64 protein-coding genes (2 of these 64 cut by a window edge) are annotated in these 54,351 nt (G+C 68.6%); 53 read left to right on the forward strand and 11 right to left on the reverse strand.

Annotated elements, in window-relative coordinates; translation table 11 throughout:
• From mraY to DM480_RS11505, 13 genes are all read left to right on the forward strand, one after another.
• Positions 1-297, forward strand: partial view of a phospho-N-acetylmuramoyl-pentapeptide-transferase gene (gene mraY, locus DM480_RS11445; protein WP_115379141.1) — the end only. 774 nt of this gene lie to the left of the window's left edge; 297 of the gene's 1,071 nt are visible here — the last part of the coding sequence; its start codon lies beyond the left edge, outside the window; the stop codon is at positions 295-297.
• Positions 294-1,589 carry a UDP-N-acetylmuramoyl-L-alanine--D-glutamate ligase gene (gene murD / locus DM480_RS11450; protein ID WP_115379143.1) on the forward strand — a complete coding sequence of 432 codons (1,296 nt, stop codon included), beginning with the start codon at positions 294-296 and terminating at the stop codon, positions 1,587-1,589. Before mraY ends, murD begins: the two co-directional genes overlap by 4 nt.
• Positions 1,589-2,830, forward strand: coding sequence for an FtsW/RodA/SpoVE family cell cycle protein (locus DM480_RS11455; RefSeq protein ID WP_115379145.1), 1,242 nt, complete (start codon positions 1,589-1,591; stop codon positions 2,828-2,830). Before murD ends, DM480_RS11455 begins: the two co-directional genes overlap by 1 nt.
• Entirely contained in the window at positions 2,815-3,969 is a 1,155-nt protein-coding gene (murG, locus tag DM480_RS11460) for an undecaprenyldiphospho-muramoylpentapeptide beta-N-acetylglucosaminyltransferase (RefSeq protein WP_115379147.1), read from the forward strand. Before DM480_RS11455 ends, murG begins: the two co-directional genes overlap by 16 nt.
• Positions 3,969-5,384 carry a UDP-N-acetylmuramate--L-alanine ligase gene (gene murC, locus DM480_RS11465; RefSeq protein WP_115381226.1) on the forward strand — a complete coding sequence of 472 codons (1,416 nt, stop codon included), beginning with the start codon at positions 3,969-3,971 and terminating at the stop codon, positions 5,382-5,384. The genes murG and murC overlap by 1 nt, the downstream gene beginning before the upstream one ends.
• A complete protein-coding gene (locus DM480_RS11470) occupies positions 5,381-5,581 on the forward strand; it encodes a hypothetical protein (RefSeq protein WP_115379149.1) in 201 nt (66 codons plus the stop codon). Before murC ends, DM480_RS11470 begins: the two co-directional genes overlap by 4 nt.
• On the forward strand, positions 5,578-6,480 hold the full coding sequence (murB, locus tag DM480_RS11475) for a UDP-N-acetylmuramate dehydrogenase (protein WP_232833976.1): 903 nt from the start codon (positions 5,578-5,580) through the stop codon (positions 6,478-6,480). The genes DM480_RS11470 and murB overlap by 4 nt, the downstream gene beginning before the upstream one ends.
• 148 nt (positions 6,481-6,628) lie before the next feature.
• Complete coding sequence (locus DM480_RS11480) at positions 6,629-7,570, forward strand: D-alanine--D-alanine ligase (RefSeq protein ID WP_115379151.1); 942 nt, start codon at positions 6,629-6,631, stop codon at positions 7,568-7,570.
• Positions 7,567-8,532 carry a cell division protein FtsQ/DivIB gene (locus tag DM480_RS11485; protein WP_115379153.1) on the forward strand — a complete coding sequence of 322 codons (966 nt, stop codon included), beginning with the start codon at positions 7,567-7,569 and terminating at the stop codon, positions 8,530-8,532. The genes DM480_RS11480 and DM480_RS11485 overlap by 4 nt, the downstream gene beginning before the upstream one ends.
• The gene (gene ftsA, locus DM480_RS11490; protein ID WP_115379155.1) at positions 8,532-9,794 is read left to right on the forward strand and encodes a cell division protein FtsA; all 1,263 of its coding nucleotides are present in this window, start codon (positions 8,532-8,534) and stop codon (positions 9,792-9,794) included. Before DM480_RS11485 ends, ftsA begins: the two co-directional genes overlap by 1 nt.
• 103 nt (positions 9,795-9,897) lie before the next feature.
• Positions 9,898-11,430: a cell division protein FtsZ gene (gene ftsZ, locus DM480_RS11495; RefSeq protein ID WP_115379157.1), complete on the forward strand. Its 1,533-nt coding sequence runs from the start codon at positions 9,898-9,900 to the stop codon at positions 11,428-11,430.
• 236 nt (positions 11,431-11,666) lie between these two features.
• A complete protein-coding gene (locus tag DM480_RS11500) occupies positions 11,667-13,796 on the forward strand; it encodes an SPOR domain-containing protein (protein ID WP_115379159.1) in 2,130 nt (709 codons plus the stop codon).
• Between the two features lie 10 nt (positions 13,797-13,806).
• On the forward strand, positions 13,807-14,973 hold the full coding sequence (locus tag DM480_RS11505; RefSeq protein ID WP_115379161.1) for a deoxyguanosinetriphosphate triphosphohydrolase: 1,167 nt from the start codon (positions 13,807-13,809) through the stop codon (positions 14,971-14,973).
• A gap of 75 nt (positions 14,974-15,048) precedes the next feature.
• On the opposite strand, the gene DM480_RS11510 is transcribed toward DM480_RS11505, so the two are convergent.
• Positions 15,049-15,357, reverse strand: coding sequence for a hypothetical protein (locus DM480_RS11510; protein WP_115379163.1), 309 nt, complete (start codon positions 15,355-15,357; stop codon positions 15,049-15,051).
• 197 nt (positions 15,358-15,554) lie between these two features.
• Here DM480_RS11510 and DM480_RS11515 point away from each other — a divergent pair, with 197 nt between their 5' ends.
• The 14 genes from DM480_RS11515 to tatC all read left to right on the forward strand — a co-directional run bounded on the left by DM480_RS11515 (position 15,555) and on the right by tatC (position 26,099).
• Positions 15,555-17,075, forward strand: a complete 1,521-nt coding sequence (locus DM480_RS11515; protein WP_198665811.1) for a DUF1800 domain-containing protein — start codon at positions 15,555-15,557, stop codon at positions 17,073-17,075.
• A gap of 5 nt (positions 17,076-17,080) precedes the next feature.
• Positions 17,081-18,223 (forward strand): DUF1501 domain-containing protein, encoded by a 1,143-nt coding sequence (locus DM480_RS11520; RefSeq protein WP_115379165.1) that lies wholly within the window; start codon positions 17,081-17,083, stop codon positions 18,221-18,223.
• A gap of 87 nt (positions 18,224-18,310) precedes the next feature.
• On the forward strand, positions 18,311-20,038 hold the full coding sequence (gene argS / locus DM480_RS11525) for an arginine--tRNA ligase (RefSeq protein ID WP_115379167.1): 1,728 nt from the start codon (positions 18,311-18,313) through the stop codon (positions 20,036-20,038).
• Positions 20,038-20,763, forward strand: coding sequence for an SPOR domain-containing protein (locus DM480_RS11530; RefSeq protein WP_115379169.1), 726 nt, complete (start codon positions 20,038-20,040; stop codon positions 20,761-20,763). The genes argS and DM480_RS11530 overlap by 1 nt, the downstream gene beginning before the upstream one ends.
• 160 nt (positions 20,764-20,923) lie before the next feature.
• Positions 20,924-21,100 (forward strand): hypothetical protein, encoded by a 177-nt coding sequence (locus tag DM480_RS18280; RefSeq protein ID WP_198665812.1) that lies wholly within the window; start codon positions 20,924-20,926, stop codon positions 21,098-21,100.
• Positions 21,097-21,387: an antitoxin Xre/MbcA/ParS toxin-binding domain-containing protein gene (locus tag DM480_RS11535; protein ID WP_115379171.1), complete on the forward strand. Its 291-nt coding sequence runs from the start codon at positions 21,097-21,099 to the stop codon at positions 21,385-21,387. The genes DM480_RS18280 and DM480_RS11535 overlap by 4 nt, the downstream gene beginning before the upstream one ends.
• Before the next feature lie 3 nt (positions 21,388-21,390).
• Entirely contained in the window at positions 21,391-21,576 is a 186-nt protein-coding gene (locus tag DM480_RS11540) for a hypothetical protein (protein WP_115379173.1), read from the forward strand.
• A 112-nt stretch (positions 21,577-21,688) separates the two neighbouring features.
• A complete protein-coding gene (locus tag DM480_RS11545) occupies positions 21,689-22,201 on the forward strand; it encodes a hypothetical protein (RefSeq protein WP_125471509.1) in 513 nt (170 codons plus the stop codon).
• 53 nt (positions 22,202-22,254) lie between these two features.
• Positions 22,255-23,256, forward strand: coding sequence for a beta-N-acetylhexosaminidase (gene nagZ, locus DM480_RS11550; protein ID WP_115379178.1), 1,002 nt, complete (start codon positions 22,255-22,257; stop codon positions 23,254-23,256).
• Complete coding sequence (locus DM480_RS11555) at positions 23,256-23,981, forward strand: segregation and condensation protein A (RefSeq protein ID WP_115379180.1); 726 nt, start codon at positions 23,256-23,258, stop codon at positions 23,979-23,981. Before nagZ ends, DM480_RS11555 begins: the two co-directional genes overlap by 1 nt.
• The gene (scpB, locus tag DM480_RS11560) at positions 23,978-24,568 is read left to right on the forward strand and encodes an SMC-Scp complex subunit ScpB (protein WP_115379182.1); all 591 of its coding nucleotides are present in this window, start codon (positions 23,978-23,980) and stop codon (positions 24,566-24,568) included. The genes DM480_RS11555 and scpB overlap by 4 nt, the downstream gene beginning before the upstream one ends.
• Before the next feature lie 27 nt (positions 24,569-24,595).
• Complete coding sequence (locus DM480_RS11565) at positions 24,596-24,835, forward strand: twin-arginine translocase TatA/TatE family subunit (protein WP_115379184.1); 240 nt, start codon at positions 24,596-24,598, stop codon at positions 24,833-24,835.
• Positions 24,836-24,864: 29 nt separating this feature from the next.
• Complete coding sequence (gene tatB / locus DM480_RS11570; RefSeq protein ID WP_115379186.1) at positions 24,865-25,305, forward strand: Sec-independent protein translocase protein TatB; 441 nt, start codon at positions 24,865-24,867, stop codon at positions 25,303-25,305.
• The gene (gene tatC / locus DM480_RS11575) at positions 25,302-26,099 is read left to right on the forward strand and encodes a twin-arginine translocase subunit TatC (protein WP_115379188.1); all 798 of its coding nucleotides are present in this window, start codon (positions 25,302-25,304) and stop codon (positions 26,097-26,099) included. The genes tatB and tatC overlap by 4 nt, the downstream gene beginning before the upstream one ends.
• 86 nt (positions 26,100-26,185) lie before the next feature.
• Here tatC and DM480_RS11580 read toward each other — a convergent pair whose 3' ends face one another.
• The 3 genes from DM480_RS11580 to DM480_RS18100 form a co-directional block, all read right to left on the reverse strand.
• Positions 26,186-26,320: an entericidin A/B family lipoprotein gene (locus DM480_RS11580; protein ID WP_115379190.1), complete on the reverse strand. Its 135-nt coding sequence runs from the start codon at positions 26,318-26,320 to the stop codon at positions 26,186-26,188.
• A gap of 328 nt (positions 26,321-26,648) precedes the next feature.
• On the reverse strand, positions 26,649-28,193 hold the full coding sequence (locus DM480_RS11585) for a sensor histidine kinase (protein WP_198665954.1): 1,545 nt from the start codon (positions 28,191-28,193) through the stop codon (positions 26,649-26,651).
• A gap of 55 nt (positions 28,194-28,248) precedes the next feature.
• Entirely contained in the window at positions 28,249-28,410 is a 162-nt protein-coding gene (locus tag DM480_RS18100; RefSeq protein ID WP_232833977.1) for a NepR family anti-sigma factor, read from the reverse strand.
• A 265-nt stretch (positions 28,411-28,675) separates the two neighbouring features.
• Between DM480_RS18100 and DM480_RS11590 the strand changes: the two genes are divergently transcribed.
• Together DM480_RS11590 and DM480_RS11595 are read left to right on the forward strand one after the other, a co-directional pair.
• Positions 28,676-29,482, forward strand: coding sequence for a response regulator (locus DM480_RS11590; RefSeq protein ID WP_115379192.1), 807 nt, complete (start codon positions 28,676-28,678; stop codon positions 29,480-29,482).
• 279 nt (positions 29,483-29,761) lie between these two features.
• On the forward strand, positions 29,762-30,412 hold the full coding sequence (locus tag DM480_RS11595; protein WP_115379194.1) for a sigma-70 family RNA polymerase sigma factor: 651 nt from the start codon (positions 29,762-29,764) through the stop codon (positions 30,410-30,412).
• A 273-nt stretch (positions 30,413-30,685) separates the two neighbouring features.
• Here the strand turns inward: DM480_RS11595 and DM480_RS18285 are convergent, their stop codons facing one another.
• Entirely contained in the window at positions 30,686-30,856 is a 171-nt protein-coding gene (locus DM480_RS18285) for a hypothetical protein (RefSeq protein WP_198665813.1), read from the reverse strand.
• Between the two features lie 70 nt (positions 30,857-30,926).
• On the opposite strand from DM480_RS18285, the gene DM480_RS11600 reads away from it, so the two are divergent.
• Together DM480_RS11600 and DM480_RS11605 are read left to right on the forward strand one after the other, a co-directional pair.
• On the forward strand, positions 30,927-33,620 hold the full coding sequence (locus DM480_RS11600; protein WP_115379196.1) for a bifunctional [glutamine synthetase] adenylyltransferase/[glutamine synthetase]-adenylyl-L-tyrosine phosphorylase: 2,694 nt from the start codon (positions 30,927-30,929) through the stop codon (positions 33,618-33,620).
• Positions 33,613-34,068, forward strand: coding sequence for a peroxiredoxin (locus tag DM480_RS11605; protein WP_115381234.1), 456 nt, complete (start codon positions 33,613-33,615; stop codon positions 34,066-34,068). Before DM480_RS11600 ends, DM480_RS11605 begins: the two co-directional genes overlap by 8 nt.
• Positions 34,069-34,141: 73 nt before the next feature.
• On the opposite strand, the gene DM480_RS11610 is transcribed toward DM480_RS11605, so the two are convergent.
• Positions 34,142-34,636 (reverse strand): hypothetical protein, encoded by a 495-nt coding sequence (locus tag DM480_RS11610; RefSeq protein WP_115379198.1) that lies wholly within the window; start codon positions 34,634-34,636, stop codon positions 34,142-34,144.
• A 155-nt stretch (positions 34,637-34,791) separates the two neighbouring features.
• On the opposite strand from DM480_RS11610, the gene DM480_RS11615 reads away from it, so the two are divergent.
• The 4 genes from DM480_RS11615 (at position 34,792) to DM480_RS11630 (ending at position 37,727) form a co-directional block, all read left to right on the forward strand.
• On the forward strand, positions 34,792-36,003 hold the full coding sequence (locus tag DM480_RS11615; protein WP_115379200.1) for a multidrug effflux MFS transporter: 1,212 nt from the start codon (positions 34,792-34,794) through the stop codon (positions 36,001-36,003).
• A gap of 68 nt (positions 36,004-36,071) precedes the next feature.
• Positions 36,072-36,413: a DNA primase gene (locus DM480_RS11620; RefSeq protein ID WP_115379202.1), complete on the forward strand. Its 342-nt coding sequence runs from the start codon at positions 36,072-36,074 to the stop codon at positions 36,411-36,413.
• Between the two features lie 232 nt (positions 36,414-36,645).
• A complete protein-coding gene (locus tag DM480_RS11625; protein ID WP_115379204.1) occupies positions 36,646-37,284 on the forward strand; it encodes an outer membrane protein in 639 nt (212 codons plus the stop codon).
• A gap of 119 nt (positions 37,285-37,403) precedes the next feature.
• Positions 37,404-37,727, forward strand: coding sequence for an HNH endonuclease (locus DM480_RS11630; protein ID WP_405053266.1), 324 nt, complete (start codon positions 37,404-37,406; stop codon positions 37,725-37,727).
• Positions 37,728-37,850: 123 nt separating this feature from the next.
• Here DM480_RS11630 and DM480_RS18290 read toward each other — a convergent pair whose 3' ends face one another.
• From DM480_RS18290 to DM480_RS11645, 4 genes are all read right to left on the reverse strand, one after another.
• Complete coding sequence (locus tag DM480_RS18290; protein ID WP_198665815.1) at positions 37,851-38,018, reverse strand: hypothetical protein; 168 nt, start codon at positions 38,016-38,018, stop codon at positions 37,851-37,853.
• A gap of 95 nt (positions 38,019-38,113) precedes the next feature.
• Entirely contained in the window at positions 38,114-38,713 is a 600-nt protein-coding gene (locus DM480_RS11635; RefSeq protein ID WP_115379206.1) for a TIGR02466 family protein, read from the reverse strand.
• A complete protein-coding gene (pth, locus tag DM480_RS11640; RefSeq protein ID WP_115379208.1) occupies positions 38,710-39,279 on the reverse strand; it encodes an aminoacyl-tRNA hydrolase in 570 nt (189 codons plus the stop codon). Before pth ends, DM480_RS11635 begins: the two co-directional genes overlap by 4 nt.
• Before the next feature lie 81 nt (positions 39,280-39,360).
• Positions 39,361-40,041 (reverse strand): 50S ribosomal protein L25/general stress protein Ctc, encoded by a 681-nt coding sequence (locus DM480_RS11645; protein WP_115379210.1) that lies wholly within the window; start codon positions 40,039-40,041, stop codon positions 39,361-39,363.
• Between the two features lie 221 nt (positions 40,042-40,262).
• Between DM480_RS11645 and DM480_RS11650 the strand changes: the two genes are divergently transcribed.
• The 8 genes from DM480_RS11650 (at position 40,263) to DM480_RS11685 (ending at position 46,759) form a co-directional block, all read left to right on the forward strand.
• Positions 40,263-40,970 (forward strand): CoA transferase subunit A, encoded by a 708-nt coding sequence (locus tag DM480_RS11650; protein WP_115379212.1) that lies wholly within the window; start codon positions 40,263-40,265, stop codon positions 40,968-40,970.
• Positions 40,967-41,929 (forward strand): HAD family acid phosphatase, encoded by a 963-nt coding sequence (locus tag DM480_RS11655; RefSeq protein WP_115379214.1) that lies wholly within the window; start codon positions 40,967-40,969, stop codon positions 41,927-41,929. The genes DM480_RS11650 and DM480_RS11655 overlap by 4 nt, the downstream gene beginning before the upstream one ends.
• Entirely contained in the window at positions 41,926-42,240 is a 315-nt protein-coding gene (locus DM480_RS11660; RefSeq protein WP_157968791.1) for a DUF5076 domain-containing protein, read from the forward strand. The genes DM480_RS11655 and DM480_RS11660 overlap by 4 nt, the downstream gene beginning before the upstream one ends.
• Positions 42,240-42,875: a 3-oxoacid CoA-transferase subunit B gene (locus DM480_RS11665; RefSeq protein ID WP_115379218.1), complete on the forward strand. Its 636-nt coding sequence runs from the start codon at positions 42,240-42,242 to the stop codon at positions 42,873-42,875. Before DM480_RS11660 ends, DM480_RS11665 begins: the two co-directional genes overlap by 1 nt.
• A complete protein-coding gene (locus tag DM480_RS11670) occupies positions 42,872-43,561 on the forward strand; it encodes a glutathione S-transferase family protein (RefSeq protein WP_115379220.1) in 690 nt (229 codons plus the stop codon). The genes DM480_RS11665 and DM480_RS11670 overlap by 4 nt, the downstream gene beginning before the upstream one ends.
• A gap of 52 nt (positions 43,562-43,613) precedes the next feature.
• Positions 43,614-45,053: a 3-isopropylmalate dehydratase large subunit gene (gene leuC, locus DM480_RS11675; protein ID WP_115379222.1), complete on the forward strand. Its 1,440-nt coding sequence runs from the start codon at positions 43,614-43,616 to the stop codon at positions 45,051-45,053.
• A gap of 112 nt (positions 45,054-45,165) precedes the next feature.
• Positions 45,166-45,795, forward strand: coding sequence for a 3-isopropylmalate dehydratase small subunit (leuD, locus tag DM480_RS11680; RefSeq protein WP_115379224.1), 630 nt, complete (start codon positions 45,166-45,168; stop codon positions 45,793-45,795).
• Positions 45,758-46,759 (forward strand): NADPH:quinone oxidoreductase family protein, encoded by a 1,002-nt coding sequence (locus tag DM480_RS11685; protein WP_198665816.1) that lies wholly within the window; start codon positions 45,758-45,760, stop codon positions 46,757-46,759. Before leuD ends, DM480_RS11685 begins: the two co-directional genes overlap by 38 nt.
• Positions 46,760-46,766: 7 nt before the next feature.
• Here DM480_RS11685 and DM480_RS18295 read toward each other — a convergent pair whose 3' ends face one another.
• Positions 46,767-46,907: a hypothetical protein gene (locus tag DM480_RS18295; RefSeq protein ID WP_198665817.1), complete on the reverse strand. Its 141-nt coding sequence runs from the start codon at positions 46,905-46,907 to the stop codon at positions 46,767-46,769.
• A 174-nt stretch (positions 46,908-47,081) separates the two neighbouring features.
• Between DM480_RS18295 and DM480_RS11690 the strand changes: the two genes are divergently transcribed.
• The 10 genes from DM480_RS11690 to nadC all read left to right on the forward strand — a co-directional run.
• Positions 47,082-47,405 carry a DUF1476 domain-containing protein gene (locus tag DM480_RS11690; protein WP_115379228.1) on the forward strand — a complete coding sequence of 108 codons (324 nt, stop codon included), beginning with the start codon at positions 47,082-47,084 and terminating at the stop codon, positions 47,403-47,405.
• Between the two features lie 11 nt (positions 47,406-47,416).
• Positions 47,417-47,647: a BolA/IbaG family iron-sulfur metabolism protein gene (locus DM480_RS11695; RefSeq protein WP_115379230.1), complete on the forward strand. Its 231-nt coding sequence runs from the start codon at positions 47,417-47,419 to the stop codon at positions 47,645-47,647.
• A 10-nt stretch (positions 47,648-47,657) separates the two neighbouring features.
• A complete protein-coding gene (gene grxD / locus DM480_RS11700) occupies positions 47,658-47,969 on the forward strand; it encodes a Grx4 family monothiol glutaredoxin (protein WP_115379232.1) in 312 nt (103 codons plus the stop codon).
• 31 nt (positions 47,970-48,000) lie between these two features.
• Positions 48,001-49,257, forward strand: a complete 1,257-nt coding sequence (locus tag DM480_RS11705) for a glycosyltransferase (protein WP_115379234.1) — start codon at positions 48,001-48,003, stop codon at positions 49,255-49,257.
• A gap of 277 nt (positions 49,258-49,534) precedes the next feature.
• On the forward strand, positions 49,535-49,903 hold the full coding sequence (locus DM480_RS11710; protein WP_115381237.1) for a BlaI/MecI/CopY family transcriptional regulator: 369 nt from the start codon (positions 49,535-49,537) through the stop codon (positions 49,901-49,903).
• Entirely contained in the window at positions 49,900-51,441 is a 1,542-nt protein-coding gene (locus tag DM480_RS11715; protein WP_115379236.1) for a M56 family metallopeptidase, read from the forward strand. The genes DM480_RS11710 and DM480_RS11715 overlap by 4 nt, the downstream gene beginning before the upstream one ends.
• Before the next feature lie 124 nt (positions 51,442-51,565).
• Positions 51,566-52,426: an MBL fold metallo-hydrolase gene (locus DM480_RS11720; protein WP_115379238.1), complete on the forward strand. Its 861-nt coding sequence runs from the start codon at positions 51,566-51,568 to the stop codon at positions 52,424-52,426.
• Positions 52,408-53,148 (forward strand): DUF4230 domain-containing protein, encoded by a 741-nt coding sequence (locus DM480_RS11725; protein ID WP_115379241.1) that lies wholly within the window; start codon positions 52,408-52,410, stop codon positions 53,146-53,148. Before DM480_RS11720 ends, DM480_RS11725 begins: the two co-directional genes overlap by 19 nt.
• A 60-nt stretch (positions 53,149-53,208) precedes the next feature.
• Complete coding sequence (gene nadA, locus DM480_RS11730) at positions 53,209-54,207, forward strand: quinolinate synthase NadA (protein WP_115379248.1); 999 nt, start codon at positions 53,209-53,211, stop codon at positions 54,205-54,207.
• Positions 54,207-54,351: the start of a carboxylating nicotinate-nucleotide diphosphorylase gene (gene nadC / locus DM480_RS11735; RefSeq protein ID WP_115379250.1), read on the forward strand. 701 nt of this gene lie beyond the right edge of the window; only the first 145 of its 846 coding nucleotides appear in the window; it begins with the start codon at positions 54,207-54,209; the stop codon falls past the right edge of the window. Before nadA ends, nadC begins: the two co-directional genes overlap by 1 nt.

The following is a 54,351-nucleotide window of genomic DNA, read 5'->3' on the forward strand; positions in this document are numbered from 1 at the left end:
GTGTTCATGGGCGACACCGGCAGCCTTGCACTGGGCGGCGCGCTCGGCACGATCGCGGTGGTGGCGCATCACGAGATCGTGCTCGGCATCGTCGGCGGCCTCTTCGTGGTCGAGGCGCTCTCCGTCATCATCCAGGTGTTCTTCTACAAGCGCACCGGCAAGCGCGTATTCCGCATGGCGCCGATCCACCATCATTTCGAACAACTGGGCTGGAGCGAGCCGACCGTGGTGATCCGTTTTTGGATCATCAGCCTGGTGCTGGCGCTCGCCGGCCTGTCGACGCTGAAATTGCGGTGATCCTTTCCAACGCCTGGAAGGGCCAACGCTACGCCGTACTCGGCCTCGCGCGATCCGGCATGGCGACGGTACGCGCGCTCGCCGCGGCGGGCGCGCATGTCGTGGCGTGGGACAGCGATCCGGCGGCGCGGGAGCGGGCAGAGGCGATCGATGGCGTGATCGTCCACGATCCGGCCCTGCTCGACCTCACTGGCGCGGCGGGGCTGGTGGTGTCGCCGGGCGTGCCGCTCAACACGCATCCGCTGGTCGCGCAGGCGCGCGCGGCGGGGGTGCCGATTATCGGCGATATCGAATTGTTCGCGCAGGCGCGGGCCGAACTGCCGCCGCACAAGGTCGTCGGCATCACCGGCACCAACGGCAAATCGACGACCACCGCGCTCGTCCACCATATCCTCAAGACCGCGGGCGTACCGACGCTGATGGGCGGCAACATCGGCCTGCCGATCCTGGAGCAGGAGCCGCTGCCGGCGGGCGGGGTCTATGTGCTGGAGCTGTCTAGCTACCAGATCGACCTGACGCAGACGCTCGATTGCGATGTGGCGGTGCTGCTCAACATCACGCCCGATCACCTCGACCGGTACGATGGGTTTGAGGGATATGCCGCATCCAAAGCACGGCTGTTTGCGATGCAGTCTGCCGAACACGACGTTGTGATCGGTGTTGGCGATCAGGCGTCGGATCGCATTGCCGAGAGTTTGTCCGCGCGTAACGAGCACGTCGTGGTGGTGGGCAGAGATCCCGTGGCCAGCGCCGCCGACTGGCCTTCACTACAGGGGCCGCACAACGCCCAGAATGCCGTGGCGGCGATGATCGTTGGCGCGAAATTGAACGTCGCGGTGGACGCGATTGAAGCGGCACTCTGCACCTTCACCGGCCTCCCCCACCGCATGGAGCGGGTCGCGATACGCAACGGCGTCACCTTCGTCGACGACAGCAAGGCGACCAATCCGGAAAGCGCCGCGCCGGCGCTCGGTGCGTTCGAACGCATCCACTGGATCGTCGGCGGTAAGCGCAAAGGGAACGACCTCGACGCCTGCGCACCCTATTTCGATCGGGTCGTCGCGGCCTATACGATCGGCGAGGCGGCCCAGCTTTTCGCCGACATCCTGACCCCCAAGGTCCCCCACGTCGAGCAGGCCGGCGACCTCGCCGCCGCCGTCCGCCACGCTGCGGCCGCCGCCAGGCCCGGAGAAACCGTGCTGTTGTCGCCAGCCTGTGCTAGCTTCGACCAGTTCCGCGACTACGAGGCGCGCGGGGCGGCGTTCCGGGCGGCGGTGGAGGCGCTGGATTGATGGCGACACGGACGGATACCGGCGCGGGCGCGCAGGATCGCGACACGCTGATCGCCAAGGTCAAGCGGCGCGGCGGCCGCGGCGACCGCTCGCCGCTCGGCACCTGGTTCTGGGACATCGACCGGATGCTGCTGCTGCTGACGCTGTTCCTGATCGCGATCGGGCTGGTCGCGGTCGCGGCGGCGAGTCCGGCGACCGCGGTGCGCTATTCGGGCGAGCATCACAAATTCGCGCCGCTCTATTATTTCTGGCGCCAGCTGATGTGGGTCGGCGTGTCGCTGCCCGTGCTGTTCGGCGTGTCGATGCTGCCCGTCGCCACCGCGCGGCGGCTGGCGCTGAGCGGGGCGGCGCTCTTCGCCTTCCTGCTCGCGGTCACGCCGTTCATCGGCGCGGTGCACAATGGCGCGCGGCGCTGGATCGGCGTCGGCATCGCCGAGTTCCAGCCGTCCGAATTCCTCAAACCCCTGTTCATCGTCGCCGTCGCCTGGGTCCTGTCGCTCAAGGTCAAGGAACAGGAGCTGCCCACGGTGCTCATCACCGGTGCGATGACGGGGATCGTCGCGGTACTGCTGATGTTGCAGCCCGATTTCGGGCAGACGGTGATCTTCTGCACGGTGTGGATGGCGCTGCTGATGATCGCGGGCACGCCGATGCGCGTGCTGGCGGGGATCGTCGGCATGGTGCCCGTCGGCCTCGCCGCGGCCTATATGTTCTACAGCACGGCGCGCGCGCGGATCGACGCCTTCCTGTTTCCGGGCGTGGAGGGCGAGGGCGCGAGCGACCATTTCCAAACCAACGCGGCGCATGCGACGATCACCGCGGGCGGCTGGACGGGCACGGGGCCTGGCGGAGGCACCGCCAAGTTCGGCCTGCCCGAGGCGCATACCGATTACATCTATTCGGTGATCGGCGAGGAATTCGGCCTGATTGCCTGTTCGATCATCGCGATCGTGTTTCTGGCGATCGTCGTGCGCGTGTTCGTCAAGCTGCTCGACGAACAGGACGAGTTCAAGCTGCTTGCCGCCTCGGGCCTCGCCGTGCAATTCGGCGCGCAGGCGTTGGTGTCGATGGCGGTCAACACCGGCCTCGCACCGTCGAAGGGCATGACCTTGCCCTTCATCAGCTATGGCGGGTCGTCGATGATCGCGCTGTCGATCGGTATGGGGCTGCTGCTCGCCTTCACGCGGCGCAACCCGTTCCTGACGCGTAGTCCCTATGTGGTGAGATGGGGTTCGAATTGAGCAAGCATTACGTTCTCGCCGCCGGTGGTACGGGGGGGCACATGGTCCCCGCCGCGGCATTGGCCGCGGAACTGACGAAGCGTGGCCATCGCGTCGCGCTGGTCAGCGACGCGCGCGGCGTGCGCTTCCCCGGTCTGTTCGACGGCATCCAGACGCACGTCCTGCCCGCCGGCCGTTTCCAGCTGAAAAAGCCGCTGGGCTGGATGGGCGCGGTGCGCGAGATGCTGCGCGGCCGGGCGATGGCGCGCGAACTCTATCGCACGTTCAAGCCTGCCGCGGTGATCGGCTTCGGCGGCTACCCGGCGTTCCCCGCGCTGCTCGCCGCCTTCGCGGAGAAGATCCCGACCGCGGTGCACGAGCAGAACGCGGTGCTCGGCCGCGTCAATCGCGTCGTCGCAGGCCGCGTGGGGGCGATCGCCACCTCCTATGCCGACACCGCGCGGCTGCCCGAGCGGCTGGCGGCGAAGGTCCATCTCGTCGGCAATCCGGTACGCGAGACGGTGCTGGCCCTGCGCGCCAAGCCCTATCCGCTGCTGGAAGAGGATGGCATCTTCCGCGTCCTCGTTACCGGCGGCAGCCAGGGGGCGAGCGTGCTGAGCAAGGTCGTGCCCCACGGCCTCGCGATGCTGCCCGTCACCTTCCGCCGCCGTCTGCAGGTGACGCAACAGGCGCGGATCGAGGATATCGACGCGGTGCGCGCCAAATATGCCGAGCATCAGATCCCGGCGGAGCTCGCCACCTACCTGCCCGACATGCCCGAACAGCTCGCCTGGGCGCATCTGGTGATCGGTCGCGCCGGCGCGTCGACGATCGCGGAGCTGACCGCGGCGGGGCGCCCCGCGATCCTCGTGCCGCTGCCGTCCGCGACCGACGACCACCAGACCGCCAACGCGCGCGAGATGACCAGGGCGGGCGGCGCGCGCACGATCGCGCAAGCCGATTTCACCGCCAAGGAACTGGCCAAGCAGATGCAGAAATTGGGGCTCGACCCCGCCGCGCTCGAAAACGCTGCCGCGCGCGCGAAGAGTGTCGGGCGCCCCAACGCGGTCGGCGACCTTGCCGATCTGGTCGAAAGCCTGGATGCGCCGCTGGCGCGCCTGCCGGTCGGCAAGCCGGTCGCCAGGGCAGCCTACGCATGATCCGCGGCGTCCATACCGATATCGGGCCGATCCATTTCGTCGGGATCGGCGGCATCGGCATGTCCGGCATCGCTGAAGTGATGAGAAACCTCGGCTATACGGTCCAGGGCTCCGACGTCGCCGAGGGCTATGTCGTGCAGGGCCTGCGCGACAAGGGGATCGCGGTGACGATCGGCCACGCCGCGGAGAATGTCGCGGATGCCGCCGTGGTCGTCACCTCCACCGCGATCACCCGCTCCAATCCGGAGGTCGAGGCTGCGCTCGAACGCCGCATCCCCGTCGTCCGCCGCGCCGAGATGCTCGCCGAACTGATGCGCCTCAAGCAGACGGTCGCCGTCGCGGGTACGCACGGCAAGACCACGACGACCAGCATGGTCGCCGCCCTGCTCGACGCGGGCGGGGTCGACCCCACCGTCATCAACGGCGGCATCATCAACAGCTACGGCTCGAACGCGCGCCTTGGCGCGAGCGACTGGATGGTCGTCGAGGCGGACGAAAGCGACGGCAGCTTCCTGCGCCTCGACGGCACGATCGCGGTGGTCACCAACATCGATCCCGAGCATCTCGACCATTACGGCAGCTTCGATGCGGTCAAGGACGCGTTCGTCGAGTTCGTCGAGAACGTGCCTTTCTACGGCGCGGCGCTGCTGTGCCTCGATCATCCGGAGGTGCAGAACGTCCTGCCGCGGGTGCGTGACCGGCGCGTCGTCACCTATGGCTTCTCCGCGCAGGCGGACATTCGCGGCGTCGACGTGACGCCGGTGCCGGGCGGCAACCGCTTCGCCTGCGTCGTGCGCCAGCGCGACGGATCGGTGCGGACGATCGACAGTATCGAGCTGCCGATGCCTGGCCGCCACAACGTCCAGAACGCGCTCGCCGCGATCGGCGTCGCGCTCGAACTCGGCATCGACGATGCGACGATCGCCCGCGGGTTCGAGGCGTTCGGCGGCGTCAAGCGCCGCTTCACCAAGGTCGGCGAGGTCGGGGTCGGCGACGGCGTCGTCACGGTGATCGACGATTACGGCCATCACCCGGTCGAAATCCGCGCGGTACTCGCCGCGGCGCGCGAGGGCGCGCGCGGACGCGTGATCGCGGTGGTCCAGCCGCATCGCTATTCGCGCCTCGGCAATCTGATGGAAGATTTCCAGACCGCGTTCAACGACGCTGATCGCGTGCTCGTGACCCCGGTCTATGCCGCCGGCGAGGCGCCCGTGCCGGGCGTCGACGCCGAGGCACTGGTCGAAGGGCTGAAGCGCCGCGGCCACCGCTCCGCCGCGGTGATCGCGGATGCGGACGCGCTGGCGGCCGAGCTGGCCGGGACGATCCAGGCGGACGACATGGTCGTCTGCCTCGGCGCGGGTGACATCACCAAATGGGCGGCCGGACTGGCCGCGGCGATTGAGGCGAAGCGATGAACGACTGGTTCGATGCGGGCATCCGGTTCCAGAAGCAGATGCTCGATGCGCAGCGCCGCACGCTGGATGCGGGCGGCCATGCGGTCGGCGCCGGCGAGGCGCTGGTCCAGGTGCAGGAGGCGACGCGCAAGGCCGCGGAGGCGAACGTGGCCGCGGTGCAGGCGTGGATGCGGTTGTGGGGCGTCGGGCCTTGGTGACGACGGCGGAGATCACCCTGCCGTCCGTCCGCGGCCGCCTGACGCGGGATGCGCCGCTCGCGCCGCTCGTCTGGTTCAAGGCCGGCGGCGCGGCCGAATGGCTGTTCGAACCGGCGGACGAGGATGATCTGGCGGCGTTTCTCGCCGCGCTCGACCCCGCGGTGCCGGTGATGGCGCTGGGGCTCGGCTCCAACCTGATCGTGCGCGACGGCGGCGTGCCGGGCGTCGTCGTGCGGCTGGGCAAGGCGTTCGCGAAGGTCGCGGCGCGCGATGCGACGACCCTACGCTGCGGCGGCGGGGCGAGCGGCATCCTTGTCTCCTCGACCGCGCGCGATGCGGGGATCGGCGGGGTCGAGTTCCTGCGCTCGATCCCCGGCACGGTCGGCGGGTTCGTGCGGATGAACGGCGGCGCCTATGGCCGCGAGGTGAAGGACGTGCTGGTCGACGCCGACGTCGTGCTGCGTTCGGGCGCGCGGCGGACGCTGACCCTCGCCGATCTGGGCTATACCTATCGCCACAGCGCGCTGCCCGCGGGCGCGATCGTCGTCGCGGCGACCTTCCGCGGCCATCCCGCCGAACCCGCCGCGGTGCAGGCGGAGATGGACCGGATCGCCGCCGCGCGCGAGGCGTCGCAGCCGCTGCGCGCGAAGACGGGCGGGTCGACGTTCAAGAACCCGGACGGGCACCGGGCCTGGGCGCTGGTCGATGCCGCCGGCTGTCGTGGCTTGCGCCGTGGCGATGCGCAGGTATCGGAGAAGCATACGAATTTCCTGCTCAACCTCGGCACGGCGACGAGCGCCGACATCGAGGCCCTGGGCGAAGAGGTACGCGACAAGGTGAAGGCGCATTCCGGGGTGACATTGGAGTGGGAAATCCAGCGGGTGGGGGTGCGCGCGTGAGCGGAAGCGACCATTTCCTCCCCGGTACGGGGAGGGGGACCGTCAGCCGCAGGCTGGTGGTGGAGGGGCAGCCACCTGCGCTGGTCCTGCTTGGCTGCCCCTCCGTCACGCCTTCGGCGTGCCACCTCCCCGTGCCGGGGAGGAGCGCATGAACGCCCTCCACATCGCCGTGCTGATGGGCGGCTGGTCTGCCGAACGCCCGGTGTCGCTGATGTCGGGCGCCGGCGTCGCCGACGCGCTGGAGGCGAACGGCCATCGCGTCACGCGGATCGACATGGGTCGCGACGTCGCCGCGCGCCTTGCGGAGGCGAAGCCCGACCTCGTCTTCAACGCATTGCATGGATCGCCCGGCGAGGATGGCACGGTGCAGGGCATGCTCGACCTGATGGGCATCCCGTACACCCATTCGGGCCTCGCGACCTCGGTGATCGCGATCGACAAGGTGCTGACCAAGCAGGCGCTCGTCCCCGCCGGCATCCCGATGCCGGGCGGCCGCGTCGTCAAGTCCGCCGACGTGTTCGAAGCCGATCCGATCGCGCGGCCCTATGTTTTGAAGCCCGTCAACGAAGGATCGTCGGTCGGTGTCGCGATCGTCACCGCAGACGGCAATTACGGCGATCCGATCGGCCGCGATGTCGCGGGGCCGTGGCAGGAGTTCGACGAACTGCTCGCTGAACCCTATGTGCGCGGCCGCGAATTGACCACCGCGGTGCTCGGCAATCGCGCGCTGGGCGTTACCGAATTGAAGCCCAAGAACGGCTGGTATGACTTCGACGCCAAATATACCGACGGTCTGACCGAGCACGTCTGCCCTGCGGACATCCCCGACATTATAGCGGATGCGTGCAAGCGTCTGGCGTTGGAGGCGCATCGCCTGCTCGGCTGCAAGGGCGCGAGCCGGTCCGACTTCCGCTGGGACGACGAACGCGGCGTCGACGGCCTGTTCCTGCTCGAGGTGAACACACAGCCGGGCATGACGCCCTTGAGCCTCGTGCCCGAACAGGCGCGCCACATCGGCATGAGCTACGAACAGCTGGTGCAGGCGATTGTGGACGAAGCGCTCGCCGACGCGCGGGGCCGCGACGGATGAGCCGCACGATCAAGCGCGGAACCCCGCCGCGCCGCCCCGCCCCGCGCAAGAAACAGCCCGTCCGCAAGGTCGGGCTGTTCGAGCGTGCGGTCGGGGCGTTGCCGGTCAGCGAGGCGACGATCCGCAAGGCGGCGACCTGGACGATTACCGGCGCCGGCGTCGCGGGCGCGCTGGCGATCCTCACCTGGATCGGTATCCCCGGCATGATCGGCAGCGCGCTCGCCGAAGGCGCGGGGCGCGCGGGGTTCCGCGTTGAGCAGATCGAGGTCACGGGCCTCAAGCGCATGGACCGGATGAGCGTCTACGCCGTCGCGCTCGACCAGCAGAGCCGCGCAATGCCGCTCGTCGATCTCGAGGCGGTCCGCGAAAAGCTGCTGCGCTACGGATGGATCGCCGACGCGCACGTGTCGCGCCGGCTGCCCGACACGTTGCTGATCGACATCGTCGAGCGTGCGCCGGCGGCGGTGTGGCAGGACAATGGCCAGCTGACGCTGATCGATAAGGACGGCGTGCTGCTGGAACCGGTGCGCGTCGACGCGATGCCCGATCTGCCTTTGGTCATCGGCCCCGGCGCCGACCGGCAGGAACCGCAATATCAGGCGCTGATCGCCGCCGCGCCCGCGTTGAAGCCGCGGATCAAGGCGGCGACGTGGATCGGCAATCGCCGCTGGGACCTGACCTTCGACACCGGCGAGACGCTGGCGCTGCCCGAAGACGGCGCGGCCGCCGCATTGCTCAAGTTCGCCGAGCTGGACGGCGCGCGGCCGCTGCTCGGCAAGGGCTGGGTGCGCTTCGACATGCGCGATCCGGCGAAGCTGGTCGTGCGGCGTCCGGATGCCAGCCTCGTGCACGCTCTTCCCGATCCCAGCCAGATCGGCGAAGGTGCGACGCAACCGGCGGAGGCGACGGCGCCGGCAACGAAAACGCACACGGTAGCGTCGACTCAGGGGGCTGAGGGATAATGGCGAAGGTCACACCGGAAGGACTCATCACCGCGCTCGACATCGGGTCGTCCAAGGTGTCGGCGATGATCGCGCAAAAGGGCGACGGCGGCGAGCTGATCGTGCTCGGCACCGGCCAGCGCGAAAGCCGCGGCGTCAAGCGCGGCTATATCGCCGACATGGGCGCGACCGAGGCGGCGGTGCGCGAAGCGGTCGAGCAGGCGGAGCGGATCGCCGGCATCAACATCGAGAACGTCTGGGTGGGCTTTTCCGCCGGCGGCCTCGTCAGCGACGTCGCGGAGGTCGAGTTCGAGCTGGGCGGGCACCGCGTCGAGCAGCAGGACATCGATGCGTTGCTGGCGGCGGGGCGCAATTCGATCGATCCGCAGGGGCGGATGGTGCTGCATGCGCAGCCCGCACTCTACACGCTCGATGGCCTCACCGGGGTCAAGAAGCCGCTCGGCCTCCATGCCGATCGCCTCGGCGTGCACATCCACGTCGTCGCCGCGGATGGCTCGCCGGTGCGCAACCTCGACCTGTGCGTCCGTTCCGCGCACCTGGAGGTGAAGTCGATCATCGCCGCGCCGGTCGCGACCGGCCTTGCCTGCCTGTCCGAAGAGGAGCGTGAACTGGGCGTCGCATTGGTCGAAATGGGGGCCGGGATCACCAACGTCTCGCTGTTCGCGGGCGGCATGTTGGTCGGCCTGTGCTCGATCCCGATGGGCGGGCAGGACATCACCGACGATATCGCCTCCGCCTTCGGCACCCGCCGCGCGCAGGCGGAGCGGATGAAATGCTTCCACGGTTCGGCCAATGCCTCCCCGCGCGACAATCACGAGATGATCCCGGTGGTGCCGATCGCCGCGGAGGACGACGCGCATGGCGGCATGCAGATCACCAAGGCGCAGCTGATCGGCATCGTTCGCCAGCGGCTGGAGCATCAGATGGGCGAGATCCGCAAGGCGCTGCAGCAGCTGAAGTTCGAGGGGCCGGTCGGGCGCCAGGTCGTGCTGACCGGCGGCGGTGCGGAGCTGAAGGGCGTCGCCGATTACGCGCAGCAGGCACTCGGCCGCTCGGTGCGCATCGGCCGTCCGCGCGGGCTGACCGCGCTGCCGGAGGCGCATGGTGGTCCCGCGTTCGCGACGTTGGCCGGTCTTGCCTTCTACGCCGCGTCCGATCCGATCGACCTGCGCGGCGTCGCGCCGCAGCCGCAGACGGTGCATCGGCAGAAGGGGCTGGGCATGGTGCGCAAGCTGATCCAGGCGGCGCGCGCCAATTATTGATTTTGCATGACGATTTTCGGTGGCACCATACCAATCGTTGAGGCAAAAGGGTTAATCAGTACCCCGGTCAGTATTCACCGGTAGGGGGCGGAGAGAACAGGCCATGAGCATCGAATTCATCACTCCCGAGGTCGACGAACTGACCCCCCGCATCGCCGTGATCGGCGTCGGCGGCGCGGGCGGCAATGCGATCGCCAACATGATGCGTGCCGACGTGCAGGGCGTCGACTTCCTCGTCGCGAACACCGACGCGCAGGCGCTGAAGTCCTCCGTCGCGCCGCACCGTATCCAGCTCGGCTCGAAGATCACGCAAGGTTTGGGCGCGGGAGCCCGGCCGGAAATCGGCCGCGCCGCGGCGGAAGAGACGATCGACGAACTCGCCAAGCGGCTGGAGGGGGCGCACATGTGCTTCATCGCCGCCGGCATGGGCGGCGGCACGGGGACCGGCGCCGCACCGGTGATCGCCAAGGCCGCGCGCGACATGGGCATCCTGACCGTGGGTGTCGTCACCAAGCCGTTCAGCTTCGAAGGCAACCGCCGCGCCAAGGCCGCCGACGGCGGGATCGAGGAGCTGCAGAAGTACGTCGATACGCTGATCGTCATCCCCAACCAGAATTTGTTCCTCATCGCCAACGCGAACACGACCTTCAAGGAAGCGTTCGAGATGGCGGACGAGGTGCTGCAGCAGGGCGTGCGCGGCATCACCGACCTCATGGTCATGCCCGGCCTCATCAACCTCGACTTCGCCGACGTCCGCTCGGTGATGCAGGAAATGGGCAAGGCGATGATGGGCACGGGCGAGGCGAGCGGCGACAATCGCGCGCTCGAGGCCGCGCAAAAGGCGATCGCAAACCCTCTCCTCGACGGCGTTTCCATGCAGGGCGCGAAGGGCGTCATCATTTCGATCACCGGCGGCGACGACATGCGCCTGCTCGAGGTGGACGAGGCGGCGAACCACATCCGCGACCTGGTCGACCCTGACGCCAACATCATCTGGGGTTCGGCGTTCAACCCGGATCTGGAAGGCAAGATCCGCGTCTCGGTCGTCGCCACCGGCATCGATTCGGATGCCAAGCCGCAGACCGCGTCCCCGCAGGCGGAACCCACCAAGTCGTTCAGTTTCGGCATGGGCCGCAAGACCGACGATGCGACCTCGTTCCGCCCGAGCGCCGCGACGCAGCCGGTGCCGACGCCCGCCGCGCCTGCTCCCGTGCCGCCGCCCGCGCCCGCGCAGCCCGTCGCCGCGCCGAGCGTCTCCTTCGCGCCGCCCGCCGAGCCCGAGCCGCTCGATCTGACCGCGGGGGATGCGGTCGCCGGCGACGACGAACTGGTGCTGGGTGCCGAGACGATGGTGCCGCAGCCCGCACCGCGCGCCTATGGTGACGAGCAGTCGTATGCGGCACCGACGCCGCAGGCGCCCGCTGCGTCGGCGGACGATGCCGCCGCGCGCCGTCGCTGGATCGCGCCGGGCAGTGAGGCCGCGCCGGAAGCCACGCCCGCGCCGCGCGTCAAATTGGGCGGCACGTTGTTCGAACGCATGTCCAATGCCGCGCGCGGCGCGCAGCGCGACGAGACGGGTGACGACAAAGAGCCGCTGGACATCCCGCGCTTCCTGCATCGTCAGAACAACCAGTAACGCGCTTCGGACGGCGCGCGCCCGCGGTCCGAAGCATGCCCCGGCGACGGGGCGGGATCATCTCGCCGCCCGCGCCGGGGTTTTCGTTTTGCCTACCCACCGGAATCCCGCCCGATGCGTACCGGATATTAACACGTGATCCCGGGCCTCGTCGCCGGCCAGGCTCGGTTCGGCGCACGGCAACGGTACGGGACATTGCCGGGTCGGCTGCGCTCGGCTCTAGTAACAGCGATCTCATGCGCGCTTTTTTCCCCATGTTTCTCGCGCTGGCGTCCGCGCCGGCCGCGCTCCTCGCGCAAGAGGTGGTCCAGCCCCTGCCCGGTACCACCGATGCCGATCGCCTCGCCGAGCAGATGCGCGCGCTGGCCGCCAACCCGCGCGACGTCAATGCGCTGATCGCGGCGGCTGAGCTGTCGCTCGGACTCGACGATCTCAGCGGCGCCGCGTCGCTGTTCGCGCGCGCTGAGAAGGTCGCGCCGAGCGATCCCAGGATCAAGGCGGGGGAGGGCGCAATCCTCGTCCGATCCGAACGCCCGGGCGAGGCGCTGCGCTATTTCGCGCAAGCCGAAGCCGGCGGGCTCGATCCGCGCCAGTTCGCCGCGGACCGCGGTCTCGCCTATGACCTGATCGGGCAACAGGAACGGGCGCAGCGCGACTATCGGCTGGCGCTGAAGACGGCACCGTCCGATGAGATCGCCAAGCGTTACGCCCTGTCGCTGGGAATTTCGGGCAAGCAGCAGGCGGCGCTCGACGTGCTCGACCCGTTGCTGCGCAAGCAAGACCGCAGTGCGTGGCGGACACGTGCCTTCGTGCTGGCCATGGCAGGCGATCAGGCCGGCGCGACGAAGATCGCGACGACGATGCTGCCGGGCGGGATGGCGCAGGGGTTGCAGCCGTTCTTCCAGCGGCTGCCGTCGCTGCCCGCCACGGACCGCGCCTTTGCGGTGCATTTCGGCGAGGTGCGCGCGACGCCCGAACGGATCGCCGATGCACGGCTGGCGCCAGCCATGCCGTATCTGGCGCCCGAGCCGTCTGCCGCTCCGGTCGCGCTCGCCGCGGCGACCACCCCCGTCGGACCGGTCGCGACCCGGCGCCCGGCGCGTCGCGAGCGCCTGCGCCCTGGCCGCGAGCAACTCGCCGCGGCGACGCCCGCACCGGCCACGCCCGCACCGATTGCCGTTGCCACGGGGCCTGCCGCGACTCCGCCCTCCTATGCCGAAGCGACGCGGGCGCTGGCGCAGGTCCAGCCGGTGCCGCAGCCCTCGGGCGCGGTGGCACTTGCCGCCGCCGCGACGCGCGTTGTGCCTTTTACGCCCACGCCCACGCCCACGCCCACGCCCACGCCGGTGCCGGCGCAGCGCCTCGCAACTGCGGCCGCGATGGTGCAGCCCGTTGCGCCGCAACCCGCCTTCACGCCGCCCGTTCAGCGCGCCGCGATACAGCCCATCACCGCCAGCGCGACGCAACCTGCCGCCAGGCTTGCGTCGGTGCAGCCTGCGCCCGCCACGGTCGCACCCCTGTCGTCAACGCCAGTCGTCGCTACCGCCCCGCCGGCGCCCGCGGCATCCGTTCCGGTCGCCACGCCGACCGTCACGCCCGCACCGCAGGCGCTGGCGATGGTGCAGCCCGTGCCGCGCACTCTGGAGCCTGCTTACACTCCGCCGCGTACCGAAACCGTCGCGACCGCTGCGCCCGCGGCCCGTGCAGCGCCGACGCACAGCGACACGCGCGCCTATGCCGCCACGCACCGGCGCGACGAAACCGACGCGGTGCTGGCGCGGATCGTCGCGGGCCTCTCGATCCCCGGTTCCGAGCTGGGCGTGACCGAGCCCGCGCGGCCCGCGCCGGTCGTCGCGGCGCCGGTCACGCTCCCCGCCGAAACCGCGGCGCGCGTGCTGGCGGAGGCGAAGGCGAAGGAACAGCGCGACGCCGAGGCGCAAAGGGCGCTCGCGGCCAAGGCGCTGGCCGACAAGCGCGCCGCCGACCGGAAGGCTGCCGCCGACAAGAAGGCGCTCGCCGCGAAAAAGGCGGCCGAGGCGGAAAAGCTCGCCGAGGCCAAGGAAGCGGCCGAGGAAAAGAAAAAGGCGCGCGCCAATCCTTCGCGCATCTGGGTGCAGGTCGCGGGCGGCGCGAACGAGGACGACCTGCCCAAGGCCTGGTCCGCCGCCAAGGCGAAAGCCCCGGCGCTCGCGGGCAAGAGCGGGTGGAAGACGCCGCTGCGCGCGACCAATCGCGTGCTCACCGGGCCGTTCAAGACGGATGCGGAGGCGCGCGCCTTCGTCAACACGCTGACCAAGGCGGGTATCGGCGCCTTTACCTTCACCAGCGACGCGGGACAGGTGGTGGAGAAGCTGTCGAGCAAGTAAGGCGCGGCGGATGACGTCACGCGCACCCTGGGCTTCCGATCCCACCGCCAGTCGCGGCCGCCTTCATGCCGAGGGGCTGGGAACGGCACGCGGTCCCCGCGACGATTTCCAGCGCGACCGGGACCGGATCATCCATTCGATCAGCTTCCGCCGCCTGCGTCACAAGACCCAGGTGTTCATGGCGCCCGACGGCGATCATTTCCGCGTCCGCCTGACCCACAGCCTGGAGGTCGCGCAGATCGGCCGCACGATCGCGCGCGTGCTGGGCCTCAACGAGGATCTGACCGAGGCGCTATGCCTTGCCCACGACATCGGCCATCCGCCCTTCGGCCACGCGGGCGAGGATGCGCTGAAGGCGGCGCTCGCCGATGCCGGAGGCTTCGACCACAACGGCCATACGCTACGCACGCTGACCACGATCGAGCGGCCCTATCCGACATGGAACGGCCTCAATCTGACGTGGGAGATGCTGGAAGGGCTGGCCAAGCACAATGGCCCGGTGCGGCATCCCGGCTGGGCGCTGCGCCTCGCCGATGCCGAATTCCCGCTCGACCTCGCCAGCCACGCGAGCCTGGAGGCGCAAGTGGCGGCGATCGCGGACGACATCGCCTACGACAATCACGACATCGACGACGGGCTGCGCGCGGGGTTGCTGACGCTCGATCAGATGCTCGCGGTACCGATGGTCGCGGCGGGATGGGAGGCGGCGCGGTCGCGCTTTCCCGACGTGCCGGAGAAGCGGCTGGCGCACGAACTGGTGCGCAGCCAGATCGGCCTGATGGTCAACGACCTGATCGAGGAGACGCGCGCGCGGATCGCCGCCTCCGGCGTCGAGAGCGCCGATGACGTCCGCGCGGCGGGGCGGGCATTGTGCGGCTTTTCGCCGGCGATGCGCGAGGCGGAACGCGACCTCAAGCGCTTCATGTACGCGAACCTATACCATCATCCGCGCCAGCTCGCCGCCGCGGAGACGGCGCACGGCATCGTCGCAGGGCTGTTCGCCGCCTATCGCGACGATCCCCGCACGATGGGCATCGAATGGGCGGACGGCGTGCCGGAGGCGGATCTGGACCGCAGCCGCCATATCGCGGACTTCATCGCCGGGATGACGGATCGCTATGCCATCGCCCGTTATCGTGAACTGGTCGGGCCGATCGAACTGCCGGAAGGATTCTGACCCCGGATGCGAAACGGGCCGCTCCCGGATGGGAACGGCCCGTAAGGTACGCGATACGGAAAGGTCGGTCGCGGATCAGCGCGCCGCGGTCTCGATGCCGCCCGTCGACTGGGCCGCGCCCGCCGCCTGCTGCGTGCGGAACGACACCGGATAGCCGCCGGCGACGCCCGACACGCGATCACCGCGCACGACGAGTCGGAACGGCGTGCCCGACGGATACTGGCGGCCGGTGATGACCTGCTGCTTGCCCTCGATATGGCTGGCGTAGACATAGGTCTGGCCGTCGTGCGTGAAGCTCTGGCGCCCGTCGGCGGCCATGCCGATGGTCGAGGTGAGGGCGGCCGTCACGGCGGCCAGGATGGCGATCGTCTTTCGCATGGTCATGCTCCCGCTTCGCTGGTGCGTATGAATTTCGCCTGCGATTTATTGCGGTGCAGCATAACCGACAAATGCTCGTTTCGGCCCCATGCGTGCAAATCGTGCAATCGTTGCCTGCATGTCCGCGCGGAGATAATTCTGCGACAATATGGGCGTAGGACGATCTTCGCCATTTTCCGACAATGTGGGAAAGGAGCGCGTAGGTGTCCGAAGTTGCCATCGCACTGAACCGGTTCGGGCTCGGCGCCCGCCCCGACGATATCGCCCCTGCCGATCCGCACGGCTGGCTGGAAGCGCAGATCGCGCGCTACCAGCCCGGCTCCGCGCGGCTCGCATCCGTCCCGACCAGCGTCGCCGTCGCGGCCGATATCCGCGACTATCGCGACGAACAGCGGATGTTGCGGCAGCAGGCGATGGCCAAGCCGGCAACGCCCGCCGTGCCGCCGATGTCCGCACCCCCGGCCGGCATGGCGCCGCCCGCCATGACGATGGCCATGCCCACCGGAGCCCCGGCGGTCCCGCCGTCCCCGGCGACGGCCAAGCCGGAGATGCGCGAGGCACGGCAGGCGGCCAGCCGGCTGGCGAAGGACGATTATACGGCGCTCGCCGCCGCCCGCGCCGACCTGGCGCTCGGCACGGACACGCCCTTTGCCGAGCGGCTGGTGCATTTCTGGTCGAACCATTTCGCCGTCTCCGCCGACAAGCTCGAACTGCTCGGACTGGCGGGTACGCTGGAGATGGAGGCGATCCGCCCGCATGTCATGGGCCGCTTTTCCGACATGCTGTTCGCGGTCGAACGGCATCCGGCGATGCTGCTCTACCTCGACCAGTCGGTGTCGATCGGCCCCGACAGTCCGCTCGGCCTGAAGCTGGCGGCGCGCGGCAAGAGCAAGGCGGGCCTGAACGAGAATCTGGCGCGCGAGATCATGGAACTGCACACGCTGGGCGTGCGCACCGGTTACACGCAGGCCGACGTCACCGAATTCGCGCGGGCGATGACCGGATGGACGGTGAGCGGCATCGGCGGCGGTCCGGGCGGGCGGTTTTCCGATCCCCTGACCCCCGGCGGGTTCATGTTCGTGGACCAGGTGCACCAGCCGGGACCGCGCACGATCCTCAGGAAGACCTATCCGGCCGGCGGACGCGCGCAGGCGGAGGCGGTGTTGAGCGACCTGTCGGTGCATCCGGCGACGGCGCGGCATATCGCGACCAAGCTCGCGCGGCATTTCATCGCCGACGCGCCGCCGCCCGCCGCGGTGGGACGGCTGGAGGCCGCCTTCCTGCGCTCCGGCGGCGACCTGCCGACCGTCTACCGCGCGCTGATCGCGTCGCCGGAGGCGTGGGCGCCGCAACCCGCCAAGTTCAAGACGCCGTGGGAATGGTCGGTGTCCGCGTGGCGGGCGATCGGCACGCGAACCATCCAGCCCGGCGCGGTGCAGGGCATGCTCGACCAGCTCGGCCAGCCTTTGTGGAAGCCGGGCCAGCCGATCGGCTATGACGATACGGCACCGAGCTGGGCGGGACCGGACGCCATCCTGCGCCGGGTCGAGGCGGCGCAGCGCTTTGCCGCGAGCGCGCCCGCGGGCACCGATGCGCGCGCGCTCGCCGTGCAATTGTTTCCCGGCGCGCTGTCCCCGGCGACCGCGCAGGCGCTGCAACGCGCCGAAAGCCCGAACCAGGCGATCGCGCTGCTGCTCGTCTCGCCCGAAATGATGCGGAGGTAAGACAGATGGACCGTCGTTCCTTCCTGCGCGGCGCCGGTACGCTCGGTGTACTCGGCGGCTTCGCGCCCCGGCTCGCATTCGCCAAGGCGGCGACGGCGAAGCGTTTCGTCTTCATCATCCAGCGCGGCGCGGCCGACGGCATGGGGATCGTCGGCCCGGTCGGCGATCCCGCCTTCGTCGGTGCGCGCGGCGACCTTGCCGCCGACGTGGCGCAGGGTAAGAAGCTCGATGCGATGTTCGCGCTCCATCCCGCGCTCGCCACGACCGCAGGCTTGTACGGCCAGGGACAGGCGCTGTTCGCGCATGCGGTCGCGTCGCCCTATCGCGACCGGTCGCATTTCGACGGGCAGAACGTGCTCGAGACGGGCGGCGCCAGCGCGTACCAGTTGCGCGACGGCTGGATGAACCGGCTGCTCGGCCTCGTCCCCGCGGAAGATGCGCATGCCATCGCGGTCGCCGCGACCGTGCCGATGGCGCTGCGCGGCAAGCGCGAGGTGGCGAGCTACGCGCCGTCGTCCTTGCCGCATGCGTCGGACGACCTGCTCGCCCGCGTGACGCAACTGTACCAGGGCGATGCGCAGCTGCATGCCTTGTGGGACGAGGCGCTGTCGACGCGGCAGCTAACCGGCGATCTCAACGATCGCGACGCGCGCAACACCGGTGCGCTCGCCGCGCGCCTGCTCGCGCCGGCCAACGGCGCGCGCATCGCCACGATCGAGACGGGCGGCTGGGATACGCACGCCGGGCAGCGCGGCCGCCTGACGCAGCAATTGAAGGCGCTCGATGCGATGATCGGCGCGCTGCACGCCGGGCTGGGACCGGTGTGGAACGACACGTTGGTGCTGGTCGCGACCGAATTCGGCCGCACCGTCGCGGCGAACGGCACGGGCGGCACCGACCACGGCACCGGCACCGCGGCGATGCTGCTCGGCGGCGCGGTGAAGGGCGGGCGCGTGCTCGCCGATTGGCCGGGCCTTGCCCAGGCGAGCCTGTTCGAGAACCGCGACCTCAAGCCGACGACGCCGCTCGACGCGTTCATCGGCGGCGCGGTGGCGAGTCATTTTGCGGTCGACCCGACGCGCGCGATGCCCGCGCTATTCCCGTCGAGCGCGAAGACCGCGGCGATCGAGGGGCTGCTGCGGGTCTGACGAAGAAGCTCCCCTCCCGGTTGCGGGAGGGGGGACCCGCCGTCTGCCTTGCGACAATCCGCGCGCGACCGTACATCGCGGCGCATCATGACGCTCTATACCCGCTTTGCCGCGCATGTCGCCGCGGCCCTCGACACGCTGACCGCCGCCGGCACCCTGCCGGAGGGGATCGACCGCCGCAACGTGACGGTCGAGCCGCCGCGCGACGCGAGCCACGGCGATCTTGCCACCAACGCGGCCATGGTGCTCGCCAAGCCCGCCGGCACCAATCCGCGCATGTTGGCCGACGCGCTGGTCGCCGAGCTGGCGAAGCTGCCCGAGGTCGCGGGCGCGAGCGTCGCGGGGCCGGGCTTCATCAACATGACGTTGACCGATGCGGCATGGCGCGACGAACTCGCCGCCATCCCCGCCGCGGGCGACGATTACGGTCGCTCGACGATGGGGCAGGGGGTGCGCGTCAACGTCGAATACGTCTCCGCCAACCCGACCGGGCCGATGCACATGGGCCATTGCCGCGGCGCGGTGGTCGGCGACGCGCTCGCCAGCCTGCTCGAATTCGCCGGGCATGACGTGGTGCGCGAATATTACGTCAACGACGCGGGCGGCCAGGTCGACGTACTCGCGCGGTCCGCGCACCTGCGGTATCGCGAGGCGCTGGGTGAGGACGTCGGCGCGATCCCCGAAGGGCTCTACCCTGGCGACTATCTCGTCCCGGTCGGCAAGGCGCTGGCCGACGAATTCGGCGACCGCTACGTCGATGCGCCGGAGGACGAATGGCTGGCTTTGTTCCGCACGCGCACGGTCGCCGCGATGCTCGTCATGATCAAGGACGACCTCGCCCTCCTCGGCATCCACCACGACGTCTTCTCGTCGGAAGCCGAGCTGCAGGCCGCGGGCAAGCCCGAGGCGGCGGAAGCCTGGCTGCGCGAGCACGGCTTCGTCTACGATGGCTTCCTCGAGGCGCCCAAGGGCGAGACGCCCGAGGATTGGGAGCCGGTCGAACTGCCGCTGTTCCGCTCGACGGCGTTCGGCGACGACCAGGACCGGCCGATCAAGAAGTCGAACGGCAGCTGGACCTATTTCGGCGCCGACCTCGCCTATCATTTCCAGAAGAGCCAGTCCGCGGACCAGCTGATCGACATCTGGGGCGCGGACCATGCCGGCACCGTCAAGCGAATCGTCGCCGCGGTCGCCGCGCTGACTGGCGGCAAGACGCGCTTCGACGTCAAGCTCGTCCAGATGGTGCGGCTGCTACGCGGTGGCGAGCCGGTCAAGATGTCTAAGCGGGCCGGCAACTTCGTGACGCTTGCTGACGTGGTGCGCGAGGTCGGCAAGGACGTCGTGCGGTTCACGATGCTGACGCGCCGCGCGGATGCGCAGATGGACTTCGACTTCGCCAAGGTGGTCGAGGCGTCGAAGGACAATCCGGTCTTCTACGTGCAATATGCCCATGCGCGCATCGCCTCGCTGCATCGCCGCGCGGCGGAGGCGGGAATCGCGGGCGGCACGGCCGACCTGTCCCGCCTTGATACGGAGGAGCTGGCGCTGGTGAAGCTCGCGGCGCAGTTCCCGCGCGTCGTGGAGACCGCGGCGACAGCGCGTGAGCCGCACAGAATTGCATTTTATCTCTATGACTTGGCGGCGGCTTTTCATGCTTCGTGGAACGTCGGCAACGACCGCCCCGATCGCCGTTTCCTGATGCCCGAAGATCATGACGCGACGCGTGCGCGTCTGTTCTTGGCGGACGCCGTCGCGCAGATTATTCGTAACGGGCTCAATATCATGGGCGTGGTTGCGGTATCGGAGATGAAGTGATGGCCGACGAGAGGGACCTGCGGGAGGAAGACCGCCTGCCGTGGCTCGAAACCGTCGAGCCCGACGAGGAACGCAGCGCGCCGGTCGGCAAGATGATCGCGCTCGTCGTCGTCGGCCTGGCGATCCTCTCCGCGATCGTCTTTGGCATCTATAAGCTGCAGACGCGCCACACCGGCGGCAACGGCGAACTGATCGCGGCGCAGGAGGGCGACTACAAGGTGCGTCCCGACGACCCCGGCGGCCTGAAGGTGAAGGGCGAGGGCGATGCCGCCGTCGCGACCAGTGCGGGCAAGTCGGGCAGCGCATCGATCGACCTCAACGCCGTCCCCGAAAAGCCCGTCGAGGGCCATCGTGCCGGCGCGACCGCGGCCAAGGCGAAGGCCGACGGCGGTCGCAACGCGGTGGCGCAGGTACCGGCATCGGGCGGCCGCCTGGTTGCCGCGCCGCCCGTCACCGCGCAGCGCCCCGCCAATGCGGCCAACGGCGGCGGCGGCTCGCTCGTCCAGCTCGGCGCCTATCCGAGCGAGGCGACCGCCAACGCCGCCTGGGCCGGTTTCTCGAAGCGATTCGCGTATCTGGCGCCACTCGGCAAGGCGGTGCAGCCGGTCGCGATCGGCGGGCGGACGCTCTATCGCCTGCGCGTCAACGCGGGCAGCGCCAACCAGGCGGCGGATATCTGCGGCCGGTTGCGCGTCGCCGGCGAAAGCTGCTTCGTCGCCGGCTGATCCGGCACGCGGCGGGGTGTGACGAGGTGCGCGTCCCGCCGCGTCGGGCTGGCCTTTTGCGGCCCGCTGTCCTATATCGACGCTATCGCGACCAGTTCCTCCGTAGGCGGCCGCGACTGAGAGACCGAGTGTGCTCCCGCTTACGCAAGGAGTAAGGCACATGGGCCTCAACGATCTTCTCCACCGCCATCAGGTGTCGCTGATGATGGCCGATGCGGCGACGTGCCGCGAGGCGCGGCATAGCCATCGGGCGCTGGCGCGCGCCTATGCACACCGTATCGATGCCTGCGTCGCGCCGCTGCGGGGCGATGCCGCCCCGCTGGTGTCGCTCGCGTGAGCGACGCGCCGCAAATCGCCGCATCCCGTCCCACCCGTCGTTTCCGCCCTGCCAACGCCAATCGCCTGAGCGATGGGCAGAAGCGGCGCCAGGCGACGTTGATGGATGCGGCGTGGCGGGCGTTCGGCGATCGGGCGCGCACGATCGCCTTCCTTAACGAGCATGACGACGCACTCGGCGGTCGTCCGCTCGATCTCGCGATGGATGACGAGGCTGGGCTGGCGGCGGTCGTCGCACGCCTCGCCGCCTTTACGACCCCCGACACTTCCGCGGAAAGGCACGGCTGACCCATGTCCAGGGATACACATTTCTTTCGCGAGCAGGCCGAGCTTCAGCGGACCGCCGCGGCGCAGGCGACGCTCGACAACGTGCGCGAGCGGTGCGAGCGGGCCGCGACCTCGTGGGAGGCGATGGCCGCCCGTTCCGAACTGACCGAGCGCCGGCGCGGCGAGCGCGAAGCGCGAACCGCCGGGTGACGATCGCCACGACGGCGATCATCGCTGGTGCCGCGGCCGTTTCGACGGCCTCTTATTCCCTATGCCGTGCCGTGCCGCAGGGCCTGCGCCGCTATTATTGGTGGGCGCGACGATGATCGCGGCCCGTTACGAAACCCTCAGCCGCGCCGCCATCTTCCTCGCCGGGATCGATCCCGGCTCTTCCGCGTCGCAGCGCGCCGACTATGCGCGGTCGCGATTCGTGGGCAATTGCCTGAGCGAGATCGACCGATTCTACGCGTTGCTGATCGATGCCGTCGTCGACGCATCGCCGGCGCTGGCGCGGGAGCGCAACACGGCGCTGAAGCTCGGCCGCGTGTCGCCGGACGCGATCGGGTTGATCGCCGATCAGCGTCGCCTGCGCGCTATCGGGCGGACGCGCGCCTGCCTATCTTATTGCCGTGGCCGTGTGTGCCGGCCCGACGATCGCGGAACGGCGTGGATGAGCGCGGGCTGGACGGGGCGCGACGGCGTGCGCCTGCGCCGTTATGCGATGGGCGACCGGCTGCATCCCTCGACCCGCGATCTTGCGGACATCGCGGCTTTCTATCAGCGGCTGGGCGATGCGCTCGTCGTGCCCGGGGCCGCGCTCGCCAGGGCGGCCTGACGCGAGACGCGGGCCATGGCGCAGCGCGCGCGCCGGCGTTACACCGCGTCGACATGAAGCCCGTCATCTTCGGCCTGTCCGGCCCCGCGCTCACCGGCGACGAACGCGCCTTCTTCGCCGACGTCGAACCCGCTGGCTACATCCTCTTCAAGCGCAACGTGGAAACGCGCGACCAACTGCGCGCGCTGACCGATTCGCTACGCGATCTCGCCGGGCGCGACGATCTGGCGATCCTGATCGATCAGGAGGGCGGGCGCGTCGCGCGGATGGCGCCGCCGGAATGGCCCGCCTTTCCCGCCGGCCCCGCCTTCGCCGCGCTGTACGAGCGGGCGCCGATGTCCGCGATCCAGGCGATGCGCGCCAACGGCCAGGCGCTTGGCCTGATGCTCAGCGCGGTCGGTATCACCGTCGATTGCGCGCCGCTGCTCGACGTCGCGCAGCCCGACACGACGGCGGCGATCGCCAGCCGCGCCTATGGCAGCGACCCGATGCAGGTCGCCGCGCTCGGCCGGGCGATGCTGGAGGGGCTGGCGGCGGGCGGCGTCGTCGGCGTCGTCAAGCATATGCCCGGCCACGGCCGCGCGATCGTCGATTCGCATTACGATCTGCCGACCGTCACGGCGGATGCCGAATCGCTTGCGATCGACCTCGAACCGTTCCGCACGCTTGCGCAAGCGCCGATGGGGATGACGTCGCACATCGTCTTCCAGGCGTGGGATGCGGCACGGCCCGCGACGCTGTCGCCCGTCGTCATCGCACAGGTGATCCGCGGCATGATCGGCTTCGACGGCCTGCTGATGACCGACGATATCGACATGAAGGCGCTGTCGGGCAGTGCGGGGGACAAGGCCGCGGGTGCGATCGCGGCGGGATGCGACCTCGTCCTCGATTGCTGGGCGCGGATGGACGAGATGGTCGATATCGCGAACCGGTTGGGCGACATCGCGCCCGCCGCCCGCGCGCGGCTCGATCGCGCGATGGCGATGCGCACTCCGCCGCAGGGCGATTTCAACGCGCTGATCGCCCGCCGCGACGCCTTCCTCGCGCTCGCCTGATGGCCGAACCCGAGCAGCTGACGCTCGATCTCGACGGGTGGGAGGGGCCGCTCGACCTGTTGCTGTCGCTCGCGCGCGCGCAGAAGGTGGATCTGCGCGCCATCTCGATCCTCGCGCTCGTCGAGCAATATCTGCGCTTCGTCGATCGGGCGAAGGTGCTGCGCCTCGAGCTGGCCGCCGATTATCTCGTGATGGCGGCGTGGCTCGCCTACCTCAAGTCGGCACTGCTGCTGCCGCGCGATCCGGAGGTGGAGGTCGATCCCGAGGAACTGGCGCTCCGCCTGCAATTGCGCCTTGAGCGGTTGAACGCGATGCGCGAGGCGGGCGCGCGGTTGATGGCGCGCGACCGGCTGGGCCGCGACGTCTTCACGCGGGCAAGGCCGGAGGGGCTTCGCACCGTCCGCCATGCACGATGGCAGGCGGAGCTGTACGACGTCATCGCCGCCTACGGCCGGATCAGCGCGCGCAACCGTCCGGTGATGCACGTCGTCGCCGATCGGGAGGTAATGACGCTGGAGACGGCGCTGGCACGGATCGGCGCGCTGCTCGGTGTGCGGCTCGACTGGTCGACGCTGGAAAGCTTCCTGCCCGACGGCAGCGCGCGGCTGCGCAAGTCGGCGCTCGCCTCGTCCTTCCTCGCCGCGCTTGAACTGGCGAAGCAGGGCAGGGCCGAATTGCGCCAGAGCGCGCCCTTCGCGCCGCTCTACCTGCGGGCCGCATCATGAAGCCGCCCGATGACGTCGTCCGCGCGGTCGAGGCTTTGCTGTTCGCCTCGGCGGAGCCGTTGTCGCTCGATTCGATCCGCGCCCATGTCGGCGGCGGCGACGTGCGCGCGGCGCTCGCCCGGCTTGAAGCGGATTATGCCAGCCGCGGTATCGCGCTCGTCCGCCGCGGGGAGCGCTGGCATTTCCAGACCGCGCCCGACCTCGCGCACCTGCTGCGCCGCGATCGCGAAGAGCCGCGCCGCCTGTCGCGTGCGGGTGTCGAGACGCTGGCGATCATCGCCTATCACGAGCCGGTGACCCGCGCCGAGATCGAGGCGATCCGCGGCGTGCAGATATCGAAGGGCACGCTCGACGTGCTGATGGAGGCCGGCTGGGTGCGCCCCGCCGGGCGGCGCGAGGTGCCGGGACGGCCACTGACCTATGCGACGACGCCCGCTTTTCTCGCACATTTCGGCCTCGCCAGCCGCCGCGACCTGCCCGGCATCGACGATCTGCGCGCCGCCGGGCTGCTCGACCCGATCGACCTTGTGCGCGAAGGCGTACTGGCGGGGGCTTTGGCAGTGGAAAAGGACGACGACACCGACTAGATGGTAGGGAGTTTCAGGAGACATGCCATGGGCAGCTTCAGCCCGATCCATCTGCTCGTCCTTGCCGTCGTCGCCATCCTGCTGCTCGGCGGCGGCCGCTTCTCCAACCTGATGGGCGACGTCGCCAAGGGCGTGAAGAACTTCAAGAAGGGCATGGCGGAACAGGACGACGACGTCGTCGCCAAGCCCGCGCCGCGTATCGAGGCGCAGAAGTCCGCCGAACCCGCGTTCGACCGCGACGGCGAGCGCGTCCGCGAAGACCGCTGAGCCCGATCGTTCGATAGCGCCACGCGCCCATGTTCGATATCGCGCCGTCCGAATTTCTGCTGGTCGCCTTCGTCGCGCTGGTGGTGATCGGGCCGAAGGACCTGCCCAAGGCGATGCGGGTGGTCGGTTACTGGGTCGGCAAGGCGCGCGGCGTCGCGCGCCAGTTCCGCCAGGGCTTCGACAACATGGTCCGCGAGGCGGAGCTGGAGGAGATGGAGAAGCGCTGGGCCGCGGAGAATGCGCGGATCATGGCCGAACATCCCGCGACGCCCGCCGGCGAAACGGCACATGGCGATAATGCCGGGGCGGCACCTGCCGTCGTCGAGCATGACGCGCCCGCGCTCGTCGAACCGCCGGTGATCCACGATCGCCCCGCGCCGCCGTCCCCGCCCATCAGTGTCGACCATCCTGTCGTCGAACCCGCCGCACCGCACCATCCTGCGCCCCCGCGCGAAGGCGCACCGTCATGAGCGACGAGGCGCTGGCCGATGGCCATGACGAGATCGACGCCAGCCGCGCGCCGCTGCTCGATCATCTGGTCGAACTGCGCCGCCGCCTGCTCTATTGCATCGCCGCGGTCGCGGTCTGTTTCGGTGCGGCGATGTATTTCGCCAATCCGATCTTCGCCTTCCTGCTGAAACCGCTGCGCACGGCAGGGCAGACGGAGGTGATCTTCACCACCGTCTACGGCGGCTTCTTCACCGAGGTGAAGCTCGCCTTCTTCACCGCGATGATGCTGAGCTTTCCGGTCATCTCCAACCAGGCGTGGCGGTTCATCGCGCCGGGGCTGTACAAGAAGGAAAAGCGCGCGCTACTGCCGTTCCTGCTCGCGACGCCGGTGCTGTTCACCGCGGGTGCGGCGATGGCCTATTATGTCGCGGTGCCGATGGCGCTGCATTTCCTGCTCGGCTATTCGGGCATGGTCGGCGGCGTGAAGCGCCAGGCGCTGCCCGACATCGCCGAATATCTGTCGTTCATCATGCAATTCCTGTTCGGCTTCGGCATCGCCTTCCTGCTACCGGTGCTGCTGATGCTGCTCGAGCGGGCGGGGATCGTCACGCGCCAGCAGCTGAAGTCGGCGCGGCGTTATGCGATCGTCGGCGCCTTCGCGATCGCGGCGGTACTGACGCCGCCGGACGTCGGCTCGCAACTGCTGCTCGCGATACCCTTGTGCCTGCTCTACGAACTCGCGCTCGTCGGGATATGGTTCACCGAACGCAAGCGCGCGAAGATCGCCGCGGCGGAGGAAGCGCAGGCCGCCTGACAGCCGGTGGCGCCCCGTCGGCCATAGAAAAAGCCTCCCGCCCTCATGGGCGGGAGGCTTTTTGGTAAGCCGGTCTGGCGTCCGCGTTACTTGGACTTGTCGGCGGTCTTCGCGACGGTGTTGCCGGCAGAGCTCACGTCCTTGCCCATGCCTTCGACAGTGTTGCACGCGGTGACCATCAGCGCACCCGCGACGACGGCGAACCCAAGAAGCTTACGCATCGAATCTTCTCCTCGATGAAACGGAATTGGTGCGGTGCCAATGTTCGGAACGGCGGATCGTTCCGGTATCGCAATGCCTTTGGTACGGAAACGTTCACGAACAGGGTCGGCGTGTCCAGCGGACCCGGTCTCCGCGACGCGATCGCTTCCTGGAAACGTTAAAGGCCCGGAAGCAACACCGGGGGGGGGGGGAGGGTTGCTGCTTCCGGGCCTATGTCGTGGATCGCGAGAGCGGGGGGGCATAAGGTCGCGATCCGAGGTGCATAACGAGGCGCCTGGGCGCCGGTTCCATGAAAACTTCCGGTGCGGCGAATCTTTTTGGCCAACCTCAATCGCGGCCCGGTATCGTAAAGGCGATCTCGTAAGCGCCCGTCATCGGATCGTGATGCAGCGGTGCGCGCAGCTGGCGCGACAGGCCCTCGATCACGCGGCCGTAGCGCGTGGACAGCAGCTTGGTCAGCGTCTCGCTCTCGACGAAGGCGCGCGATACGACGCGCAGCGTGGCGCGCTTGTCCTCTTCGCCGGGCTTGATCGCGACGCGGATCTGCGCCGCGGGGTCGCACGTCATCGCCAGTTCGATCGTCTCCGTGACGAGGAAGGCGACCGCGACCGCGACGTCCTGGTTGACCAGGAACGGGTCGACGTCGAGCGCGATGACGAGGCTGCTCGCCCCCTCCGGTGCGGTCGCGCGGATGTTGGAGGCGAGCTCGCCGATCACCGAACGCAGGTTGAGCCCGCGATTTTCCTCCATCTCCGCGAAATGGTTGCGGTGGACGACGGCGAGCGCATCGACGCGGCGCTGGATCGAGGCATAGGCCGCGGTCGCATCCGCACTGGGCGCGCCGCGCGCGTGGAAGTTTATGAGGCTCGAGATGACCTGCAGGTTGTTCTTGACGCGGTGATGCACCTCGCGTGTCAGCTTGGTCTGGCGGACCACCGCGTCTGCCAGTCCCGCTTCGTGCAGGGCGACGGTGCGGCTGATCGCGCGGAACGTATCGCCAAGTTCGCGGATCTCCTGCGCGGGCAGCGGCCCGAGCTTGCCCGGATCGATGACCTCGCCGGGGGTATAGGCGGCGACGCTGGCGCGCAGCAGGCGCAGCGGCCGGATCAGCAGCCGGTCGACGACGAACCAGGACAGCCCCGCCGCCGCCGCCCACATCAGCAAAGGCAGCATCAGCGCGACGAGAAACGACGAGGTGATGGGCGCGCTGCGCATGCTGGTGCGCAGCATCAACCCGTCGAGCCCGATCGGCGTCTCCACCGTCTCGATACGGTCGAGCGGGCCAAGGCCCGGAATATCGGTCAGCGAGAGCGTGTTGGCGCCATCGACCAACGCCGTGCTGAGCGGCACCGCGCGGCTGCCCGATGCGGCAAGCCGCGACAGGAAGGCGGTGGGGAAGAGCACGCGGGCGATCGGCGATCCGCCCGGCGCCGCGACCGACAGGACGAGGCCGCGGTCGCCGAGCACCGCGATATCCATCGTCTTGTCGACGGAGGGTAAGGACGCATCGATCGCCTGTCCGCACAGCAGGCGGCCGCGCCGGTCGACGATGGAGAAGCGCGTGCCGATCGCGGCCTGCTGCGCGAAGACACCCTGCGCGCGCGCGCAACTCGGCGCGTCGGCGGGATCCTCGCGCAACGCCTCGACCGCGACCTGTAGCGCGGTGGTGTCGCCGATCAGCTCGATCGCGATGTTGCGCGCGCTTTCGGTCGCGGCGATTCGCAGCCGGGCGCGCACTTCCGCATCGGCGACGCGGCCGGTCTGCAACGTCGCGGCGATCGCGATCAATGCCAGCAACAGCAGTGCGATAGACAGCGTTATGAACAGCTTGGCGCCGGTCGGCAGGCGCGAGAGGGCGGATATGGGGGTCATCGCCGCGCGACGGGTCGCGTCGGCGGCATCGGTTACGGAGGCCATGCCCCCTTGGCTAGGCGAGCTTGTTCAGCAGGTCGAGCATTTCGTCCGGAACGCTCTCGTCGATCGTCTTCTGGTACGCCGAACGCAACGCCGCGCCCATGTCGCGGTCGCTGCCGTCGCCCTTTTCGGGCGCTTTTTTCGACGACGTCTTCCGGTCCTTGTCGCTGGCCAAATCCAACAAATCCCCCTGGTGGCCCGGCGATGTCCAGGCAATCGACGCAACGAAACATCCGCGACCCGTTGGCCGCGCTGACGGCGACTTTTGGGCGTTGGTCGGCGGATGAAACCAAATCGATGCTCGATGGTTCCATGGCGGCGCGAAAATTCCGCAGGTCCACGGGGGCGGCTGGGGTCTTCGACAAACACCGTTGCAAAGCCGCGGCCCCCCGCTCACCTATCGGGCCGCCAGTACATATTTCAGGGAGTGAAACCGACCCATGTCGCTTGGACAGCAACTCGCACCGCATCTTCCCTTCCTGCGGCGCTACGGCCGGGCCTTGACCGGCAGCCAGAACCAGGGCGACAAATATGTCCGTGCGACGTTGGAGGCGATCGTCGCGGCACCCGATCAGTTCCCGCGCGACGTCGATCCGCGGCTCGGCCTTTACCGCATGTTCCAGGGCATCTGGGCATCGGCCAACGCCGATGGGGCGGAGGAAACCTCGATCAGCGACATCGACGGCAGCGAGGCGGTCGCCCGCGCGCGTCTGGCGCGGATGACGCCGCTGTCGCGTCAGGCGCTGCTGCTCACCGCGATGGAGGGCTTCTCGCCCGAAGACGCGGCCTATCTGATCGAGGTGGAGACGAGCGAGGTCGAGAGCCTCGTCGCGGAGGCGCTGGCAGAGATCGAGAAGCAGACGCGTGCCCGCGTACTCATCATCGAGGACGAGCCGATCATCGCGATGGATATCGAGACGATCGTGCGCGACCTGGGTCACGAAGTGACCGGCGTCGCCGTCACGCGCGACGAGGCGGTGGCGCTGGCGATGGAGGATCGTCCCGGCCTCGTCCTCGCCGACATCCAGCTTGCCGACGACAGTTCGGGCATCGACGCGGTGAAGGACATCCTGGCGGAGTTCGAGGTGCCGGTGATCTTCATCACCGCTTTCCCGGAGCGGCTGCTCACCGGCGAGCGGCCGGAGCCGACCTTCCTGATCACCAAGCCGTTCCAGCGCTCGACGGTGAAGGCGGCGATCAGCCAGGCGCTGTTCTTCGACCAGAGTACGGTACCGGCTGCTGTCTGAACGATCGGCGAAGGTTACGGACCCAAAACGTCTTTCGGGGGTTGAGGCATCATGGCGGATCAGAACGAACCTGTGCATGTGACGACCACGGAAGCGCGGGCGGGTAGCACGCCGGGGGTCACGCGATATGTCCTCGGCATATCGCTGGTCCTGGTGATCGCGATCTTCGCCTTCCTCCTTCTTCGATAGGGTGTTCGTTTCCCTTGGCATTTGCATGTCGGGGTCCCTATCTCTGCTGCCGAAGGCGGCAATCAAGTCCCCGGCATTGAACGGAATTGCATGACCCAGCCTGCCCCGCGTGACGATTACGAGGACGATGAGGCGCCGGTGGCGATCGTCGAGCACGTTTCGCTGTCGGACCCGGAATTCAAGACGCAGCTGGCGCAGGTCATCCCGCATCTGCGCGCCTTCGGCCGCTCCTTGTCGGGCAGCCGCGATCTCGCCGACGATCTGGTGCAGGAAACGCTGCTGAAGGCGTGGGCGGCACGCAAGCGCTTCCAGGCGGGCACGAACATGCGTGCCTGGACGTTCATCATCCTGCGCAATCTCTACCTGTCGCAGATGCGCCGCGCTCGCTTCAAGGGTGAGTGGGACGACCTCGTCGCCGACCGTATCCTCGCCGCGCCCGCGAGCCAGGATCGCCACGTCGAACTCGGCGACATGCAGCGCGCGCTGATGCATCTGCCGCAGCCGCAGCGCGAGGCGCTGATCCTCGTCGGCGCAGGCGGTTTCGCTTACGAGGAAGCCGCCGAAATCTGTCAGGTTGCGGTGGGCACGATCAAAAGCCGTGTCGCGCGTGGCCGCGTCGCGCTGGAGAATATCCTGTCGGAAGGATCGCTGCCCTCGCGCCGCGATCACGAAACCGACACCAGCAAAACCGCGCTCGACACGATCATGGGCGAAGTGGACCAGCTCAGCCGCGGTCACTGATCCGAAGGCGGCGTGGAGGCGCGCACTGTTCCGCCATGCGGCGGTATTCCCATCCTGTCCGATCAAGGCCATCGCTTTCGAACGCGTCGGTAGAACGGCTATCGGTAACTCCGGCGGGTTTCTGCGAACACAGGAACCCATGACCACGCAAGACGATCTTTCTGAAACTGCGCTCAGGTCTATGCCGAGGTAGGCGAAGGTCCGATCGACAGACGGTCGTATTTCTATACCACCGCTAACGCGCAGCCGTCGTCTGTTCGAGCGTCCGACGGCTCAGTTCGGTAGCCGGTCGAGCTTCCCCAGCAGTATCAGCATATCGTCCGGCATTCCGGTGTCCCCGAACGCGCCGCGCAGCGAATGGCCCAGCGCATCGGTCGAGCGGGGGCTGCGCACGACATAGTCGTTCCCACGCGATTTTTTCGAATGATGCGCAGCCGGTGCCATGCCATCCTGAACGAGCGGTCGCACAATTCGTTGCCGTTTTGCGACGAGCCGTGGGGAAAGCGGGTAAGGCATGACGGAAACGCCGGACGGACGGGAAGAGGCGGCGCGCGGCGCGGCGGTCGCGCGCGTCCAGGCACATTCACCCTTCCTGTCGTCGATCCTCGCGCGGCATCCGGACTGGCGCGACCCCGTCGTCGCGGGAACGCTCGACTGGCGCGATGCGGCGGTCGTCGCGCCGGACGTCCCCGTCGCGCGGCGGCTGCGGCTGCAACGTCAGGCGCTCGCGCTGGCGGTGGCGGTCGACGATCTGGCGGGATGCGCGGACCTGACGCAGGTGACGCGCCGGCTCAGCGATTTCGCCGATCATGCGCTCGACACCGCGATCGACGCGGCGATCCGCGAGCGTGTGCCCGATGCCGATCCCTGTGGCTTCGTCGCTATCGCGCTTGGCAAGCTCGGCAGCCGCGAGCTCAATTATTCGTCCGACGTCGACCCAATCCTGCTGTTCGATCCCGCGATGATCCCGCATCGCGCGCGCGACGAGCCGGAGGAAGCGGCGGTGCGCATCGCCAGCCGCGTCGTCGACCTGCTCCAGACGCGCGACGGCGATGGTTATGTGCTGCGTGTCGACCTGCGTCTGCGTCCCGCGGCGGAGGTGACGCCGATCGCCATTCCGGTGATGGGGGCGATCAGCCATTACGAATCGCAGGCGCTGACGTGGGAGCGCGCCGCGTTCATCCGCGCGCGCGCCGCCGCGGGTGACAGGGCGCTCGGCGATCAGTTTCTCGACGCGATCCGCCCGTTCGTCTGGCGGCGGGGCCTCGATTTCGGGGCGGTGCGCGAGATCCGCGACCTGTCGCGCCGAATCCGCGACCATTATGCCAGCGGCCAGGCGTTCGGCGCGGGCTACGACCTGAAGCGCGGCCGCGGCGGCATCCGCGAGATCGAATTCTTCGCGCAGATCCACCAGTTGATCCATGGCGGCCGCGACCCGGCGCTGCGGGCGCCCGCGACGCGCGACGCGCTCGCCGCGCTCGCCGCGGCTGGGTGGATCGACGCGGCGGACGCGGCGATGCTGACGCACGCATATGTTCGGCTGCGCACCGTCGAGCATCGGCTGCAGATGGTGGACGACCGCCAGACGCATACGCTGCCCGCGGGCGAGGCGCTGGAGGGGGTCGCCGCGCTCGACGGTTTGCCCGATGCCGCGGCGCTGATGGACGGCCTCAACCCCGCGATCGTCGCGGTCGGCCGCCTCTACGATACGCTGGACGAGCGTGGTGCGGAGCGGCTGCCGCACGATGCCGATGCGCTCGCCGCGACGCTCGCTGTCGCCGGCTTCGCCGATGGCGCGGCGGCGGCGGCCGCGGTCGCGCGCTGGCGCAGCGGCCGCTATCCCGCGTTGCGCAGCCCGGCGGCGCGCGAGGCGCTGGAGGCGGTGCTGCCGGTGCTGATGCCGGCGCTGGCGGAGGCGCCCGATCCGGCGAGCGCGCTGCACCGGCTCGACCGCATGCTCGAACGGCTGCCCAGCGCGATCAACATCTTTCGCCTCCTCGAGGCGCGGCCCGGGCTCGCCGCGCTGCTCGCCGCGATCCTCAGCCATGCCGCGCCGCTCGCCGATACGCTGGCGATGCGGCCCGAGCTGATCGACGGGCTGATCGATGCGAGCGCGTTCGAGCCGCTCGGCGACGTCGCGGCGCTGGTCGCGCAGATGCGGCGGGGCGACGCCGCCGATTATCCATCGCTGCTCGACCAGGTGCGCCGCATCGTCGGCGAGCGGCGTTTCGCGCTGGGGTGCCAGATCGTCGCGGGCGCGGCCGATCCGCTCGTCGTCGCGGGCGGCTATGCGCGGCTCGCGGAGGCGGCGGTGGAAACGCTGGCGGAGGCGACCGTCGCGGATTTCGCGCGCACGCACGGCCGCGTGCCGGACAGCGAGCTCGTCATCCTCGGCTATGGCAGGCTCGGCGGCCAGGCGCTCACCCACGCCTCCGACCTCGATCTCGTCTATCTGTTCACCGGCGATTTCGCCGCGGAATCGGATGGGGCGAAGCCGCTCGGCGCGACGCTCTACTACAACCGCCTCGCGCAGCGGATCGGTGCGGCGCTGTCGGTACCGACCGCGGCGGGGCCGCTCTATCCGGTCGACACGCGGCTGCGCCCGTCGGGATCGCAGGGACCGCTCGTCGTCTCGCTCGACAGTTTCGCGCGCTACCAGCGGGAAGAGGCGTGGACGTGGGAGCATATGGCGCTGACTCGCGCCCGTCCGGTGTTCGGATCGCCCGCGGCGCGTGCCGCGGTGCAGGCGCAGATCGACGCGGTGCTCGCCGGCGCACGAGCGGCGCGCGCGATCGCTGGGGATGCCACGACGATGCGGGCCGAGATGGCGCGGCACAAGCCGCCCGCCGGGCCGCTCGATGCGAAGCTGCTGCCCGGCGGCCTCGTCGATCTGGAATTCACCGTGCACGTCGCGCAGCTTCGCCACCGCATCGGCTTCGATCCGCAACTGGCGGCGGCGATCGACGCGCTGGTCGGCGCGGGGCGGTTGCCCGCGTCGCTCCGCGATGCCTATGCGCTGCTCACGCGGTTGCTCGTCGTCGTGCGCCTCGTCGCGCCCGATGCCGCCGAGCCGCCGCCGGCGACTTGCGGCCTCATCGCCCGCGCGCTCGGCATGGCGGACTGGCCCGCGGTGGTTGCCGCGCTCGCCGCGACGCGGCAGGAGGTGGAGGCCGCATGGGCCGCAACGACGGAGGATGACGATGAATGAAGGCGCGACGATCCCGCCGGTGAGCGTGACCGCGATGGACGGCACGCCGGTCCGGCTGTCCCACTTGCCGCTGCCCGCGGTCGTTTATTTCTACCCCAAGGACGACACCGCCGGCTGCACGCGCGAGGCGCAGGATTTCTCGTCGCTTTCGGACAGCTTCGCCGCCGCCGGCGCCAGCGTGCTGGGGATAAGCAAGGATCCGCCCGCCGCGCACGCCAAATTCACCGCCAAGCACGACCTGTCCGTCACGCTCGCCTCCGACACGGACGGCAGCGTCTGCGACGCGTTCGGCGTGTGGGGCGAAAAGCAGATGTACGGGCGCAGCTATATGGGGATCGAGCGCGCGACCTTTTTGTTCGGGGCGGATGGCCGGCTGGTACGCGCGTGGCGCAAGGTCAAGGTGCCCGGCCACGCGCAGGCGGTGCTCGACGCTGTCCGCGCGCTGTAGGGGCCGCCGCCGCTAGCAACCGCACTCCTGCGTTCGGAGGAACGCCGCGCATCGCAAACCCGCTGAGGAACGCTCAGTTGCCCAGCACGATCGTGCCCTTCGCGCGGTCGGCGCCGCCGTCCAGCTCCAGCCGGAAAGGCTTGTTCTCCTCGGTCCGTCCCGACAGGCCGTCGCCGTCGGTCTTCAACGTGAAGCCCGCGTCGGTCAGCCGCCGCTGGAACCAGTCGCGCACCATCGGCGCGGCGGCGGGGCTGGTGAAGCGTACGCGCACGCCGTCACCGCTGCCGACGTCGACCGCATCGATCGTCGATCCGGGATAAAGGTGGACGCCGTTCAGCTGGAAATCGCCCGCATCCAGCTTCACCTTGGGCAGCTTGAACTGGCCGTTGAAGCCGGGCAGCGCGACCTTGACCTCGCCCGACTTGCCATCGATCGCGCCAAGCATATTGCCATCGCTGGCATTGCCATCCGCTACGTTGATCGTGATCGACGTGCCGTCGCCCGGCCGGTCGCAGCCCGTCAGCCACAGCGCCGCAACCAGCGGCAGCCCCGCGATGATCGCCCGCATCCCATTCTCCTCCCTGGCCATTCCGGCCGTTGTCGCGCCCGCGGCCGCCGATGGCAAGCCGCCGGCGGGGGTTCCGATCCGCGAAGCCGCGGGGTAGGGGAGCGCCCGTGACCGCGTCTTCCTCCCCCACCGCCGCACCCCCTCATCCCGCCGTCATGCCGGAACCATCGGGCGCGCCGATCGGCTTCGTCGAATTCGTCGCGCTGATCGCCGCGTTGATGTCGCTCGCCGCGCTCGGCATCGATTCGATGCTCCCTGCGCTGCCCGCGATGGGCGCGTCGCTGCATGTCGTCGGCGAGAACCCACGCCAGTTCATCATCACCGCCTTCGTCCTCGGCTTCGGCGTCGCGCAGCTCGTCCATGGCCCGCTCGCCGATCGGTTCGGGCGGCGCGCGGTGTTGCTCTGGTCGCTCGCCGGCTATGCGATCGCCAACGTGCTGTGCGCGATCTCGGCCAGTTTCGTGCTGCTACTGTGCGCGCGCGTCGTCGGCGGGGCGATGATCGCCGCGACTCGCGTCGCAACCGTCGCGCTGGTGCGCGACTGCTATCACGGCCGGCCGATGGCGCGGGTGATGTCGATCGCCTTCATGGTGTTCATGATCGTCCCCGTGCTCGCGCCGACCTTCGGTCAGACGGTGCTGCTGTTCGCGAACTGGCGCGGCATCTTCTGGACGATCGCGGTCATCACGATGGCGTTGTTCGCCTGGTTCTACCTGCGCATGCCCGAAACGCTCCGCCCGGATGCGGTGCAGTCGCTGTCGCCGTCCCGGATCGTCGCGGGCTGGCGACAGACCGTAGGCGACCGCTGGTCGCTCGGTTACACGCTCGCCTCGACCGCGCTCATGGGGGCGCTGTACGGCTATCTGAACTCGATCCAGCAGATCATGTTCGACACGTTTCACCGGCCGCACCTGCTCGCCGTGATGTTCGCGGCGACGTCGATGCTGATGGCGGTCGCCAACCTGACCAACGCGCGTCTCGTGCTGAAGCTCGGCACGCGCCTTATCAGCCACAGCGCGCTGACGATGCTGATCGTGCTCAGCGCAATTCATCTCGCGCTCGCGTGGAGCGGACACGATTCGCTGGTCAGCTTCGTCCTGCTCCAGGCGTTCACCATGGGCTGCTTCGGCCTTGCGACGTCGAACTTCTCGGCGATGGCGATGGAGAATATGGGGCGGATCGCCGGCACCGCGTCGAGCGTGCAGGGCTTTACCTCGGTCACCATCGGCGCGCTGCTCGGCGTCGTGATCGGCCAGGCGTTCGACGGCACCACCGCGCCGCTCGCCGCCGGCTTCCTGCTCGCCGGGCTCGTTGCGGTCGGGTGCGTCGCGGTGACGGAAAAGGGGCGGCTCTACCGCCCGTTGTGATCGATCGCGAAGGAACCGCCGGGTGCGTCCCGCCGTTCGCCTTTCCATCAACCATTCAGGAGGGTGCGATGGGCGGACATCAGGTACCGGGCATGGGCACGGGCGACGACGGCTATGACGAAGAGGGTTATGACGAAAGCCAGCGTGCCGAAATCCTCGAGGCGACGCGCGACGGTCCGACCGATGGCGTCGTGCTGACCGATCTCAACCCCGATCTGGGCGACGGCGACAGCGAGGACGAGGCGCTCGACGACATCGACATGGACGCCGAGGAAGTTGGCGAAACCGACGGCGATGCAGAGCGTGACGAGTCCGATGACGACGAAGACGATGCGCAAGAGGATTTCGACGACGACAAAGTCGATGACGAAACGCTCAGCGACCGTGACGATGACGCATTGCGGCCCTGATCCTTTTTTCGAGTGATCCCGAAATACCACACCAACCTACCGGCTGGTGTGGTATTTTGTTCATGCTAGCGAAAGAAAGCGTTGCCAATCTGCAACAGGTTTCCGCTTAGTCCCGCTTTCGACGCGTGCACTGCAACAAAGCTTTCACACGGTGGTTTGGATGGGCCTGGGCAGGCCGGCGATGGGATCGCCAAAGGCCGCCCGAGTTGAGGCAACACAAGGTATTTTCTTTATGCGTAAGCTTGCCCTCGTGGCCGCCGTTGCGGCCGCGTCCTTCGCCGTCCCCGCGTTCGCGCAGGACATGTCGACGCAGACCACCGATACCGCCGCTCCGGCGCCCAGCGAAGGGCCGCGCGCACCCGATGGCACGCGTGCCTTCGGTATCGAGCCGTATTTCGGCGTGATGGGCGGCTGGGAGCAGTTCTCGCGTCAGGGCGCCGGCATCCCCGCGCAGCCGCGCGGCTACAAGCTCGACGGCGCGCTGGTCGAGGGCGTCGTCGGCGTCAACGTGCCGCTGGGTCCGGTGTTCGTGGGTGCCGAGGGCAGCGTCGCAAAGGGCGTGTCGGGCAACATCGACTGGCAGTATGGCGCCTACGGCCGCGCGGGCTTCCGCGCTGGTGACAGCGGCCTGTTCTACGGCAAGGTCGGTTACCGCTGGAACAACTTCGACCATTTCGCGCCGGGCGTCGTCGGTGACACCAAGTATGATTACCACGGCCTCGTCTATGGCGTCGGCGCGGAAATCGGCCCGAAGGACATCGGTCTCGGCGGCATCACCGGCAATTCGGGCGTCCGCTTCCGTCTCGAAGCGACGACCTTCGACAATGCGCACAGCTTCCGCCCGATGGCGGGTTTGATCGCGCACTTCTGATCCCGTCCTCGGGAACAGGCAGGGGCGGGTCCGGCATCAGCCGGGCCCGCCCTTGGCGTATCCGGGCCCCCTTCGCGCGGGGTGCGCGCGTCCCCATATTGCCGGTGATGGCAGGACGCGTGAAGCGCAGGATCGGGTTGGCGGAGGCGGCCGCGCTCGCGGCGCGTCGGGCGGATCCGATATCCTGTGCCATCTGTGGCCGCATGCTGGGCGCCAGGGTCGAATGGCATCATCTCGTGCCCAAATCGGAAGGCGGGCGGGAGACGGCGGCGGTTCATCCGATCTGCCACCGCACCGTCCATGCGCTGATCCCCAATGCCGACCTTGCCCGCAGCTATGCCGATCCCGCGGCGCTGCGCACGCATCCGGGCATCGCCCGCTTCGTCCGCTGGGTCGCGGACAAGCCGCCCCACTTCCACGCGCCGACGCGTCGCGGGCGCTGAACGGTAAGCGGACGCTGTCCTGCAAGCGCGGATTATGCTACGAAACGGAGACCGATACGCGACGCGCTCCTTCGACCGTCAAGATCATTCTGGCCGGCCGATCTGCGCAACAAGATTGCGCGTTCAGGTGTCAATTTTGTCAAGACTCGCGGGCGTTCCGGTGGCGTCGTCGTCCTTCGCGGCCGCTTTCTTGCGATAATGATTCGCGAGCAGCGTCGCGCCCAGGATGAAGCCGCCGGGCGCGAGCAGCACCACGGCGGCAAGGCCGACCTTGTTCCAACGCTTGTCCATGGCGCCCGGGTGTAGCGTCGACAGGTGAATGTCACCTTGCGATCGATGCCGTGTCATGGCGCAAGGCGATGCCCCCCGTCCGGGCAGGCATCGGATCAGCGGTAGTTGAAGCTGATGCTGATCCGTTCGCCTTTCGCGCCGTTGGGCACCACCTCATGCCGCAGCCAGCTTTCCCACAGGAACACGCTGCCGGGCTCGGGCACCGCATAGACGAAGGTCCTGAGGTCCTCCGGCGCATCGTCAGCGCGCGTCGGCGCGGCCATCATCATTGGCAGGCGCGGGTCCTCCAGCTTCAGTGCGCCGGCGCCCGGCGGTACCGCGACGTAGAGCGTCCCCGACACGACGCTGTGGGGGTGGATATGCCCCGAATGGCTGCCGCCCGGCTTCAACACGTTGATCCACAGACTGTCGAGCTTGAGCTTGCGGCCAAGGTCGAAGGCGCAATGCTGCGCAAAGGTCGCGACATGCCTGTTGAGCAGCCGGACGAGATCGGCGAACCGCGGGTCGCGCGCCGGCAGGTCGTTGAGCGAGGCGTAGGAGGTATAGCCGCGATAGCCGTGCGCCTTGCACCAGCCGATCCCCGCGCGATCCTCGCGCGCCAGGTCGCGCGCCGCATCCTCCAGTTCGGCGAGCAGCGCGGCATCGCCGAGCGGCGCGTCGTAGAAGCGCGTCGCGAACAGCGATCGTACCGTCATTGCCCCATCCTCAGCGCGACATCGTTCATGAAGCGGACGTCGTCGCCCGCCGCCAGCCACGGCGCTTCCGCGCCGACCGCGCCCAGCATGTCGGCAAGCGCGTCCATCTCTGCCTTGGCATAATTGCCCAGCACGTAACCGGTGACGCGATCCTTATGCCCCGGATGACCGATGCCGAGCCGCACGCGGCGGAACTCGGGCCCCAGATGCTGGTCGGTCGAGCGCAGACCGTTGTGTCCCGCGGTGCCGCCGCCGCGCTTCACCTTGACCCTGAACGGCGCAAGGTCGAGCTCGTCGTGGAACACGGTCAGCGCATCGGGGCCGAGCTTATAGAAGCGCAGCGCCTCGCCGATCGCACGGCCGCTTTCGTTCATGAACGTCGCGGGTTTGAGCAGCACGACCTTCTCCGTCCCGATCCGCCCTTCCTGCGTCCATCCCTGGAACTGCTTCTTTACCGGTGCGAAGCCGTGCATCTCGGCGATCGTGTCGAGCGCCATAAAGCCGACATTGTGCCGGTGCAGCGCATATTGCGGCCCCGGATTGCCGAGCCCGGCCCAGATTTGCATGCGAAAGGCTCCAGATACGCGAAGGGCAGGGGAGCGTCGCCGCTACCCTGCCCCGGTGCATAGTCGAAAACGGTGGGGCGATCAGCCCTCGGCCGAATCCTTGTCCGCGTCGTCGCCCTCGGCGGCTTCGGCTTCGGCAGCTTCAGCGGCCTCGGCGGACTGCGCCTCGGCGACTTCGGCCTCGAGCGCCTCGTCCTCGGCGGTCGGGACGGTCGGCGGCACGATCGTCGCGATCGCGAAGTCGCGATCGTCGATCGCGGGCTCGACGCCCTTGGGCAGCGTCACGTCGCTGATGTGGATCGAATCGCCGATCTCGCGACCCTTGAGGGACACGGTGATCTCGGTCGGAATGTTCGCCGCATCGACGACCAGCTCGACCTCGTGGCGGGTGATGTTGAGCACGCCGCCCTGCTTCAGGCCGCGGCACTCATCCTCATCCGCGAACACCACCGGCACCGCGACCGTGACGGTCGCGTGCTTGCTAATGCGCAGGAAGTCGGCGTGTGTCGGACGGTCGGTGACCGGATGGAACGCGACGTCCTTCGGCAGCGTACGCTCGCCGTTGATCATGATGACGGAATTGAAGAAGTGGCCGGTCATCAGCGCCTTGGTCAGCGCCTTTTCCTCGAGGTGGATCGAGGTCGGTTCCTTGTTCAGGCCGTAGATCACGGCGGGGACGCGGCCGTCACGACGCAGCGCCCGGGAGGCTCCCTTGCCAACCCGGTCGCGCGTCTCGGCTGCGAGCGTAATGGTCTCGCTCATGCAGAAATTCTCCGAAACGTGCTAAAAGTTCAGTTCTTCCGGCGCCACGCCTCCAGGGATGACCATGGCACGGAAGCCGGCGCGCATAGCGGGAAGCGACGCAAAAGGCAAACGTCGCCTTCGTGGAAGGCGCGGGGCAAGTTGAAGACCCGTTCAGGTTGCTTGACCGGGCCACCGTGGCCCCGCTAATCGCGGCTGCGACCACAGGAGAGACAAGGGCGATGAACAAGCTCTATCCGGATGCGACGGCTGCGCTCGACGGGCTGCTCCACGACGGCATGACGATCTGCGCGGGCGGATTCGGTTTGTGCGGTATTCCAGAGCGTCTGATCGACGCGATCCAGACCGCGGGCGTCAAGGATCTGACCATCGCCAGCAACAATGCCGGCATCGATGGCGAAGGGCTCGGCAAGCTGCTGCGCAGCCGCCAGGTCAAGAAGATGATCTCCAGCTATGTCGGAGAGAACAAAGAGTTCGAGCGGCAATATCTGTCGGGCGAGCTCGAGGTCGAATTCTGCCCGCAGGGCACGCTTGCCGAGCGATGCCGCGCGGGCGGCGCGGGCATCCCCGGCTTCTACACCAAGACCGGCGTCGGCACCCTGGTCGCGGAGGGCAAGGAGGTGAAGACCTTCGACGGCGAAGACTATATCTTAGAACGCGGCATCCGCGCCGACCTCAGCATCATCAAGGGCTGGAAGGCAGACGAGAGCGGCAATCTGATCTTCCGCAAAACCGCGCGCAACTTCAACCAGCCGATGGCGACCGCGGGCCGAATCTGCGTCGCCGAGGTCGAGGAAATCGTTCCCGTCGGCAGCCTCGATCCCGACCATATCCATCTGCCGGGCATCTATGTGAAACGGATGATTTTGGGTGCGCCGTACGAGAAGAAAATCGAATTCCGCACGGTGCGCGAGCGCGTCGCGGCATGAAACGCGCGCTTATTCTCGCATTGGTCGCGACGACGTTGCTTGCCGGTTGCGGACGGGGGCAGCGCGTCGCGCGGCTCCCCGCGCCGGGACAGCTCTATACCGCCGACGGCCAACTGGTCCAGGTGACGAAGTTGAAGGCGCTGCCCGCACCCGACGGCAGCATCCCGGCGCCGGCAAACGCACGCGCGGGCAATACCGCGTCGCCGCCGCCGCAATTCCAGTATCTCTACGGCTCGGGCGAGGCGGATGCGCTGAGCCGCCAGGCGTTTCGCGCGCTCGTCAATTACGCCACCTATCGCCGGGCGAGCGGCGACAGCGTCGTGCTGAAGCCGGGAGCGACGCTCGATGCGCCGCAATGGGTGCCGTGCGAGGGCAAGCCCCGCGCCGCGATATTCGATGCGGACGAGACGATCCTGCTCAACCTCGGCGTCGAGGCGCTGGCCGCGCGTAATCCGGGCGCGCCCTTCGATGCGGCGCAATGGGCGCGCTGGGAGCGGACGGGCGCGAAGGGCGTCGCGCCGGTGCCGGGCGCGGTCGAGGCCTTCGCCGCGCTGCGGGCGGCGGGCGTCGCGGTGATCGTCAACACGAATCGCAGCAGCGCGACCGCGGCCGGCACCGTTGCGACGCTGAAGGCGGCGGGGCTGGGCGATTTCACGCCGGACACCGACCTGTTCCTGTCCGATGGGCCGAGCGCCAAGGATCCGCGCCGCGCGACGATCGCCGCGCGTTACTGCGTCGTTGCGATGGCGGGCGATCAGCTTGGCGATTTCAGCGATCTGTTCGCGCGTTTTCCCACATCCGCCGCGCGTCGCCGCGCCGTCGACGCCGCGCCGATCGCGCAACTGTGGGGCAATGGCTGGTTCGTCCTGCCCAACCCCGTCTACGGCGCGGGGCTGAAGGGCTCGTATGACGATGTCTTTCCCGCCGACAGGCGATGGGTCGATGGAGGCGCCGGATGAGCGGGACGCACAAGGGTGAGATCGCGCTGGAGAATGGCGCACCGCTGACCGACGCATCGGCTGAGGTCGCGCGCATCTGGGTCACGGACGGCGCGGGCAGCTCGGTCTGGATCGATGCCAGCGTGCTTCAGGACCCGATGGTCTTCGGCTATCTGATGGCCGACACGATCCGGCACGCCGCGCGCGCCTATGCCGGTACCTGGACCCTCGACGAGGGCGAGGCGCTGCAACGGATCGTCGACGGCCTGACGCAGGAGCTGCGCGAGCAGCGGGTCACGATCACCACCATACAAGAAGGTAGCCTGAACTGATGGCGTGGGACCGGAACCAGATGGCGGCGCGCGCGGCAAAGGAGCTGCGCGACGGTTATTACGTCAACCTCGGCATCGGCATCCCGACGCTGGTCGCCAACAACATCCCGGCGGGGATGACCGTGACGCTGCAGAGCGAGAACGGCATGCTCGGCATCGGGCCTTTCCCGTATGAGGACGAAGTCGACGCCGATCTGATCAACGCGGGCAAGCAAACGATCAGCGAACTGCCGCAATCCGCCTATTTCGGCAGCGAGCAGAGCTTCGCGATGATCCGCGGCGGACACATCGACCTGACCGTGCTCGGCGCGATGGAGGTCAGCGAGGGCGGCGACATCGCCAACTGGATGATCCCGGGCAAGATGATAAAAGGCATGGGCGGCGCGATGGACCTCGTCGCCGGCGTCAAGAAGATCATCGTGGTGATGGACCACAATGCCAAGGACGGCAGCCCGAAATTCATTCCGGCGTGCACCCTGCCGCTGACCGGCAAGAATGTCGTCGATATGATCGTCACCGACCTTGCCGTGTTCCAACGCCCCGACCATGACGCGCCGTTCAGGCTGGTCGAGCTGGCCCCCGGCGTCACCGCGGACGAGGTGGCCGCGAAGACGACCGCGGCGTACGTCGCGTGAGCTACACGCTCGTCACCGCGAACCGCAATTATTCGAGCTGGTCGCTGCGCCCGTGGCTGCTGATGCGGGCGCTCGCCATTCCGTTCGAGGAGCGGATCGCGCCGTTCACGCAGGCCGAGAACTGGGCGGCGTTTCGTGCTTTCTCCCCGACCGGGCAAGTGCCCGTGCTGATCGACGGCGCCCGCACGATCTGGGATTCGCTCGGCATCGCGCTCTATCTGGCGGAGCGTCACGACGGTGTCTGGCCCGCGGATGCGGATGCGCGCGCCTGGGCGCAATGCGCGGTGGCGGAGATGCACGGCGGGTTCTCTGCGCTCCGATCGGAGCGGACGATGAACGTCGGTGTCCGCGCGACCCCCGCGCCCGGTTCGCCTGCGCTGGCGCGCGACGTCGCGCGCATCACCGAATTGTGGCGCGAAGGGCTGGAGCGTTTCGGCGGGCCGTGGCTGGCGGGGGCGGCCTTCACCGCGGTCGACGCCTTTTACGCGCCCGTCGCCTTCCGTGTCCGAACCTATGGCATCGACGTCGGCGCAGCGGGGCAGCGATGGGTGGATACCGTGCTGGCGCACCCTGCGATGCTTGCATGGGAAGAGGCTGCGCTCTCGGAAACCTGGCGAGAGGAGGGGCACGAGGCCGATCTGCGCGCGTGCGGGACCGTCACGGCGGACCATCGCGCCGGGCAATAATCTGTCGCCGCGGCTTTCGTTCGCGCATCATATGGGTTAACGCGCCGCCATCATGGCTTCCCGACCGCAAACGCTGTACGAAAAAATCTGGGCCGCTCACGTCGTGGAGCGGCGCGACGATGGCACCTGCCTGCTCTATATCGACCGTCACCTCGTCCATGAGGTGACGAGCCCGCAGGCGTTCGAGGGCCTGCGCGCGGCCGGGCGGCGCGTACGGCGGCCCGAGCTGACGCTGGCGGTACCCGATCACAATCTGCCGACGACGCCGCGCGTCGATGCTGCGGGCCGGCCGATCCCGATCGCCGACCCGGAAAGCGCGCAGCAGCTCGACGCGCTGCGCCGCAATACCGCCGAGTTCGGGATCGATTACATCGATGCGACCGCGGCGGAGCAGGGGATCGTCCACGTCGTCGGCCCCGAACTGGGCTTCACCTTGCCCGGCACGACGCTGGTCTGCGGTGACAGCCATACGTCGACGCACGGCGCGCTGGGCGCGCTGGCGTTCGGGATCGGCACGAGCGAGGTCGAGCACGTGCTCGCCACGCAGACGCTGCTGCTCAGCCCGTCGAAGACGATGGAGGTGCGCGTCGACGGCACATTGGGCTTCGGCGTCAGTCCGAAGGACGTGATCCTCGCGATCATGGGGCGCGTCGGTGCGGCGGGTGGTACGGGCCACGTCTTCGAATATACCGGCGACGTCGTGCGCGCGATGTCGGTGGAAGGGCGGATGACGCTCGCCAACATGTCGATCGAGGGCGGCGCGCGCGCCGGCCTGGTCGCACCCGACGATACGACCTTCGCCTATCTCAAGGGACGGCCGATGGCGCCCAAGGGCGAGGATTGGGAGCGCGCCGTCGCCTGGTGGCGCAGCCTGGCGACCGATACGGCGGCGACCTACGACAAGAGCGTGCGGCTCGATGCCGCCGACATCGCCCCCGCACTGACCTGGGGCACCAGCCCGGAAGACGTCGTGCCGATCACCGGCATCGTCCCCGAACCCGACAGCTTCGCCGATCCCGCCAAGCGCGCCGCGGCGCGCGCGAGCCTCGATTACATGGGCCTCGCGCCGGGGACGGCGATGCAGGACGTTCCGATCCAGCACGTCTTCATCGGCAGCTGCACCAACAGCCGGATCGAGGATCTGCGCGCCGCCGCCGCGGTGGCGAACGGCCGCCGGGTCGCGGACGGCGTGCACGCGATGGTCGTCCCCGGATCGGGCCTGGTGAAGCGCCAGGCGGAGGCGGAGGGGCTCGATCGCATCTTCACCGCCGCGGGCTTCGACTGGCGCGAGCCGGGGTGTTCGATGTGTCTGGCGATGAACCCCGACAAGGTGCCCGCGGGCGAACGCTGCGCCTCGACGTCCAACCGGAATTTCGTTGGACGTCAGGGACCTGGCGCGCGTACGCATCTGTTGTCGCCGGCGATGGCCGCGGCGGCGGCGGTGACCGGCAAGCTGGCTGACGTTCGCGATCTGATGGGAGGCAAAGTGTGAAGAAAGTGCTCGTGATGCTCGTTCTCGGCGCGGTGTTCAGTGGCGCAGCCGCCTATTACGCCGGCGCGCGCACCCCCGTCCCCGTCAAGACGCAACGCTGATCGGACCATCCTTGCAACCCGTCACGATCGTCAGCGGCACCGCCTATCCCTGGGGTGCCAAGAATATCGACACCGACGTCATCATCCCGGCGCACTGGTTGAAGACGATCACGCGGGCGGGGCTCGGCCGCGGCGCGTTCGAAACGGTGCGGGCGAAGCCCGGCAACGTCTTCGACGATCCGCGCTATGCCGGCGCGCCGATCCTGATCGCGGGCGACAATTTCGGCTGCGGCTCCAGCCGTGAACACGCCGCCTGGGCGCTGGCCGACATGGGCGTGCGCGCGGTGATCGCGCCGAGTTTTTCCGACATCTTTTCGGGCAATGCCTTCAAGAACGGCATCGTGCCCGTCGTGCTGCCGCAGGCGGCGGTCGACCGGCTGCTGGAGGTTGCACGAGACCAGCCGATCGTCGTCGACCTGGAAACGATGACGGTGACCACCCCGTTCCAGGACCGCTTCGCCTTTCACCTCGACCCCTTCCGTCGCCGTTGCCTGATGGAGGGGCTGGACGAGATCGGCATGACGCTGGCAGAAGATACCGCGATTTCGAAATTCGAAGGGGCGGTGCGCGAACATCGCCCCTGGATCGAGAACAGGAGCGGATATGCGAGCATTGCTGTCGAGGGCGCCGGGCGGACCTGAAACTCTGGAAATTGCCGAACTGCCCGATCCCGCGCCGGGCCGGGGGCAGGTGGTCGTCGCGGTGAAGGCCTGCGCGATCAATTATCCCGACGTCCTGATCATCGAGGACAAATACCAGTTCCGGCCCGAACGCCCCTTCGCCCCCGGCGGCGAGATCGCGGGTACGATCGCGCAAGTCGGGGAGGGCGTCGAAGGCTGGCAGGTCGGCGATCGGGTGATGGGCGTGATCGGTCATGGCGGCCTCGCCACGAAGATCGCGGTCGACGCGCAGCGCCTGTACCGCCTGCCGGATGCGCGCAGCTTCGCGGAGGGCGCGGCGCTGATCCTGACCTATGCGACGACGATCCACGCGTTGCTCGATCGTGGCCGGCTGGCCGCGGGGCAGTCGCTGCTCGTGCTCGGCGCCGCGGGCGGCGTCGGCCTGGCGGCGATCGAACTGGGCAAGGCCTATGGCGCGCGCGTCGTCGCCGCGGTTTCTTCGGACGAGAAGGCGGCGGCGGCCAGCGCCGCGGGTGCGGACGAGACCATCGTCTACGGCCGGGCACCGTTCGACAAGGAACAGTCGAAGGCGCTGGCGGAACGGTTCAAGGTGGCGGGCGGTCGCGGCGGGTTCGACGTCATCTACGACCCTGTCGGGGGCGATTATGCGGAGCCTGCGCTGCGGTCGATCGCCTGGGAGGGGCGGTATCTAGTCGTCGGGTTCCCGGCGGGCATCCCCAAGCTGCCGCTAAATCTGACTTTGCTGAAGAGCTGCGACGTATGCGGCGTGTTCTGGGGCGCGTTCGCGGCGCGCGATCCGCAGGCGAACCAGGCGCATGTCGAAACCTTGTTCCGATTGTGGGAAGAGGGGAAGATCGCGCCCAGGGTGACGCAACGATTCCGGTTCGAGGAGGGCGGCGAAGCGATCGCCACGATGGCGGCACGCGCCGCCATCGGAAAACTGGTCGTCGAACTCGACCAGTAAGGACGGGTCAGGCGACGGCGAAGACCAGGGCGGCGATGATGGCCCACAAGATCAACGATATGGCCGCACCGATGATTATGCCGGCCAGCGGCGGTGCATGATGGATTACCGACGGCCCTTGGCCGTGCGGCAGGGCAGTGTTTTTCATGGCGTCTCTCCTTGGCGTGAGTTTGGCACGCTCTGCCTTAACATTGCGTAAGCATGCTATTTGTTCCGCCCTCGTTCTTGAAGTTTTCTTGCTGTCGCGGCCCCGGGTGGGCGACGCGTTGCACGCACTGCTGCGCGCTCCTATGTGAGCCCCACACGCCAAGGGGGTTGCACCATGACCATGTTCGACGATCGGGAACGCGCCGCGGAAGCGAGCTTCGCCCGCGACGAGGAAATGGCGTTCCGCATCACCGCCCGGCGTAACCGGTTGCTCGGCCAGTGGGCGGCGGCGCAGATGGAACTGACCCCTGCGGAAACCGATGCTTATGCCAAGGCGGTGGTGCAGGCGGACTTCGAGGAAGCGGGCGATGAGGACGTCGTGCGCAAGCTGCTCGGTGACCTGACCGCGGCGGGCGTCGATACCGACGAGGCGGCGGTGCGCCGCGCGCTCGCGGACAGGACGGTCGAGGCGCGTCGCCAGTTGATGCAGCCGGAATAAGGAACCAGACGATGCCGATGGCGGCCGACGACATTGCCGCGCTGATCAAGGCGGCGATCCCCGACGCGGAGGTCGAGATCACCGACCTTGCCGGCGATGGCGATCATTATGCGGCGCGGGTGGTGTCGGCGAGTTTCGCCGGCCTGCCGCTGCGCCGGCAACATCAGGCGGTCTATGCGGCGCTCGGGCATCGCATGGGCGGCGAACTCCACGCGCTGCAGCTGAAGACTGCGGCGGCTTGAGGACGAACAAATGACCGACGATACGAATGCCCGCATCGACGCGGTGGTGAAGGCCAATCCCGTGGTGCTGTTCATGAAGGGCACGCCGCTGTTTCCGCAATGCGGCTTTTCCAGCCGCGCGGTGGCGATCCTCGATCATCTCGGCGCGACGTACGAGAGCGTCGACGTGCTGCAGGATCAGGCGATCCGCCAGGGGATCAAGAGCTATTCCGACTGGCCGACGATCCCCCAACTCTATGTTAACGGCGAGTTCGTGGGCGGTTCAGACATCATGATGGAAATGTACGAGAGCGGCGAGCTTGCGGAACTGATGAAGAGGTGACGCGTCTCCCGCCCGACGGGAGATCGTACCGATGTTGTTCCAGCATGAAGAGTTGCGCCGCGCACCCGGTGCGCGGCCGCTGCTGGTCTGTGACCTGACGCAGAGCTATTCGCCCAAGGGTGGTGGCGGGATCAGTACCTATCTGCGTGAAAAGCGCGACTATGTGCTGACGCGCACGCCGCACCATCTGCTGCAGATCGTACCCGGCCCGCAAGATCGCGTGACGGTCAACGGCCGCCACATCTTTGCCGAGGTCGCCGCCGACCCGGTGCGTGGCAGCCCCAATTACCGCTTCATCCTGCGCACCCGGGCGGTGCATGCGCTGCTGGCGGAATATCGCCCCGACCTGATCGAATCGCTTTGCCCGTGGGTGCTGCCGTGGACGGCGATCCAGCATCGTCGCGCCTTTCCCGAAACCGCGCTCGTCGCGGGTTATCGCACCGATTTTCCCAACGCGCATGTCGATCGCGTCGCGCGCGACCTGTTCGGTCCCGCCGGCAGGCTCTTCTACTGGCTCAGCCTCGGCTATACCGAGATGACCTATCGCGAGTTCGACGAGGTCTACACGCTGGGCGAGGAGGCGCGCGCTACGTTGCGCCGCCGCGGCATCACGCGCACCGACGTGCTGCCGCTCGGCGTCGACACCGTATCGTTCAGCCCGGCGGCGCGCGATCCCGATTATCGTCGCCAGCTCGGCCTGCCCGGTGACGGGCCGCTGCTCGTCTATGCGGGCCGGATCGACAACGAGAAGCGCGCCGACCGCCTGGTCGCGATGATGCGGCGCCTGCCGCGCGACTTCGGCGCAGCGCTGGTGATGATCGGCGACGGCAAGCTGCGCGCGCAGCTGATGCAGCAGGCGGCCGACCTGCCGGTCGCCTTTACTGGCTTCGAGACGGATCGCGCCGCGCTCGCGCGTGCGCTCGCCTCGTCCGACATCTATGTGTCCGCGATGGCGGACGAGACGTTCGGCATATCGGTGATCGAGGCGCAGGCGGCGGGGCTGCCGGTCGTCGGCGTCGCCAGCGGCGCGATGCCCGCGCGCGTGCCGGCGGGGCTGGGGCTGCTGGGGCCCGTCGACGATATCGCGGCGATGGCGACGAACGTCCAGGCGGTGTGGCACGCGAATTGCGCCGCGATGGCCCGCGCCGCGCGCGCGCATGTCGAACGGCATTTCAGCTGGGACCAGACGTTCGCGCGACTATTCAACACGATCTACCCAAAGGCGCTGGCCCGAGCGGCGACTCGCGTGAAGCAACCGGAACCCGCAATGGCGCTGGCGAGGGTGTAAAGGGCCGGGTGCGGGTGGGGGGCCGTGAAACCGGTCGACGGCCACCCACCCTGCTGAAGCGTCAGACGCTCGGCTGATCCCGATGATGCATCGGTCGTGCCGGTTTTCGGAAGTGACGGTTTTCCGCGCACGGACGCGGTTAACCAAGCGTCCACCATGACGGCTTCTGTAAAGCGCGCCGACAGGCGCCGACGGGCCGTCATCGCCGATCCGTCGAGGCTATTGACTACGCCCGTAATCAATGCGACCACAGCTGTAGTCATACAGGAGCGTGGCCGTGGCCGAACGAATCAGCGATGCCGAACATGCGGTGATGGAGGTCTTGTGGGAGGAAGCGCCGCTCACCGCGCAGGACGTGGCGGAGCGCGTCGATCCGGTGCGCGGATGGAGCGCCAATACGGTAAAGACGCTCCTCGGTCGGCTGCTGGCCAAGAATGCGATCGCGCATGAAGCGGATGGCCGACGCTACCTTTACCGCCCGCTCGTCGCGCGCGGCGACTATGTGTCGGGCGAGTCGCGGCGGCTGATCGACCGGCTGTTCGGCGGCAAGCTGACCCCGCTGGTCGCGCATCTTGCCGAGCGCGACGAACTGACCGCGCAGGACATCGCCGAGATCGAGGCGCTGCTCAAGGATCTGAAACAATGACCGGCGCAGGCGTCGCGGCCTGGGCGGTGGAGGCGCTGGTCGCCTCCACCCTGCTCATGCTGATCGTGCTCGTCCTGCGCGCGCCGGTGCGACGCAGCTTCGGGCCACAGGTCGCCTACGCCTTGTGGGCATTGCCGGTGCTGCGGCTCGTACTGCCGCCGCTGCCCGCGACGCTGCACCGCGCGGTGACGACGCCGATCAGTCACGCGAGCGAGACGATCACGGTGATGATCGTCGATCCGGGCGAGGCATTGTCGGCGGCCGCGCCGGCGGCGGGGCAGGGAATCGACTGGCCCTCGATCGGCGTCGCCATCGGTATGCTCTGGGCCGTCGGCGCGGGCGCGTTCCTGATCTGGCACCTCGCGCGCCATGCGCGCTTTTGCCGTCGGATGGTCGCGACTGCGGCGGCGATGGAGGACATGCGCGGCGTGCGCGTCATCGCCAGCGCGGCGGCGCCGGGCCCGCTCGCCTTCGGCATCGTGCGCCGCTACGTCGCCTTCCCGCTCGATTTCGCCGACCGCTACGACAGCGACGAACGCGCCCTCGCGCTGGAACATGAGATCGGCCACCACCAGCGCGGCGACCTCGCCGCCAATTGGTTGGCGCTCGCTGTCCTCGCGCTCCACTGGTTCAACCCGGTCGCCTGGCGCGCCTTTCGCGCCTTCCGTGCCGACCAGGAGCTTGCGAACGACGCGCGCGTGCTCGCCGGCCGGTCGGCGATCGATCGCCATACCTACGCCTGCGCCATCGTCAAGGCCGCGCATGGCGGCGCCGTCTCGGCGGCCTGTCACCTTCACACCATCGACGATCTGAAAGGGAGAATCCGGATGCTGTCCACCTCGCCGCGCTCGCGCCGCCGCATCGTCGCGGGCGGTACCCTGGTTTCGACGCTCGCGCTCGTCGGTCTCGGCCTCACCGCATCGGGCAGCAGCGCCGCCGCCGCGATCAGCGGCAAGGTGGGCGCGGCGGTGGGCGTCGACCTGCAAGCCGCACCGCCAGCGCCCCCGGCGCCCCCCGCGCCGGTTGCGCCCCCGGCCCCTGCCGCCGCGCCGTTGCCACCGGCTGCGCCCGCGGCGCCCCGGGACGTCGTGGTCAAGCGCGTCGAGCGGGACGGCAAGGTTCATGTCGTGCGCACGGGTGTCGCCGGCTCCGGCTTCAGCCAGGCGGAGATCGACGCGATGGTTGCCCGCGCATTGGCCAATGCGCCGCAGGTCACCCAGCGCACGTGCGTCGACGGCAAGGACGGCGATGCACGCCAGTTCGTCATCAACACGCAGAACGGCGGCAAGCGGGCGATGATCATCTGCGCGAACCGGATCGAGGCATCGGCCCGCGCCGGCGCCGACACGGCGATGCGCTCCGCCAGCGTGCGCCGCAACGCGATCGCATCGGCGATCGCCAGCGTCGAGGCTTCGCGCGACGGCATCCGCAACAACGCCAGCATGCCTGAAGACGCGCGCGCCGAAGCGCTCGCGGAAATGGACTCCGCGCTCGCCGAATTGCGCCAGGAGATGGCCTCGCCCGATCACGAGGATTGAGGTTCGACCGGCTCACCCGGCCATGCCTACCGCGTGTCGGTGGGCATGGCGCCCCGCCCGTCCGTTTCCCTCACGGGCGGGGCGCCCCTTGTCATCCCGGTCCAGGCAGGCCACATCGATCGCAATGGCCGAGCATCCGACCGGTATCCCGATCCAGCTCGAACCGTGCGTGACGCGTATCCTCGCGCCCAACGCGTCGGCCTACACCTTCACCGGCACGCAATCCTATCTGGTCGGGACGTCCGATCTTGCGGTCATCGACCCGGGACCCGATGACCCCGCCCATATCGCCGCGCTGATCGCCGCGATCGGCGGGCGACCGGTCCGCGCGATCCTCGTTACCCATCATCATCGCGATCACAGCCCGGCAAGCCGTCCGCTCGCCCGCGCGACGGGCGCCCCGGTCGTCGGCGCCGCGCCGACGCATATCGGCGGCGGCGATCCGCGGCACGATGCGGCGTTCGACGCGGACTATGCGCCGGACCGCGTGCTCGTCGCGGACGACACCGTCGTCGGCGACGGCTGGACTCTAGCTGCGCTGCCGACGCCGGGTCACACGTCCAATCATCTGGCCTTTACGTTGAAAGAGACGAAGGCGCTGTTTTCCGGCGACCATGTCATGGGTTGGGCGACCAGCGTCGTCTCGCCGCCGGACGGCGACATGGGCGACTATATGGCGAGCCTGGAACTGCTGCTGGCGCGTGACGACCGCGTCTATTACCCCGGTCATGGCGAGGCGGTGGACCGGCCGCAGCGGCTGGTGCGCGGCATGCTGGGCCATCGCAAGCAGCGCGAGGGGCAGATTTTGCGCCTGCTGCGCGATGGCATGCCGCTGAGTTTGCCGGCGATGGTCGCCCAGATGTACGTCGGGCTCGATCCGCGGCTGGTCGGCGCGGCGGAACGCTCGACGCTCGCGCACCTTTACGATCTGGAACGGCGGAATCTGGTGACGCAGGAGGACGAGGGATGGCGCAGCAGGACGTAAGCCCGCCCCCGTCGGCGCCCGGTCGACCGCGCGCGTCGCTCGGTGGCTTTCTGGCCAGGGCGGCAGGGGTGCTCGCGCTGCTGGCGCTCGCCGCCCTGCTCGTCCTGTGGGGTGTGCAGCGCTACGTCGCATCGCGCTTGTCGCCCGATCCGACGACGATCGCCAGTGCCAGCCTGGAAGGGCTGCGCGAGCAGAACCGGCTTTCTGCCTTCGCCGCGCGCTATGTCGCGGTGGTCACCTCGCGCCAGTCGCAGATGGGGCTGTCGACGGAGAAGACGCTGATCATGCCCGGCATGGTCCGGTACGAGGTCGACCTTGGCAAGCTGACGCAGCGCGACGTGCGCTGGGATGCGACGCGGCGCGTCTTGACGGTGAAACTGCCCGGTCTCGAGATCGACGGGCCGCAGGTCGATCTGTCCGCGGTCCGCGAATATGGCTCGGGCGGGCTGCTGTCGCACATCACCGATGCCGACCAGAAGCTCGAAACTGCCAATCGCCGCGCCGGGCAGGCGGAATTGCTGCGCCAGGCGCGCGACGCCGCACCGATGAAGCTCGCCCGCGATGCGACGCGTCACGCGATCGAGCGCAGTTTCGCGATGCCGCTGCGCGCCGCGGGGATCGATGCGAACGTCGAGGTCGGCTTCGCCGACGAGCCGGTGCCGTCGACCGAGCGCTGGGACACGACCCGCGCGCTCGACCAGGTGCTCGGCAACCGCAACTGACGGCCTCTGCGAACGGTTCGCGCTTGATCCTGTCCACGCCGCGGGCCATCTGCGCGGGTGATGGAACAGCACACCTCCTTCGCGGGCTTGGACCTGCGCGCCGAGATCGAACGCCTGCGCCGCGAGCGCAACGCCGTCATCCTCGCGCATTACTACCAGAAGCCGGAGCTGCAGGACCTCGCCGATTTCGTCGGCGACAGCCTCGATCTCAGCCGCAAGGCGCAGGCGACCGATGCGGAGGTGATCGCGTTTTGCGGCGTGCGCTTCATGGCGGAAACGGCGAAGATCCTGTCGCCCGACAAGATCGTCGTGCTGCCCGACATGGACGCCGGGTGCAGCCTGGAGGACAGCTGCCCGCCGGATCAGTTTGCCGCCTTCCGCGCCGCGCATCCCGACCATATCGCGCTGACGTACATCAACTGTTCGACCGAGGTGAAGGCGCTGAGCGATATCATCGTCACCTCGTCGTCGGCGGAAACGATTCTTGCGCAGCTGCCGCGCGATCAGAAGATCATCTTTGGCCCCGACCGCAATCTCGGCGGGTATCTCGCGCGCAAGACGGGGCGCGAGCTGTTGCTGTGGCCGGGCGTGTGCATCGTGCACGAGGCGTTCAGCGAGACCGAATTGCTCAAGCTGCGCAGCCAATATCCGAACGCGCCGATCGCCGCGCATCCCGAATGTCCCGCCGTCATCCTCGATCACGCCGATTATGTCGGATCGACGCGCGGCATCCTCGAATTCGCGCAAGGCATGCCGGGCGACACATTGATTGTCGCGACCGAGCCGCACATCATTCACCAGATGCAAAAGGCGATGCCGGGCAAGACCTTCATCGGTGCGCCGGGTGCTGACGGCAACTGCAACTGCAACATCTGCCCGTATATGGCGCTCAACACGATGGAAAAGCTCTACGTCGCGTTGCGCGACCTCGAGCCGCGTATCGAGATCGCGGAAGACCTGCGCCTCAAGGCGAAGAAGAGCCTCGATGCGATGCTGAGCATGGCGTCGGCGACGGTCGGGCAGGGCGACCTCGGCCCCGCCAAGGTGACGGGCGACTGATGACCTTCGCCGTTCCCGGCTTCGACCTCGACGCCTTCGTCGCCGCGACGCTTGCGGAGGATATGGGCGAAGGCGGCGACGTCACCGCCGATGCCGTCATTCCCGCCGGCGCGCGCTTCGCCGGCGTGATGGCGACGCGGGAGG

Source organism: Sphingomonas sp. FARSPH (assembly GCF_003355005.1).
Lineage (GTDB): Bacteria > Pseudomonadota > Alphaproteobacteria > Sphingomonadales > Sphingomonadaceae > Sphingomonas.

Coding starts and splice junctions, on each gene's coding strand:
- DM480_RS11645 (WP_115379210.1), bottom strand. CDS start 40,041: ATGAGCGAGACCATTACGCTCGCAGCCGAGACGCGCGACCGGGTTGGC.
- DM480_RS11635 (WP_115379206.1), bottom strand. CDS start 38,713: ATGACGGTACGATCGCTGTTCGCGACGCGCTTCTACGACGCGCCGCTC.
- DM480_RS11695 (WP_115379230.1), top strand. CDS start 47,417: ATGCCGATGGCGGCCGACGACATTGCCGCGCTGATCAAGGCGGCGATC.
- DM480_RS11720 (WP_115379238.1), top strand. CDS start 51,566: ATGGCCGAGCATCCGACCGGTATCCCGATCCAGCTCGAACCGTGCGTG.
- pth (WP_115379208.1), bottom strand. CDS start 39,279: ATGCAAATCTGGGCCGGGCTCGGCAATCCGGGGCCGCAATATGCGCTG.
- DM480_RS18295 (WP_198665817.1), bottom strand. CDS start 46,907: ATGAAAAACACTGCCCTGCCGCACGGCCAAGGGCCGTCGGTAATCCAT.
- DM480_RS11625 (WP_115379204.1), top strand. CDS start 36,646: ATGCGTAAGCTTGCCCTCGTGGCCGCCGTTGCGGCCGCGTCCTTCGCC.
- DM480_RS18285 (WP_198665813.1), bottom strand. CDS start 30,856: ATGGCACCGGCTGCGCATCATTCGAAAAAATCGCGTGGGAACGACTAT.
- leuC (WP_115379222.1), top strand. CDS start 43,614: ATGGCTTCCCGACCGCAAACGCTGTACGAAAAAATCTGGGCCGCTCAC.
- DM480_RS11590 (WP_115379192.1), top strand. CDS start 28,676: ATGTCGCTTGGACAGCAACTCGCACCGCATCTTCCCTTCCTGCGGCGC.
- DM480_RS11500 (WP_115379159.1), top strand. CDS start 11,667: ATGCGCGCTTTTTTCCCCATGTTTCTCGCGCTGGCGTCCGCGCCGGCC.
- DM480_RS11665 (WP_115379218.1), top strand. CDS start 42,240: ATGGCGTGGGACCGGAACCAGATGGCGGCGCGCGCGGCAAAGGAGCTG.
- DM480_RS11455 (WP_115379145.1), top strand. CDS start 1,589: ATGGCGACACGGACGGATACCGGCGCGGGCGCGCAGGATCGCGACACG.
- DM480_RS11555 (WP_115379180.1), top strand. CDS start 23,256: ATGGCCGAACCCGAGCAGCTGACGCTCGATCTCGACGGGTGGGAGGGG.
- DM480_RS11565 (WP_115379184.1), top strand. CDS start 24,596: ATGGGCAGCTTCAGCCCGATCCATCTGCTCGTCCTTGCCGTCGTCGCC.
- DM480_RS11715 (WP_115379236.1), top strand. CDS start 49,900: ATGACCGGCGCAGGCGTCGCGGCCTGGGCGGTGGAGGCGCTGGTCGCC.
- DM480_RS11545 (WP_125471509.1), top strand. CDS start 21,689: ATGATCGCGGCCCGTTACGAAACCCTCAGCCGCGCCGCCATCTTCCTC.
- grxD (WP_115379232.1), top strand. CDS start 47,658: ATGACCGACGATACGAATGCCCGCATCGACGCGGTGGTGAAGGCCAAT.
- DM480_RS11705 (WP_115379234.1), top strand. CDS start 48,001: ATGTTGTTCCAGCATGAAGAGTTGCGCCGCGCACCCGGTGCGCGGCCG.
- DM480_RS11595 (WP_115379194.1), top strand. CDS start 29,762: ATGACCCAGCCTGCCCCGCGTGACGATTACGAGGACGATGAGGCGCCG.
- DM480_RS11655 (WP_115379214.1), top strand. CDS start 40,967: ATGAAACGCGCGCTTATTCTCGCATTGGTCGCGACGACGTTGCTTGCC.
- DM480_RS11620 (WP_115379202.1), top strand. CDS start 36,072: ATGGGCGGACATCAGGTACCGGGCATGGGCACGGGCGACGACGGCTAT.
- DM480_RS11580 (WP_115379190.1), bottom strand. CDS start 26,320: ATGCGTAAGCTTCTTGGGTTCGCCGTCGTCGCGGGTGCGCTGATGGTC.
- ftsA (WP_115379155.1), top strand. CDS start 8,532: ATGGCGAAGGTCACACCGGAAGGACTCATCACCGCGCTCGACATCGGG.
- DM480_RS11725 (WP_115379241.1), top strand. CDS start 52,408: ATGGCGCAGCAGGACGTAAGCCCGCCCCCGTCGGCGCCCGGTCGACCG.
- DM480_RS11685 (WP_198665816.1), top strand. CDS start 45,758: ATGCGAGCATTGCTGTCGAGGGCGCCGGGCGGACCTGAAACTCTGGAA.
- DM480_RS11605 (WP_115381234.1), top strand. CDS start 33,613: ATGAATGAAGGCGCGACGATCCCGCCGGTGAGCGTGACCGCGATGGAC.
- murG (WP_115379147.1), top strand. CDS start 2,815: ATGGGGTTCGAATTGAGCAAGCATTACGTTCTCGCCGCCGGTGGTACG.
- ftsZ (WP_115379157.1), top strand. CDS start 9,898: ATGAGCATCGAATTCATCACTCCCGAGGTCGACGAACTGACCCCCCGC.
- DM480_RS11585 (WP_198665954.1), bottom strand. CDS start 28,193: ATGACCCCCATATCCGCCCTCTCGCGCCTGCCGACCGGCGCCAAGCTG.
- DM480_RS11510 (WP_115379163.1), bottom strand. CDS start 15,357: ATGACCATGCGAAAGACGATCGCCATCCTGGCCGCCGTGACGGCCGCC.
- DM480_RS11470 (WP_115379149.1), top strand. CDS start 5,381: ATGAACGACTGGTTCGATGCGGGCATCCGGTTCCAGAAGCAGATGCTC.
- scpB (WP_115379182.1), top strand. CDS start 23,978: ATGAAGCCGCCCGATGACGTCGTCCGCGCGGTCGAGGCTTTGCTGTTC.
- DM480_RS11660 (WP_157968791.1), top strand. CDS start 41,926: ATGAGCGGGACGCACAAGGGTGAGATCGCGCTGGAGAATGGCGCACCG.
- argS (WP_115379167.1), top strand. CDS start 18,311: ATGACGCTCTATACCCGCTTTGCCGCGCATGTCGCCGCGGCCCTCGAC.
- DM480_RS11480 (WP_115379151.1), top strand. CDS start 6,629: ATGAACGCCCTCCACATCGCCGTGCTGATGGGCGGCTGGTCTGCCGAA.
- DM480_RS11690 (WP_115379228.1), top strand. CDS start 47,082: ATGACCATGTTCGACGATCGGGAACGCGCCGCGGAAGCGAGCTTCGCC.
- tatB (WP_115379186.1), top strand. CDS start 24,865: ATGTTCGATATCGCGCCGTCCGAATTTCTGCTGGTCGCCTTCGTCGCG.
- DM480_RS18290 (WP_198665815.1), bottom strand. CDS start 38,018: ATGGACAAGCGTTGGAACAAGGTCGGCCTTGCCGCCGTGGTGCTGCTC.
- DM480_RS11485 (WP_115379153.1), top strand. CDS start 7,567: ATGAGCCGCACGATCAAGCGCGGAACCCCGCCGCGCCGCCCCGCCCCG.
- tatC (WP_115379188.1), top strand. CDS start 25,302: ATGAGCGACGAGGCGCTGGCCGATGGCCATGACGAGATCGACGCCAGC.
- DM480_RS11540 (WP_115379173.1), top strand. CDS start 21,391: ATGTCCAGGGATACACATTTCTTTCGCGAGCAGGCCGAGCTTCAGCGG.
- DM480_RS11520 (WP_115379165.1), top strand. CDS start 17,081: ATGGACCGTCGTTCCTTCCTGCGCGGCGCCGGTACGCTCGGTGTACTC.
- DM480_RS18280 (WP_198665812.1), top strand. CDS start 20,924: ATGGGCCTCAACGATCTTCTCCACCGCCATCAGGTGTCGCTGATGATG.
- DM480_RS11615 (WP_115379200.1), top strand. CDS start 34,792: ATGCCGGAACCATCGGGCGCGCCGATCGGCTTCGTCGAATTCGTCGCG.
- DM480_RS11505 (WP_115379161.1), top strand. CDS start 13,807: ATGACGTCACGCGCACCCTGGGCTTCCGATCCCACCGCCAGTCGCGGC.
- nadA (WP_115379248.1), top strand. CDS start 53,209: ATGGAACAGCACACCTCCTTCGCGGGCTTGGACCTGCGCGCCGAGATC.
- DM480_RS11530 (WP_115379169.1), top strand. CDS start 20,038: ATGGCCGACGAGAGGGACCTGCGGGAGGAAGACCGCCTGCCGTGGCTC.
- DM480_RS11600 (WP_115379196.1), top strand. CDS start 30,927: ATGACGGAAACGCCGGACGGACGGGAAGAGGCGGCGCGCGGCGCGGCG.
- DM480_RS11610 (WP_115379198.1), bottom strand. CDS start 34,636: ATGCGGGCGATCATCGCGGGGCTGCCGCTGGTTGCGGCGCTGTGGCTG.
- DM480_RS11650 (WP_115379212.1), top strand. CDS start 40,263: ATGAACAAGCTCTATCCGGATGCGACGGCTGCGCTCGACGGGCTGCTC.
- nagZ (WP_115379178.1), top strand. CDS start 22,255: ATGAAGCCCGTCATCTTCGGCCTGTCCGGCCCCGCGCTCACCGGCGAC.